41 protein-coding genes and 1 pseudogene (1 of these 42 cut by a window edge) are annotated in these 43,074 nt (G+C 66.6%); 25 read left to right on the forward strand and 17 right to left on the reverse strand.

The window, feature by feature from the left end:
- Positions 1 to 111: the final stretch of a hypothetical protein gene (locus KB201_RS19440; RefSeq protein WP_058252885.1), read on the forward strand. The gene continues 297 nt to the left of window position 1, outside the view; 111 of the gene's 408 nt are visible here — the last part of the coding sequence; its start codon lies beyond the left edge, outside the window; it ends in the stop codon at positions 109 to 111.
- A 3-nt stretch (positions 112 to 114) separates the two neighbouring features.
- Here the strand turns inward: KB201_RS19440 and KB201_RS19445 are convergent, their stop codons facing one another.
- Together KB201_RS19445 and KB201_RS19450 are read right to left on the reverse strand one after the other, a co-directional pair.
- Positions 115 to 687 (reverse strand): GNAT family N-acetyltransferase, encoded by a 573-nt coding sequence (locus KB201_RS19445; protein WP_078112531.1) that lies wholly within the window; start codon positions 685 to 687, stop codon positions 115 to 117.
- The gene (locus KB201_RS19450; RefSeq protein WP_211540134.1) at positions 684 to 2,168 is read right to left on the reverse strand and encodes a hypothetical protein; all 1,485 of its coding nucleotides are present in this window, start codon (positions 2,166 to 2,168) and stop codon (positions 684 to 686) included. The genes KB201_RS19445 and KB201_RS19450 overlap by 4 nt, the downstream gene beginning before the upstream one ends.
- Before the next feature lie 167 nt (positions 2,169 to 2,335).
- Between KB201_RS19450 and rpsF the strand changes: the two genes are divergently transcribed.
- The 4 genes from rpsF to rplI all read left to right on the forward strand — a co-directional run bounded on the left by rpsF (position 2,336) and on the right by rplI (position 4,072).
- The gene (gene rpsF / locus KB201_RS19455) at positions 2,336 to 2,617 is read left to right on the forward strand and encodes a 30S ribosomal protein S6 (protein WP_058252882.1); all 282 of its coding nucleotides are present in this window, start codon (positions 2,336 to 2,338) and stop codon (positions 2,615 to 2,617) included.
- A gap of 114 nt (positions 2,618 to 2,731) precedes the next feature.
- Complete coding sequence (locus KB201_RS19460) at positions 2,732 to 3,253, forward strand: single-stranded DNA-binding protein (RefSeq protein WP_058252881.1); 522 nt, start codon at positions 2,732 to 2,734, stop codon at positions 3,251 to 3,253.
- Between the two features lie 86 nt (positions 3,254 to 3,339).
- On the forward strand, positions 3,340 to 3,597 hold the full coding sequence (gene rpsR, locus KB201_RS19465; protein ID WP_004020662.1) for a 30S ribosomal protein S18: 258 nt from the start codon (positions 3,340 to 3,342) through the stop codon (positions 3,595 to 3,597).
- Between the two features lie 19 nt (positions 3,598 to 3,616).
- Positions 3,617 to 4,072: a 50S ribosomal protein L9 gene (rplI, locus tag KB201_RS19470; RefSeq protein WP_058252880.1), complete on the forward strand. Its 456-nt coding sequence runs from the start codon at positions 3,617 to 3,619 to the stop codon at positions 4,070 to 4,072.
- An 83-nt stretch (positions 4,073 to 4,155) separates the two neighbouring features.
- Here the strand turns inward: rplI and KB201_RS19475 are convergent, their stop codons facing one another.
- Positions 4,156 to 4,818: a hypothetical protein gene (locus KB201_RS19475; protein WP_058252879.1), complete on the reverse strand. Its 663-nt coding sequence runs from the start codon at positions 4,816 to 4,818 to the stop codon at positions 4,156 to 4,158.
- Positions 4,819 to 5,387: 569 nt separating this feature from the next.
- On the opposite strand from KB201_RS19475, the gene dnaB reads away from it, so the two are divergent.
- Entirely contained in the window at positions 5,388 to 7,616 is a 2,229-nt protein-coding gene (gene dnaB, locus KB201_RS19480) for a replicative DNA helicase (RefSeq protein WP_058252878.1), read from the forward strand.
- Between the two features lie 188 nt (positions 7,617 to 7,804).
- On the opposite strand, the gene KB201_RS19485 is transcribed toward dnaB, so the two are convergent.
- Complete coding sequence (locus KB201_RS19485) at positions 7,805 to 9,265, reverse strand: hypothetical protein (RefSeq protein ID WP_058252877.1); 1,461 nt, start codon at positions 9,263 to 9,265, stop codon at positions 7,805 to 7,807.
- Positions 9,258 to 10,250, reverse strand: a complete 993-nt coding sequence (locus KB201_RS19490) for a hypothetical protein (RefSeq protein WP_058252876.1) — start codon at positions 10,248 to 10,250, stop codon at positions 9,258 to 9,260. Before KB201_RS19490 ends, KB201_RS19485 begins: the two co-directional genes overlap by 8 nt.
- A gap of 336 nt (positions 10,251 to 10,586) precedes the next feature.
- Between KB201_RS19490 and KB201_RS19495 the strand changes: the two genes are divergently transcribed.
- Positions 10,587 to 11,759, forward strand: a complete 1,173-nt coding sequence (locus KB201_RS19495) for a helicase-associated domain-containing protein (RefSeq protein WP_223259026.1) — start codon at positions 10,587 to 10,589, stop codon at positions 11,757 to 11,759.
- A gap of 104 nt (positions 11,760 to 11,863) precedes the next feature.
- A complete protein-coding gene (locus tag KB201_RS19500; RefSeq protein WP_058252875.1) occupies positions 11,864 to 13,144 on the forward strand; it encodes a nitrate/nitrite transporter in 1,281 nt (426 codons plus the stop codon).
- 11 nt (positions 13,145 to 13,155) lie between these two features.
- On the opposite strand, the gene KB201_RS19505 is transcribed toward KB201_RS19500, so the two are convergent.
- Positions 13,156 to 13,377 carry a hypothetical protein gene (locus KB201_RS19505; protein ID WP_058252865.1) on the reverse strand — a complete coding sequence of 74 codons (222 nt, stop codon included), beginning with the start codon at positions 13,375 to 13,377 and terminating at the stop codon, positions 13,156 to 13,158.
- Between the two features lie 8 nt (positions 13,378 to 13,385).
- Between KB201_RS19505 and KB201_RS19510 the strand changes: the two are divergent.
- A pseudogene (locus KB201_RS19510) lies at positions 13,386 to 13,973 on the forward strand (LysR family substrate-binding domain-containing protein); the annotation flags it as partial.
- 182 nt (positions 13,974 to 14,155) lie between these two features.
- Here KB201_RS19510 and KB201_RS19515 read toward each other — a convergent pair.
- On the reverse strand, positions 14,156 to 15,055 hold the full coding sequence (locus KB201_RS19515; RefSeq protein WP_223259027.1) for a TetR/AcrR family transcriptional regulator: 900 nt from the start codon (positions 15,053 to 15,055) through the stop codon (positions 14,156 to 14,158).
- On the opposite strand from KB201_RS19515, the gene KB201_RS19520 reads away from it, so the two are divergent.
- Positions 15,024 to 16,454: an MFS transporter gene (locus KB201_RS19520; protein WP_223259028.1), complete on the forward strand. Its 1,431-nt coding sequence runs from the start codon at positions 15,024 to 15,026 to the stop codon at positions 16,452 to 16,454. The genes KB201_RS19515 and KB201_RS19520 overlap by 32 nt on opposite strands.
- 42 nt (positions 16,455 to 16,496) lie before the next feature.
- Positions 16,497 to 17,720: a S9 family peptidase gene (locus KB201_RS19525; protein WP_058252861.1), complete on the forward strand. Its 1,224-nt coding sequence runs from the start codon at positions 16,497 to 16,499 to the stop codon at positions 17,718 to 17,720.
- Positions 17,721 to 17,785: 65 nt separating this feature from the next.
- Here KB201_RS19525 and KB201_RS19530 read toward each other — a convergent pair whose 3' ends face one another.
- The 5 genes from KB201_RS19530 to KB201_RS19550 form a co-directional block, all read right to left on the reverse strand.
- Positions 17,786 to 17,974: a hypothetical protein gene (locus KB201_RS19530; RefSeq protein WP_223259029.1), complete on the reverse strand. Its 189-nt coding sequence runs from the start codon at positions 17,972 to 17,974 to the stop codon at positions 17,786 to 17,788.
- Positions 17,975 to 18,189: 215 nt separating this feature from the next.
- Positions 18,190 to 19,584 carry an SRPBCC family protein gene (locus KB201_RS19535; RefSeq protein WP_083207250.1) on the reverse strand — a complete coding sequence of 465 codons (1,395 nt, stop codon included), beginning with the start codon at positions 19,582 to 19,584 and terminating at the stop codon, positions 18,190 to 18,192.
- A complete protein-coding gene (locus KB201_RS19540; protein WP_238994970.1) occupies positions 19,581 to 20,018 on the reverse strand; it encodes a hypothetical protein in 438 nt (145 codons plus the stop codon). The genes KB201_RS19535 and KB201_RS19540 overlap by 4 nt, the downstream gene beginning before the upstream one ends.
- Positions 19,997 to 20,743: a ThuA domain-containing protein gene (locus tag KB201_RS19545; protein WP_058252857.1), complete on the reverse strand. Its 747-nt coding sequence runs from the start codon at positions 20,741 to 20,743 to the stop codon at positions 19,997 to 19,999. Before KB201_RS19545 ends, KB201_RS19540 begins: the two co-directional genes overlap by 22 nt.
- Before the next feature lie 67 nt (positions 20,744 to 20,810).
- Complete coding sequence (locus KB201_RS19550; RefSeq protein WP_058252856.1) at positions 20,811 to 21,680, reverse strand: TetR/AcrR family transcriptional regulator; 870 nt, start codon at positions 21,678 to 21,680, stop codon at positions 20,811 to 20,813.
- A gap of 90 nt (positions 21,681 to 21,770) precedes the next feature.
- On the opposite strand from KB201_RS19550, the gene KB201_RS19555 reads away from it, so the two are divergent.
- From KB201_RS19555 to KB201_RS19575, 5 genes are all read left to right on the forward strand, one after another.
- Positions 21,771 to 22,478: a TetR/AcrR family transcriptional regulator gene (locus tag KB201_RS19555; RefSeq protein ID WP_238994969.1), complete on the forward strand. Its 708-nt coding sequence runs from the start codon at positions 21,771 to 21,773 to the stop codon at positions 22,476 to 22,478.
- 104 nt (positions 22,479 to 22,582) lie between these two features.
- Positions 22,583 to 23,290, forward strand: a complete 708-nt coding sequence (locus tag KB201_RS19560) for a histidine phosphatase family protein (RefSeq protein ID WP_058252854.1) — start codon at positions 22,583 to 22,585, stop codon at positions 23,288 to 23,290.
- A 63-nt stretch (positions 23,291 to 23,353) separates the two neighbouring features.
- A complete protein-coding gene (locus KB201_RS19565) occupies positions 23,354 to 24,115 on the forward strand; it encodes an SDR family NAD(P)-dependent oxidoreductase (RefSeq protein WP_058252853.1) in 762 nt (253 codons plus the stop codon).
- A 1-nt stretch (position 24,116) separates the two neighbouring features.
- Positions 24,117 to 25,517 carry a dihydrolipoyl dehydrogenase gene (gene lpdA, locus KB201_RS19570; protein ID WP_058252852.1) on the forward strand — a complete coding sequence of 467 codons (1,401 nt, stop codon included), beginning with the start codon at positions 24,117 to 24,119 and terminating at the stop codon, positions 25,515 to 25,517.
- A 16-nt stretch (positions 25,518 to 25,533) separates the two neighbouring features.
- Complete coding sequence (locus tag KB201_RS19575) at positions 25,534 to 26,304, forward strand: ThuA domain-containing protein (protein WP_058252851.1); 771 nt, start codon at positions 25,534 to 25,536, stop codon at positions 26,302 to 26,304.
- 476 nt (positions 26,305 to 26,780) lie between these two features.
- Here the strand turns inward: KB201_RS19575 and KB201_RS19580 are convergent, their stop codons facing one another.
- Positions 26,781 to 27,557 (reverse strand): SDR family NAD(P)-dependent oxidoreductase, encoded by a 777-nt coding sequence (locus tag KB201_RS19580; protein WP_211540136.1) that lies wholly within the window; start codon positions 27,555 to 27,557, stop codon positions 26,781 to 26,783.
- A gap of 159 nt (positions 27,558 to 27,716) precedes the next feature.
- Here KB201_RS19580 and KB201_RS19585 point away from each other — a divergent pair, with 159 nt between their 5' ends.
- Both KB201_RS19585 and KB201_RS19590 read left to right on the forward strand, forming a co-directional pair.
- Positions 27,717 to 29,459, forward strand: a complete 1,743-nt coding sequence (locus KB201_RS19585) for a PEP-utilizing enzyme (RefSeq protein ID WP_211540137.1) — start codon at positions 27,717 to 27,719, stop codon at positions 29,457 to 29,459.
- Complete coding sequence (locus KB201_RS19590; RefSeq protein WP_211540138.1) at positions 29,456 to 30,469, forward strand: NADP-dependent oxidoreductase; 1,014 nt, start codon at positions 29,456 to 29,458, stop codon at positions 30,467 to 30,469. The genes KB201_RS19585 and KB201_RS19590 overlap by 4 nt, the downstream gene beginning before the upstream one ends.
- A gap of 65 nt (positions 30,470 to 30,534) precedes the next feature.
- On the opposite strand, the gene KB201_RS19595 is transcribed toward KB201_RS19590, so the two are convergent.
- The 4 genes from KB201_RS19595 to KB201_RS19610 form a co-directional block, all read right to left on the reverse strand.
- Complete coding sequence (locus tag KB201_RS19595; protein WP_211540139.1) at positions 30,535 to 31,332, reverse strand: maleylpyruvate isomerase family mycothiol-dependent enzyme; 798 nt, start codon at positions 31,330 to 31,332, stop codon at positions 30,535 to 30,537.
- A 90-nt stretch (positions 31,333 to 31,422) separates the two neighbouring features.
- On the reverse strand, positions 31,423 to 32,091 hold the full coding sequence (locus KB201_RS19600; RefSeq protein WP_211540140.1) for a histidine phosphatase family protein: 669 nt from the start codon (positions 32,089 to 32,091) through the stop codon (positions 31,423 to 31,425).
- Complete coding sequence (locus KB201_RS19605; RefSeq protein ID WP_058252846.1) at positions 32,088 to 32,735, reverse strand: histidine phosphatase family protein; 648 nt, start codon at positions 32,733 to 32,735, stop codon at positions 32,088 to 32,090. Before KB201_RS19605 ends, KB201_RS19600 begins: the two co-directional genes overlap by 4 nt.
- An 18-nt stretch (positions 32,736 to 32,753) precedes the next feature.
- Entirely contained in the window at positions 32,754 to 34,310 is a 1,557-nt protein-coding gene (locus KB201_RS19610) for an AMP-binding protein (protein WP_058252845.1), read from the reverse strand.
- A 258-nt stretch (positions 34,311 to 34,568) separates the two neighbouring features.
- Between KB201_RS19610 and KB201_RS19615 the strand changes: the two genes are divergently transcribed.
- From KB201_RS19615 to KB201_RS19645, 7 genes are all read left to right on the forward strand, one after another.
- Positions 34,569 to 35,600, forward strand: a complete 1,032-nt coding sequence (locus KB201_RS19615) for a thiamine pyrophosphate-dependent dehydrogenase E1 component subunit alpha (protein ID WP_269434038.1) — start codon at positions 34,569 to 34,571, stop codon at positions 35,598 to 35,600.
- Positions 35,601 to 35,618: 18 nt separating this feature from the next.
- A complete protein-coding gene (locus KB201_RS19620; protein ID WP_058252844.1) occupies positions 35,619 to 36,659 on the forward strand; it encodes an alpha-ketoacid dehydrogenase subunit beta in 1,041 nt (346 codons plus the stop codon).
- Positions 36,660 to 36,661: 2 nt separating this feature from the next.
- Positions 36,662 to 38,107, forward strand: coding sequence for a 2-oxo acid dehydrogenase subunit E2 (locus tag KB201_RS19625; RefSeq protein ID WP_211540141.1), 1,446 nt, complete (start codon positions 36,662 to 36,664; stop codon positions 38,105 to 38,107).
- 11 nt (positions 38,108 to 38,118) lie between these two features.
- A complete protein-coding gene (locus KB201_RS19630; protein ID WP_058252872.1) occupies positions 38,119 to 38,499 on the forward strand; it encodes a Zn-ribbon domain-containing OB-fold protein in 381 nt (126 codons plus the stop codon).
- Positions 38,496 to 39,647, forward strand: a complete 1,152-nt coding sequence (locus tag KB201_RS19635) for a thiolase family protein (protein ID WP_058252842.1) — start codon at positions 38,496 to 38,498, stop codon at positions 39,645 to 39,647. Before KB201_RS19630 ends, KB201_RS19635 begins: the two co-directional genes overlap by 4 nt.
- Positions 39,648 to 39,658: 11 nt before the next feature.
- Entirely contained in the window at positions 39,659 to 40,921 is a 1,263-nt protein-coding gene (locus tag KB201_RS19640) for an acyl-CoA dehydrogenase family protein (protein ID WP_058252841.1), read from the forward strand.
- Between the two features lie 165 nt (positions 40,922 to 41,086).
- Entirely contained in the window at positions 41,087 to 42,691 is a 1,605-nt protein-coding gene (locus tag KB201_RS19645) for an IS1182 family transposase (RefSeq protein WP_078114167.1), read from the forward strand.
- Positions 42,692 to 43,074 lie beyond the last annotated feature (383 nt).

The raw sequence follows: 43,074 nt of genomic DNA on the forward strand, positions 1-43,074 counted from the left end.
GTCAACCGGGTTCGAGCCGACCTGACCGACGGCCAGCGACACGTGCACGAGGCGCGGATGAAAGAAGACCGGCGCACCCAGGGCCATCCCGAGCACACCGCGAATCCCTGAATCTCAGACAGAGATTCGTTGTAACAGGCGATCTCTCGCCGACGGCCACTCGTCGTCGGTCATCGCGTACAAGGCGGTCGTGCGCCAGCCGTCGCCGAATCGGCGGTGCTTGCGCAGCAGACCCTCGAAGTTGGCACCCAGTTTGGTGATCGCGGCGCGGGACTGGGTGTTGTTCTCGTGGGTGTGCCAGGTGAGGCGGACGGCGCCGCGCTCCTCGAACGCATGGCGCATCAGCAGGAACTTGGCGGTGGGGTTCACCGCGGTTCCCTGGACGCGTTCGCTGTAGAAGGTGTACCCGATGCACGCGGCCCGGTTGGCCTCGTCGATGTCGTAGAAACTCGTCGACCCGACGACACTGCCGTCGGTGTTGTCGACCACGGCGAACGCCACCCGGGAACGGAGCGCCGAGTCGACGAACCGACAGGCGCTGTCCTCGTCCGTCGGCACTCCGGGGACCCACCGGAATCGGGTCGGGTCGTCGACCACGCGCGCCAACGGTCCGATGTCCTCGATGCTGATCGGTCGCAACGTGACTCGTCCGTGCACCAGGGGGCCGGTCGCCAACCAGGAACTCATGACGAGCCTCTCGCCATCGCGTCTCGCGGCGGGTGCCGGGGTGCGTCAGCGGACCCCTGATCGGTGGCATCGTGCACGTGTGCGGCCACCCTGGAGGCCAACGGTTCCCGGAGCGGGGTCCGCGGGAGGGTCACGATCAGGTAGGCCAGCAGGGCGGCGTGCACCCACACCGAACCGGCGACGCCGGTGACGATCCACCACGGCAGCGGCTCGCCGGCATCGCGGATCGGGAACAGCCGGAAAATCGTCAGGTCGAGGGCGAGGTCGGTGAGCAGATACGTCAGGATCACCGACCACCGCACCTTCATCAGAACGAAGAACGGCAGGATCCAGAGCGTGTACTGCGGGGAGTGGACCTTGTGGAACAGCATGAAACCCGCAAGCATCGCGCCGCTCACGCCGATCCAGGGGAAGGTGTCGACGCGGTCGAAGCGGCGCCACCCGAGATACATCGCGACCCCGAACGTCGTGAGGATCAGCAGCGGCGACAGCACACTGACCAGCGAGTGGTAGGTGTCACCGGTCCCGGTGAGATAGCGCAGCCCCCAGTACCAGATGGAATTGGTGTCGACGTCGGCTCGTCGTCGACTCTGGAACGACAGCGCCGCCTTCCACCCGTCGAATCCGAGCACCATGAACGGCAACTGGATCGCGACCACGGTGACGGCGGCAGCGCCCGCTACCCAACCGGCGCCCGTCCAGTCGAGACCGCCGCGGGCGTCTCGTCGTCGTTCGACCATGCGCGCTCCGCCGGCTCCGCGGGTGAGAACGTATGCCGCCAACGGCAATACGAAGATCCCCGGGTAGAGCTTGAGGCAGAATCCGATCGCGAGCAGAACCGCCGCGATCACCGCGCTCGTACGAAGCGGCAGTCGTCGTCGACGGGTTACGGGGTGGTCCGACGCGCCCCACGCCATCACGGCGACGGCCCCGACGGCGGTGGCGACGACCGGGAGCTCCCAGTTGTGGAAGGAGTACAGCACCAGCGGAGGTGTTGCGGCCCAGAGCAACGCCCACCAGCGCACCATCGATGCGAGCAGCACGGTGATCGCGAAACCGAACGGTGCCAACAGGAGCGCCGACTGGGTGAAGAACTCGGTGTCGGTGTCGGCGCCGACCGCACCGACGAACATGAGCACGCCGGAGAGCACCGGATATTCGACGACGCCACCGAACAGGGTGCCGTCCGATGTGATTCCACCGTGGATGTAGGGAAAGACGTGGGTGTTGATGTCGCGACCGAGCCAGAGATACATCAGGTCCGAATAGCAGGGGATCACCGCGTCCGGATCGCCGGTCGGCCAGTTGTCGCTACGTCCGAGTGCATCGAACGGGGCGCCGCCGCACCGCAGCTTCGCCTGGAAACTCCAGAACATCGTCGCGGCTGTCGCCAACACCGAGACGAGGACGATCACGGCCGTCTCACCACGGCCGGAGAGCCGCGCCGACCACCGGCCCGGGGTTGTCCGCCGCTCCGACATGGGCAACAGCGTAGGTGGTCTCATGATGTGTCGCCGAGGCGGCCCGCGACCACGGATTTCTCTGCGAACGGGCAGGTCATGTATCTTGGACCGGTTGCCGACGCAGGCGACCCTCCTGCCACGGACAGTCCGTGGCCGACCTAGCCCATAGGAGGTGATGTGGTCTTATGCGTCACTACGAATTGATGGTCATCCTCGATCCGAATCTGGACGAGCGCACCGTCGCACCCTCACTCGATACTTTCCTCAACGTTGTCCGTAAGGACGGCGGTTCGGTGGACGGCGTCGACATCTGGGGCAAGCGCCGACTCGCCTACGAGATCCTCAAGCACAACGAGGGCATCTACGCCGTCATCGATCTCAATGCCGAGCCCGCCACGGTCTCCGAGCTCGATCGTCAGCTGAAGCTGAACGAGTCGGTTCTGCGCACCAAGGTCCTGCGGAAGTAATCCACAGGGTTTCTTGATCGTCTGAAGACGTCGGTACCGGGTTCTAGGGTTGAGCCCAGAATCCGGTGCATGTCGATCAGCGAGTGCCCACCAACGACCCGAGGGGAAACACACATGGCAGGCGACACGGTCATCACCGTCATCGGCAATCTGACCGCCGACCCGGAATTGCGGTTCACGCCGTCCGGCGCAGCGGTTGCCAACTTCACGGTGGCTTCCACCCCGCGCACCTTCGACCGCCAGACCAACGAGTGGAAGGACGGCGAAGCGCTGTTCCTCCGCTGCAACATCTGGCGCGACGCCGCGGAGAACGTGACCGAAAGCCTGACCAAGGGCTCCCGGGTGATCGTGCAGGGACGGCTCAAGCAGCGGTCCTACGAAACCAAAGAGGGTGAACGACGCACGGTCGTGGAACTCGAGGTCGACGAGATCGGCCCCTCGCTGCGCTACGCCACCGCCAAGGTCAATCGGGCCTCGCGCGGCGGTGGCGGTGGCGGCGGTGGATTCGGATCGGGCGGCGGCGGTGGCCGCGGCGGCGGTTCGAACCAGCAGGTTGCCGACGATCCCTGGGGCAGCGCGCCTGCCAGCAACAGCGGGGGATCGTTCGGCGGCGGGGACGACGAACCACCTTTCTGATATCGGTCGGGGCTCGATGATCCGCCCCGAACAGCCCGGGAACGGCAGCGACCGTCCCCGACAGCATTGACTGGAGCAACACACACATGGCAAAGGCAAAGCCGAGCCGGAAGCCTCGCGTCGAGAAGGTCACCAAGACCAAGGCGTGCAGCTTCTGCAAGGACAAGAAGGCCGTCATCGACTACAAGGACACCGCGCTGCTGCGTCGTTTCCTGTCCGACCGGGGCAAGATCCGGTCGCGTCGCGTGACCGGTAACTGCGTGCAGCATCAGCGCGACGTCGCTGTGGCAGTGAAGAACTCGCGTGAGGTGGCCCTGCTGCCCTTCACCTCGACCAGCCGATAAGCGGAAAGGATCAGTTGACATGAAGCTCATCCTCACCGCCGCCGTGGAGAACCTCGGCGAAGCCGGCGACATCGTCGTGGTCAAGGACGGCTACGGCCGCAACTACCTGCTGCCCCGCGGCCTGGCCATCAAGGCCACCCGCGGCGCCGAGAAGCAGGTCGAAGGCATCCGTCGGGCACAGGAGGCCCGCGAGGTCCGCGGTCTCGAGCACGCCAACGAGCTGAAGCAGGCCCTCGAGGGCCTCGCCGACGTCTCGCTGGACGTGAAGACCCACGACTCGGGCAAGCTCTTCGGTTCGGTCACCGCGGCAGACGTCGCCGGTGCCATCAAGACCGCGGGCGGTCCGACCCTCGACAAGCGCAGCGTCGAGCTGCCCAAGGGGCACATCAAGGCCACCGGTAGCTACCCGGTCGTCGTCAACCTGCATCCGCAGGTCTCGGCGACCGTCCAGCTCGCCGTCGTCGCCGCGAGCTGACCTCAGCGTTCTACACACACAAGGCCGGGTGGAGATCCTCCACCCGGCCTTGTCGTGTCTGTTGAGCGCCTCCGCGTGAGCCCCTATTTCGGTGCAGGCGGACTGGCCGGCAGCTGGTTCCAGTACTGCAGTCGCGGCGGAAGGTACTGCGGTGCCGGGTTGGCGCTGTGGTCGACCGCGTTGTTGCCCGGACCGAGGGTGTCCCAGGACGGGAAGAAGAACTTGTGCCAGGCGGGCGTGAAGATGAGAGCGCGGTCGCCGGTGCGGCAGGCGACGGTGTCGCGACGGGGCACGGTGCACGTGACGCCTTCGATGGTGACCCGTTTGCCGACACCGAGGACCGGTGGCCGGAAGCCGCTCTCCGGGCCGAACCGGTAGGTCTGATCGGCACGCGCCCACCACGGGCCCTGCTGATCATCGGAGATCACCGCGCCGGTCGCGTTCGGCGGGGCGGTCGCGGGACGGCCCGCGCAGCCGACGTAACGGTAGCCGGGACCGATCTCGCACACCCACCTACCGGTGGTGAAGAAAGACCGTCCGTTGTCGACATAGGCCAGCGATCGGAAGGTCGTCGGGGCGACCGGCTGATAACGCGACAGATCGAACTCGAGGGCCATCGAAGGGCCTGGCGCGGCGGACGTCGGCGGGGCCACCGCCAGCCCGGCGGCAGCGGTCACGGCCGCCAGCACGGTGACCGCACGACGGACGACGACGGACCTCAACCCCAACCTCGACACGATCCACATTGCATCACACCCGCAGGGGCGTCGTTCGGCGATCGCCGCAGAATCGTGCGAACCGGCGTCGCCCGCCCGTCTGGCCAGGTGTAACGCAGACCACACCGGATGTTCACCCGAATATTCGCCACGGGGAGTTGAACAGGTGTCCGCAACACGCCCGCAAGACGACGCGCCGAAGAAGTCCAAAGGATTTCCAATTACTTGATTGTGGAAATTAGTGAGGGCGCTGACCTGCGAAAACTGTGTTGTTCACACCCTGATTCCTCAGGTTGTCCACAAAGCCTGCACAACTCGTCCCCCCGCAACTCACACACCGTCCACAAGTGTTCCCCAGATCCGTCAACAGGTCGGTTTGAGTAGCGGTCGCAGACGTCCTAGTGTCACGCCTCAGCGTCTCCGTCCGTCTCGGCGCACACGACACTTCGCTGTCGGTGCCACCCGATAGGAAGAGACTGACCAGAACACGACGTCGACACCGGGGACTCGCGACGTGGCCTACCGGGGCCGACACCAGACTCAGGGTCGTACTCATTCGATGTCGGGTGGGATCGAACGTTGCGAGAGGTTTGACACGCGTGGCTGTTGTGGATGACCGCGGGCGCGGCCCCGCCGCCGGAGGGCGAGGCCGGGAAGACGAGATCCCTGCCGAGGACTTCGGTAGGCAGCCCCCGCAGGACCTCGCCGCCGAGCAATCGGTGCTCGGTGGCATGTTGCTGTCCAAGGACGCGGTCGCCGACGTCGTCGAGAAGATCCGCACCGGCGACTTCTACCGTCCGGCCCATCAGGCGGTCTTCGAGGCGATCCTCACCCTGTACTCGAAAGGCGAGCCCGCCGACGCGGTGACGGTCGCCGCGGAACTCGAGCGGGCGGGCGAGCTCAAGCGCATCGGTGGTGCGCCGTACCTGCACACGCTGATCTCCACGGTGCCCACCGCGGCGAACGCCGGCTACTACGCCGAGATCGTCGCCGAGAAGGCGTTGCTGCGTCGACTCGTGGAGGCCGGCACACGCATCGTCCAGTACGGCTACGCCGGCGCCGACGGGCAGGACGTCGCCGAGGTGGTCGACCGCGCCCAGGCCGAGGTGTACGAGGTCACCGAGAAGCGCACCGCCGAGGACTACGTCCCGCTCGAGGATCTCCTGCAGCCGACGATGGACGAGATCGACTCCATCGCGTCGCGAGGTGGCATCTCGCTCGGTGTCCCGACCGGCTTCGCCGATTTCGACAAGCTCACCAACGGGCTCCACCCAGGTCAGATGATCATCGTCGCCGCACGTCCTGGCGTCGGCAAGGCGCTCGCGCTCGACACCCCGCTGCCGACGCCCACCGGCTGGACCACGATGGGCAAGGTCGGGGTCGGCGATCTCCTGCTCGATGCCCACGGCCGGCCCACCCGGGTCGTCGCCGCCACCGAGGTGATGACCGAACGGCCCTGCTACGAAATCGAATTCAACGACGGCGCGACGATCGTCGCCGACGAGCAACACCAGTGGGCGGCCGAGATCGACGGCGAGCGGCGGGTCGTCACGACCGCCGGCCTGCGGGCGCACGTCGGCTGCGCGGTCGTGCGCAACACCGCGCCGCTCGAGTTGCCGCGCAAGCGGTTCGCGTACGGCCCGTACACGGTGGCGGCGCTGGCCGGGATGGCCTTCGACGATCCCGAGATCAGCATGCGCATCGACGCGGAGGGCCCGGTCGACGTCATGACGCTGATGGCGGACCTCGGTGGCCGGATTCCGTACGAGTATCTCCGTGGTTCGATCGCGCAGCGTCGTGCCCTGCTCGCGGGGTTGCTGGATGCCCGTGCCTCGGTGGACGACGACGGCTGGATCACCGTGCCCGCCGCGACGCGGCACATGACGGCGGTCGTCGCCGACCTCGTGGCCGGGCTCGGTTTCAACTACAAGCGGTCGGCCACGGGGTGGTTGCGCGTCGACGCCGACGAAGACGTGTTCACCGTGCACCACAAGGCGATTCGGCACAAGGAGCTGCGTCGCCGGGCCGGTGTCCGACGCGTCGTCGCCGTTCGCCCCGTCGATCCGGTCCCGGTGCGCTGCGTGCAGGTCGACAACGCCGACCACCTGTATCTCGCGGGTGAAGCGATGGTCCCGACGCACAATTCGACCCTGGCGATGGACTTCCTGCGATCTGCGGCCATCGGACACGGCCTGACCGCCGCCATGTTCTCGCTGGAGATGAGCAAGACCGAGATCGTCATGCGCCTACTGTCGGCGGAGGCGAAGATCAAGCTCGCCGACATGCGTGCCGGCACGATGAGCGACGACGACTGGACACGGCTCGCACGTCGAATGGGCGAGATCTCGGAGGCGCCGTTCTTCATCGACGACTCACCCAACCTCACGATGATGGAGATCCGCGCCAAAGCGCGCCGTCTCAAGCAGCGGCACGACCTGAAAGTCGTTGCGGTGGACTACATGCAGCTGATGACGTCGGGTAAGAAGGTCGAGTCCCGCCAGCAAGAGGTCTCGGAGTTCTCCCGCCAGCTGAAGCTGCTGGCCAAGGAACTCGAGGTCCCGGTGATCGCGATCAGTCAGCTCAACCGTGGTCCCGAGCAACGTACCGACAAGAAGCCCCAGGTGTCGGACCTCCGTGAGTCCGGCTCGCTGGAGCAGGACGCCGACATGGTCATCCTGCTGCACCGCCCCGACTCCATCGAGCGCGACGACCCGCGCGCCGGCGAGGCCGACATCATCGTCGGCAAGCACCGTAACGGGCCGACCGCCACCATTACCGTTGCGCACCAGCTGCACCTGAGCCGGTTCGTGGACATGGCGCGGGGGTAAGGGAATCGCTCCTGGTGAGCCGCGAGTGGAAACCTCGCGCAGAACGCCCGGCCCAACTCAAGCCACCGCAACTCGCGGTCTTCGTCCCCTCCGGGGATCTAGATGTTCTCTTCGATCAATTCGAAGAGAAAGGCCATCGCCCAGGAGGTCGTCCTCGGACCGCAGGAACGCGGGTGACAGGACTGGAACTAGTCGAGAAAATAGGCGATGACTTTCTCGTTGGTATTCAGCACCTCTTCGGACGACACCCCGAGCTCGAGCGCAAGGGTGACGGAGCCGAGTAGGGCGACCTCCACGTCGGGGGAGAAGGCCCGCTCGAGCACCTCGAGGAAGTCGGACATGCTTGCATCGAGCTGGTCGATGAGTTCCTGATAGTCGGCGGCCAGGTGCTTGTCGAGCATCCGTTGCTCTTCGGCGTACTGCGCGATCAGCGACGCCTCCCGCTGGGAGAGCGACGACGAGACGGCTTTGTACATGATCATGCCTACGGTGTTGCCGATCACGGCGCCGAGGACCGGCACTGGGATAAGAGCCTGTCCGACAAAGGAAGACAGCGCACTGACTGCGGTTTCGAGACAAACGAGTTCCGCGTTCTCGATGAACTCCAGCTCGTCGATCTCGCCACGTCGAAACTTGTTCGCTTGCTCCGCGACACCGAACGAAGCCGTGACGATTGAGCTGGCGACGGCCGCCGATGTCGCGGTGAAGTTCGTGAGTCCGTAGACACTGAGCCCTCGGACACCACCTTTGACAACGCCGAAGCCTGTCTCGGCAGAGATTTCCGCCCAGTCCTCGCCAGTGAAGTGTCTGAGCTGCTTACCGGTACGGCGCTTCTCGACCACGGCCAACACCAAAGCTGTACCGCCTTCGATTGCGGCGGCGGTGAGCGGGACCTTCGTACCCTCGCGCAGCGTCGGCCGACTCTCCTGGTAGGCATCGGCCCGCCGGGACTTGTCGGTGGCGCGCAGCGAGTCCTTCTCCGCCTCCATCGTCGAGCCGTAGGCGCCCCTCTGAACCTCGGAGTAGTCCAGGTGCGAGGGCTCGATGGACTCGATTCCGACAGAGCCTTCCTCGAAGAAGGCGTGGACTCGCTTCCAGTCCTTGAACGACGGCCCGTCGGCGCCGAGCGTGAGGAGCTTGCCTGCTTCCTCGCGCGGCATGGCGTGCAGTTTCTTGATCAGCTCGAAGTGGTCGCGAGGAATCTGATACTTGCCGCCGTTCTCGACGAAGTCGGGATACTTCTGAAGGTGGTCGGCGATCGCACCGAGGCCCAAGCGGCCACCGGCAGCGACGAACTTCTGCTGGATCTCGACGCCACTGCGAACCAGGTCCACCGGGCCGTTGTCGTTGACCCACTGGTAGACAGCGTCCCCACCGCGGATCTGGCTCCGAGCATTGCCGACGCCCACCTCGGCAACTTCGGCGATGAAGCCATGAATGCCCTTGACACCACCGCGGTTGGCGGCGATCACTTCGAGATCGATCTTCCGGATCGCTTCGTCGACGGTGGTCAGAGCGTCCTTCAAGTTCGTGTTCTGCTGGCTCAGAGAATTCAGCAGGTTGTCCAGCCGGAGCTGGTTCAGGTGGTTCACCCAGGCGGCGACGGCTTGTTCCTGGTTGCTCTTGCTGAGCCTTGTTGCGTCACTCACCGTCCGGGCCTTGCTCGACGCGTTTGCTCAACAGTGCCGCGCACGCCTTGGTGTTGTTCACCAACGCGACAAGCTGGGACTGGTACAGCACAGGCAGCCCGCGGAAGTCAGCGCCGTAGCATCGCAGTGCTTCGCCATAACTCGTCGCGAGCAACTCGCGGAGGGAAGTGGTGCGCTGGAGGATGTCGCAAACTTGGGCGTCCATGCCTTCGACGAGCGCGGTGTTGTGTTTGACCGCAGTCAAGGCCTCCTGCTTTGCCTCGCGGTTCTCGAATCTGTTCTTGGCGAAAAGCGCGATTGACGCAAGGAGCGTGGCTCCTGCCACCGTCCAGCCGATGGGCCCGGCAAGTGCGAGGAGTGCACTGCCCGCAGCGGTTCCGCCGCCGCCGGCCGCAACAGTTCCGCCGCCGAGCCATGCAAGAGCTGCGTTGCTCGCGGCGGCCCCCGAAAGTGTGGAGATCGCAGTGCCGGTCGAGGCCGTGCCAAAGGTGGTCGCCACCCACATCGCAGCTGTCGGAGCCATGCTGGCTACGGCAGCACCAGTCATGAAGCCGGTGCCGGCGCCGGCCGCTGACCTTCGCGCGGCCTCGAGGTCCTTGCGAGCGAACTCTTCCGCCGCCAAGAACTCCGCTTTGTGGAAGTCGATCTCGTCGAAGTCGGTCGCGAACGATTTCGGTGTGTTGACGATGCTGTTCACGAGTAGCTCTACAAACTCGATCAGGTCCGTCGAGCGTTCTCGCTGGCGCAGGAGAGAAACACCCGTATCGTTCATCGCGGTGAACGCGCCGTTGTACGCGGCGATGGCTTCCTCGTACGGGTCGAGCTTCTTCGCGGTCAGGTTCTCGAAGGAATTCGCCGCGGCGTCCCTGAAGTCGCCGGTCTGCGCGACGATTCGCTTGGAGCGACCCCGCGCAAAATTGCCGAAGTCGTCGACAGCCCTCCCAAACCCTTGCCTACCTTCGTCGATCCTCGGCGGTTCAACCATCGGTACTTCCCCCTCCGCACACGTTCACCCTCACCACAGAAGAGTATCGGCCGCCACTGACAAGGTGGTCCTACTCGAACGCAGGTCGACACCGGCCGATCCCCGACCGGTGGGACGCCCTCGGCTATCGGTGACAGGCCACACCGGCAGAATGATGAGAGTCCTTCGACCTGACCCGGAGAGGTGTGAAAAGTGGCGGACGTGGGCACTGATGTCGGCACTGAAGTTCGATTGACCGAACAGGAAGCGCTTGCCAATGTGCGCGCGGTCTTGGAGTTGTGCGCGTCGGGGCAACTCAAATGCAGCGCGAAGACAGCGCGCCCATCGGCGGCAACGGTGAGGACAGTCGCCGGCCACCTTGTCAACGGAGACTTCTATGGCGACGAGGCGATCGCCGCTTTCGCCTGGCCATTACTTGTCCAGTCCGCCGGGCTGGCCAAACTAGACGGCACTCGCCTCACGTTGACACCGAAAGGTCGTGCAGCGCTGCGTAATTCTCCGGAGGAGGTCATCCTCGGCGTGTGGCGCAGATGGCTCACGCACGGGGCGATCGATGAGTTCAGCCGAATCGAGGCGGTCAAGGGGCAGCGCGGCACCAATGTGCTCAGTGCGGCGAAGCGGCGCCGTACGACCGTCGCTGATGGACTGGCCACCTGCCCTCCGGGCGAGTGGATCGAGATCGACGACCTCTTCGCGACCATGCGGCGCAAGCGACTCAGCCCGACCATAGCCAGAAGTGAACGGGCACTGTGGCGGCTCCACATTCTCGATCCCGAGTACGGGAGCTTCGGATACGACGGGCACCACGGTTGGTCACTGCTCGAAGGCCGGTACACGATGGCGGTGACTTTCGAGTACGCCGGCACACTGGGCCTGTTCGATCTCGACTACCGAGATCCCGTCGGCGCCCGCACGGACTACCACCGCAATTGGGGAAGCGACGACCTCGACTCCCTCAGCCGATACGACGGTCTGCGACGAATCCGGCTGACACCGCTCGGCGCCTATGCGTTGGGCCTCACCGACACCTTCACGCCGACTGAGGATCTCGACGAGATCTCACCGTTGACGGTGTTGCCGAACCTCGACATCGTGGTTGCCCGCGGCATCACCCACACCGAGAGACTCACCCTCGCCGCCTTCGCCACCCAAACCGCCGACCACACCTGGAACGTGTCGCCGACCACCCTGACCGCAGCCCTCGGGGCAGGGCGCGACCTCACCGAGTTCACCGACTACCTACACCGTCGCGCTGAACACGAACTGCCTTCGACGCTCACCACTCTGATAGAAGATGTCCGCCGGCGGGGAGCGCAACTCATCGACCGCGGACCTCTTCGCGTGATCGAGTGCGTCGATCCGGCCACCGCGATGCTCATCGCCCATGACCGCAGGCTCCGCCCGCTGTGCCATCTGCTCGGAGACCGATTCTTGGGTGTCCAACCCGAGCATGAGTCGAAGTTCCGGACCGCTCTGCTCAAGCTCGGGTTCGGCCTACCCGCGGAGTGATGGCGGCAGTTCCGAGGGCGCCCGCGATCTGTTCGCGCCGTGCCCGACAATAGTTAGGTGATCGAAAGAGTTTCCCGGGTTCGGCCCGACGGCGAGGTCCACAGGTGACCTCGCCGGTCGGTTCGCGACAGGCGATGACCATCTGGGTCGTCGGGGTCGCGGTCTACTTCGTTGCGGTGCTGCAGCGCTCCTCATTGGCCGTTGCCGGCCTGCTGGCTGCCGAGCGTTTCGAGATCAGCGCTTCGCAACTGTCGACCTTCGTCGTGCTCCAGCTGCTGGTGTACGCGCTGATGCAGGTGCCGGTCGGGCTCGTCGTCGACCGGTTCGGTCCGCGTCGGGTACTTCTCAGCGGAACGCTGATCCTCACGCTTGCCCAGATCAGCTTCGCGTTCGCGGACAACTACACGTGGGCGCTGTCGTCGCGGTTCTTCGTCGGGGTCGGCGACGCCATGACCTTCGTGTGTGTCCTGCGACTGGTGACGAGCTGGTTCCCGGCGCGGCGGATCCCGCTGATCACGCAGCTCACCGGCGTGCTCGGCCAACTCGGCGCGGTCACGGCCGCCATACCGATGACCTGGGCACTGTCCACCTTCGGATGGAGTCGCGCGTACCTGGCCACCGCTGGGATCGGCGCCGTTCTGCTCGTGGTCGCACTGGTCGTCGTGCGCGATTCCGCGGCGGTCCGGTCGGTGTCGGGACCGATGCTGGGGTTGGCCGGAATCCGGCGAAACCTTCGCGCGTCGTGGGATCACCCCGGCACCCGACTGGGTTTCTGGATGCACTTCTCGACCCACTTCAGCGCCACCGTCCTGGGCCTGTTGTGGGGCTACCCCTTCTTCGTCGAGGGCGAGGGGATGAGCGCCGGTGCGGCGGGTCTGCTCCTGACGATCATGGTGTTCGCCATCATGGCGTTCGGCCCGATCTTCGCGTGGCTGATCACCCGGTGGCCGTGGCACAGGTCGACGCTGGTGTTGGCGGTGCTCGCCGGAATCGCGGCCACCTGGACGGTGGTACTGGCGTGGCCCGGCGGCGCGCCGTTCGCGCTCCTCGTGCTCTTGGTGGTGGTCTGTGGAATGGGCGGTCCGGCGTCGATGATCGGTTTCGATGTCGGCCGCACCTCCAATCCGGCATCGCGGGCGGGCACGGCCACCGGGATCATCAACCAGGCGGGGTTCATTGCCAGCTTGATCCTCGCAGGGCTCATCGGTCTCATCCTCGACTGGCGAACCCCGGACGGGGTCCAGGGATATCCGCCGGAGGCGTTCACCTGGGCGATGTCGGCGCAGTTCATGCTCTGGGGGCTGGGCGCGGTCCAGATCTACCGCTATCGCCGCAAGGGGCGTGCGCGTCTGTTAGGCGAGGAGCCGGAACGGTGGTCGCGCTAGTTCCGTCCGCCTCAGACCGCCCAGCGGTCCGCCAGCTCGTCCAACCATCCCGGCACCGCATCGGAATTCGCGGGCGGTGACTCCACCAGCACCAGTTCGTCGACGCCGAGAGCGTCGAGACCGGCGCGGTCCGTGGGAGCCGGATTCCGCAGCGCGACAGCGATGTCGAGATCAGAACGGTCCCGTCCGCTCTCCTGGCAGAACCGGTCGATCGTGCGGATCCGATCAGCCACCGCGTCGATCCGCCACCTACTCGTTCCTCCCGCAGCTGGTACGAGCAATGCGGGAGGAACTGCCCGACGTCGAGGTCAGCGTGCGCGGCGAAATGCTTGCGCCGGCGCAGGTCGACGCGCTGACGTCGGGGGAGATCGACATCGGACTCCTGCGCCCGCCGGAGAACTCCCCGGGGCTGCACGTTGAGACGGTGCGGAGGGACCGACTGTTCGTGGCGTTGCTGGCGGACCACCGACTTGCCGCCGATCTCACCTCGCCGATCGACGCGGGCCGCCTGCGAGACAGCGATTTCATCACGCACACCGGCGGTGGGAAGTCCGTCATGAACGGCGTGGTCGCCGCGGTGTGCGCACGGGCCGGGTTCGTCCCGCAGGCCAGGCACGAGGTAGAGGGGACCTCCACCCTGGTGACCCTCGTCGCTGCGGGCGTCGGCGTAGCGGTGGTCCCTGAACCCACTGCGGCACTCGGCATCGCCGGCGTCGTCTACCGCCCGCTGTCCGACGTCGGCGAGATCGATCTCGTCGTCGCATGTGATGCCGCGAACCGCACCCCGCCGGTCGATCACGCACTTCGCGTTCTGCGTGCCATTGCCTGAGTGGCGTCCGGCAGGGGAGTAACCTTGGCGCCAGTTGTGCGTGGACGTCAACGCAACGAGTCGCCACTGACGGTCGGACCGCCGCAACTGTCGCCGCCGCCATCCTGTATCCGGACCTGCTGGTCGGCCTCTGCTTCGAGCTGAGGATCACTGCCGGGTCCGGGTAGGGTCACTGCTGGTTCTCACCGTTTGTGATCTCGCATGAGGCTCTGAGTCTGTTCCTCGGAGAGTGCAGGTGGGGTAATCATGTCGATGGGCTTCCTGGAGTCGCTGCGGATGCCGTCGACCAGAACTTGGAGAGTTCTGCGCCAGAGTTCGGGGTGGGTGTCACCCCCGAGACCGCGAACCGCCTGTACAGCGACGAGCAGGATCGGAAAGTCACTGGGCGCGAAGCTGTCTCGAAGCCACCCTGCGCGCTTGGCGTCAGCGACCAACCCGTCGACGACGGCGATGAGTCGGGCCAGTGCATCGGCGCGGGGTTCGAAGTCGCCGGCGGTGGAGAGAAGCAACTGTCGCAGGCCCTTGTTGGCGGCCAGCAACTCGTTACAACGGACCAGGAGTTCGACGAGGGCCTCGGTCGGGCCGGATCGATCCTTCGCCGCTTCCGCGATTTCAGCCACCTCGTGGACCTTGTCCTCGAACAACGCGGTGATCAGACCGTGTTTGTCCCCGAAGCGTCGATAGACCGTTCCCACGCCGACCCCGGCCCGGTCGGCGACATCGGCCATCGTCACTTCCAGTCCGCGCTCCGCGAATGCCGCTGCTGCTGCGGTGGAGATCTTCTCGACATTGCGGGCGGCGTCGCGTCGCAGTGGAGCGTGGTCCCGCTCCGCCTCGCCAGCTGTCATGGTCGTCACATCCTCTCGTAACGGAATGACATGTTCCGTTTCGCGGTCTAGGGTAGTCGATGAATAAACGGAATTAATGATTCCGCTTCCTGGATGAGAGGAACCCGTGATGACAACGAAGACAGTGGACTTGGCGGCGAGTTCACCACCCGACACACGTCGCCGATGGGCGATCCTTGTCGTGCTGGCAACGGCGCAATTGATGGTTGTGCTCGACGCCACGATCGTGAACATCGCGCTCCCGGCCGCCCAGTACGACCTCGGGTTCGGCGACGAGTCGAGACAGTGGATCATCACCGCGTACTCCCTGACCTTCGGTGGCCTCCTGTTGCTCGGCGGGCGAATCAACGATCTCTTCGGACGCAAACAGTCGTTCGTGATCGGCCTCGCCGGTTTTGCTGCCGCCTCAGCGCTGGGCGGCTGGAGCCCCTCGTTCGAGGTACTCGTCGCTGCACGTGCTCTCCAGGGCGTGTTCGGTGCGCTGTTGGCGCCGGCGGCACTGTCCCTGCTGACCGTGACCTTCGCCGGAAGTGCCGACCGAGGCCGCGCCTTCGGGATCTACGGCGCGATCTCCGGAGCCGGTGGCGCCATCGGCTTGCTGCTCGGTGGAGTACTCACCGAGTACGTGTCCTGGAACTGGTGCCTCTACGTCAACGTTGCGTTCGCGGTTGTCGCGTTGGTTGGAGCGCTGTGGCTTGTCCCGTCTCACCGCACCGGGAGCGGCGGCTCCGGGCTTGACTGGCCGGGCACGATTCTCGTCACCGCGGGCCTCTTCTCGCTCGTGTACGGCCTTTCGAATTCCGAGGTCAACGGCTGGTCCGACACCTGGACGGTCACCTTCATCGTGGTCGGTATCGCCCTGCTCGCCGCGTTCGTCGTCGTCGAGACGCGTGTCGAGCACCCGTTGCTGCCGATGCGGGTGGTCCTCGATCGTGTTCGCGGCACCTCGTACCTGGTGATGTTGATCTGTGCGATCGGCATGTTCGCGGTGTTCCTGTTCTTGACGTACTACCTGCAGTCCACGCTCGGTTACAGCCCCGTCATCACCGGAGTCGCATTCCTCCCCATGGTTGGCGCCCTCGCTGTCACGGGCGCCGTGGTCGGTGCCGCTCTCATCACCCGGATCAGTCCAAAGATTCTGGTCGCAACGGGCATGGGCCTGGCCGGTGTCGGCATGATGGTCCTCACCAGGATCCAGGCGGACAGTGACTACGTCTCCGGCGTCCTTCCCGGCCTGATCATCACAGGAGTTGGTCTGGGTGTCGTCTTTGCCACCGCGATGAGCTTCTCCACCATCGGAGTGCAGGCCGAGGATGCCGGTGTCGCATCGGCCATGGTCAACACCGCCCAGCAGATCGGTGGCTCGATCGGTATCTCGCTCCTGTCGAGTTTTGCGGCGACGGCCGCGACGAACTACATCAACGACAACACCCCCGGATCCGTGGCGACATCTGGTCCGATTCCGGAGGCCGCCGTGCACGCGATGAAGCAGGGCGCGGAACTCGCCAGCTTCCACACCGCATTCTGGTGGGCTGCCGGCTTCTTCTTCGTCGGCGCGGCACTCGCAGCCGTTCTGTATCCACGGGCCATCCCGCGCACGGATCCGGATGCCGCTCCGGCGATTGCCCACTGATCGAGCCGATCTCGCAACACGCCCGGTGCCCAGACCCGCGGAATGGGCACCGGGCGATCAAAACCACTTACACCGAATCAGCGACAGTCCCAAGTTCGGCTCCTCCTGGGCTCTTGCAACTCGGGTGCGGCCGACGCCGGCGAGATCTTCGCGACCATCGACGCCGTCGGGGACGGCCACGACCGTGACTGGTTCGACGCCTGGCACGGACTCGGCCGGAGGCTCGTCGCCGAAGCGGACGCGAGCGCCGCGGCGGATCATTCCCACAGCGCCGCCTTCACCTATCTCCGTGCGGCCACGTACCTCTCGCAGGCGTTCGACGCACTCGACGGCATCGCCGACGACGAGCGTATGCCGGTGTTCGCCGAACATCGGGCCGCATGGGAGAAATTCGTCGACCACGGTCCGTTCGTCGCGCAACGACTGTCGATCCCGTACGAGGACACCGTGTTACCCGGCTGGTACCTTTCCCCGACCGACGCCGGCGATGCACCCCGGCCCACCCTGGTCATGGTGAACGGCAGCGATGGGTCGGTCTCGGCGCAGTGGTCGGCAGCGGCACACGGTGCGCTCGAGCGCGGCTACCGTGTCGTGATGTTCGACGGACCAGGGCAACAGTCGATGCTCTTCGAGCACGGGACGTACTTCCGGCCCGACTGGGAGGCCGTGCTGACGCCGGTCACCGAAGTCGTCGTCGGACTCGGTGGTGTCGACGCCCGGCGCCTCGCCGTCTACGGCATCAGCCAGGCCGGTTACTGGGTTCCGCGCGCGATCGCCTTCGAACATCGTCATGCCGCCGCGATCGCCGATCCCGGCGTGGTGAAGGTCGATACGTCGTGGCTGGAAAATGTTGGTACGTCGCTGGCGAAGAAACTCGAGGAGGGCAAGGATCACGACTTCGATCAGATGATGGCCATCGGCATGAAGCTGAGCAAGTCGACCAAGAAGCTGTGGGATTGGCGGGCGCGCCCGTACGGCGAGGCCGGTTACGCGGAGACGATGAGAGCCGTTGCCGAGTATACGCTGACACCCGAAGTCGCGGAGCAGATCCGGACGCCGATGTTGATCACCTCACCGGAAGACGAACAGTTCTGGCCCGGTCAGTCGGCACAGCTCGCCGAGATGTCGGGCGCGGCAACCGAACTGGTCGAGTTCACCGCTGCCGAAGGTGCGAGCTGGCACTGCCAGCCAATGGCACGGGCGCTCACCGACAGTCGCATTTTTGACTGGCTCGACGAGACCCTCGCCTCGGCGGCGAACTCCTAGAGTGCGGGATTCGTACCGGAAACCGCTACGAATCCCGCACCCTGCCTGGGGGGCGAAAGCCCGTGTCAGCTCAGCAGCAGCCATCCGAATCGGAGGCCGAGCGCCGTAACACCGAGGACCCCGGTCGCGATCAGCCAGCGGCGCGCTAGGCGTTCTGCACGCACGTGATCGTCACCGGGCCGTAGGTAGACGAAGGCCGCCGTCATCGCGCACAGGGCAGCGGCGGCCCCGACGACGATCACCAGCGTCAGCATCAACACACCACCCATCATGCCGATGAATTCGCAAACCGTGCCGTCGGCTGCGCAAGGTCGTGATCGCACAATGGTCGGCGCGGGGTGATTTCGACAAGCTCAACCAGCGGAGGTGCACAGTCGACGCAAACCGACGCACAGTCGACGAACGAATTCGGCGCTGCGGCTTCATCCGAAGTCGCAGCGCCGAGTCGAGATCATCGACGACGGGGGGATCAGTCGACTTCCTCGCCCACCCACTTCGCGAGCAGGTGGTGCATGTGGCGGATCTTGAGTTCCTGGTACGCCGCCATCGGCAGGTACTTCTGAGTGGTGGTCTTCAGGCCGCGGTGCACCTTCGGCATGTTGTACGCGTCCTGGTCGAACACGCGGGCCGAGCTGCCGAGGACCGTGGCGTCGATCCAGGTCTGTTCGGGCGTCAGCCACTGCACCTTCGCGGCCGGCGGGCGCGGCCCGGTGAACGGCGCCAGCAGGTAGACGTCCATGATCGACGTGTTGTGGTCGTCGCCGTTCGGCCGGAACCGGTAGACGATGCGCTGGTAGGCGCCCCACGGATGGAAGTTCGGGAACACCGTGTAGTAGATGCTGTCGAGCGACTCGGCGTCGGACATGTTGTCCGCCTTGACATCACCGATGACGTCGCGGAGCCCCTCGCGGGCGAGCAGGCCGGACATCTCGCGCGCGGTGACACCGTCGGGCAGGGTGACCATCGGGTCCTCGTCGATGCGCGCGTCCACCATCGAGTCGAACATCTCCTGCTCACTCGGGGTGAACTTGATGTGCGGGCTGGGGACGCCGTTGGCGGTGATCCCGCGGTTGAAGTTGCCCCAGGAATCGTACTGGCTGTTCGAATCCCCGGTTCCCACAACACGTTGCGGGTGGGTCGTGATGACGTGGAAGGCCTCCGAGAACGCCTCCTGGGCGATCTTCCAGTTCGCGTCGATGACCTTCGCGACGTGCGCCTGGATGTAGCGATCCTCCAGCGGCCAGGCCTCGAAATGCTTGCCCAGGTCGCCGAGGAAGCTGGCCAGAGACTCCGACTGCGGGTCCATGTTGATGAAGACGAAGCCACCCCAGGTGTCGACCTTGACCTGCGGAAGGTTCATCGCATCCTTGTCGACGTGGGGAAAATCCCATTCGCACGTCATGGATTTCAGCGATCCGTCCAGGTTCCAGCAGAAGCCGTGGAACGGGCAGCGCAGGTCGTTGCCCGCGGGACCGCTCTCCTCGCGGAGCATCCGGCCGCGGTGCAGGCACGAGTTGTAGAACGCGCGGATGGACATGTCCTTGCCGCGCACGACGAGGATCGACTTGTCGCAGATCTCGTAGATGTGCGTGTCCCCGGGCTCGGGGATCTCCTCTTCACGACACGCCATCTGCCAGACCTTGTACCACATACGATCTCGCTCGAGCTCGTGATACTTGCGGCTGATGTACCGCGAGACCGGGATGAAGTTCTGATCCTCGTAGAGGTCGTGGGTCTCCTCCCGCAGGACCTGCGGGACCGGGTGGGTGTCGGTGTCGAGCAGTCGCTGGTAGCTGGCGACGTAGTCGGCCTGCTCGTCGTCGGATGCCGACGATCCGGGGGTGCGTGTGTCGATCTCGGTCACAATTTGCCTCCTTCGGCCAGGCGATTGCTGCGGGCTTCGTCGGCGAGTCGGTCCGCCTGCATCTTCTCCAGGAGCTTGGCAGCGCCCATGAAGCGACGGTTCTGGGTGATGGGAACGGGCTCGCGCGGACCGAGACCGACCCAGCGGGCCATCTCCGGGTCAACGGATTTCACTTCGCCGTGCAGATACCGGCCTTCGGGGTCGAAGGTGCCGGTCTTGCCGTCCTTGGTGGTCACGAGGACGTTGAAGTCCTCATCGAATTCGTAGATGGCTCGACTCATCGGATGCTGGATCTGACGCATCGGGTTCTCCTCGGTGGGGCTGGCGCGCCTCTTACTTGGCAGCGTATTCACTAACTGTAGCACCGAGAGTGAGCGGCAACACATCGAACTGTATTCGCTGTAAAAAAAGTTCAGATGGAACGGGCTGCCCACCGGAGCGAGTTGGCGATCAGGGACCGATAGTCCGGGTGGGCGAGAGTGGCCGCGGTGTCGCCGGGCTGGAGGTAGACGAGGCGGGATGCACCGTTGGTGCGACACCAGCCGACCAGCGACGATCCCTCGGCGTGCTGCCACCCCTCTCGTTCATCCCGCCGCCCGGACATGGCCAGTGCGGTGGAGAAGTGCACGTCGTCGGTCATCGGTGCGTTCGTCCGCAGCAACGGCGTCACGGAGTCCTCGAACACCTCGCAGAGATAGGTCTCGTCGACGAGGTCGAGATGTGCCGGCAGGTCCGCGGTCACCGGGTGGGTGCTGTCCTCGATGGTGATCCGCTGCTCCACCGCATGCCGATAGCCGGAGTCGGGGCGCGGTGCCCCGCGCACGGTTCCGGGCTGGTACAGGTAGCGGCCGCCGACGAACTCCGACCACTCGTCCCAGTTGGCCCAGCTCGCGATCGCATGATGCAGGACGACGTATCCGTGCCCCGTCTCGCGGGCCGCGCGCAGACAGTCCCGCAACGACTCCGGCGGGTCGTACGGTTCGGGCAGGGTGCCCGGCATGTCGTAGTGAAGGGACACGTCGTGGTCGGCGAGGTCGTCGGGCCCGATCGCGGCGTCGGGATGTTCGCGCCAGGTGACCTCACCGGGAAGGGCGTCGAGGAGATCGGCGAAGGCGGCTCGGTCGAAGGAGTGGCCGCCGGTGATCGCGAGGATGCGCATGTTCGAGTCCAACCTGCATCGGAGTAACTGTTTCGGAATTAAAGTTACTCGACGGGCTCGGCTCGGGTCAGCGGCCTTCGATCATCTTGGTGCAGACGTCGGTCGTCGCGGTGCGCAGACTGGGTACCGGGATGTCCGACAGCGGCCCACCCTCGATACGCAGGGGTTGGATGGCGATGGTCATCGCGATCATCGTCCGGACCCGGAGGGTGCGCGCCGCGTGCTGTGCGGTGGCCGCACGCCGGTTGGGCGGGTCCTCACCGGCCGGGAAGTAGTCGAACGCACGTCTGATGTGCCGTTCCTCGTACTCCTTCGTCAGCAGCCGGGTCCCGGGGGTCGCGCCGCCGGCCATCTGCAGGAACAGCATGCGGGCGGAATTGGGGTGCTCGGCGGTCCAGTCCCAGACCGCGGCGACGACGTCCTTGAACGAGTCCGCGCTCGCGGACACATCGTCCGGTCGAGCCGACTGCGCCGCGGCCGAACTCGCGTCCATCGCATAGCCGAGTGCGCTCTCGAAGAGCTCCTCTTTGCTGGCGAAGTGATAGTAGACCGCGGTCGGGACCATTCCCGCCTCGGTGGCGATCTCCTGGATGGAGGCCTCCGCGAACCCCTTTCGCGAGAACACGCGAACCGCGGCCTTCACGATGAGATGCCGCCGCGACGGACGGTGCGCGGTCGTGCCGTTGCCTGCGCCCGATCCGTTCTGGACCGGTGAGTCCGGCGGTGCGCCCTCGGCGCCGGCCTCGTGTTCCATCGGCGAGATGTCGGGTGCGGCGTCAGGATCGACGTCCTCCTGTGGGCCGCTGCCCGCCCCCGGGTCCGCGGCCGCCAGTGCGATGTCGTCGGCAGCCGGGGTCGAATCCCAGCCGAGCCAGTCGGCGTCCGACTCCGACATGCCGTCGGCCGGCCGGGCGTTGTCTCGCCTCGATCTCGCCATACGTCCTCCTCGCCGTGCTCCCCGTTCCGATCCGCCGTGGCGCAGACCTCCCGGTTCCGTTCACGGCGTGCCATCAGGATGGCACAGCCCGTGGCAGCCCCCGATGCTGTCATGATCTATCGCATGGCGGGCAAGAATCCCTCAGGACGAAGCACTTCCGGCCGACGCAACGCCGGGCGCGCGTCGGCGAGCGCTCCGAGTGGCGGCAGCGGCGCGAAGCGGGCCGCGCACCGGCCGTCTCGACGCGACGTCGTCGTCGAGGCGGCGATGCACCTGTACTCGATGCGGTCGATCGAGGACGTCACCGTCGCCGACATCGCCGCTGAGGCGCAGATGACCTCGGCGGCAGTGTATTACCACTATCCCTCCAAGGAGGAGGTACTCCTCGGCGGACTGCGGATCTTCGCCGATCAGATGCTCACCCAACTGCGCACGGAGATCGACGCCGATCCCGACGCCTCGCTCGGCGACGTGATCATCTCGGTTCTCGAGTGGACCGACGCCCACCGGGCGGCGTCGCTGGTCTACTTCGTGCGGTCGCCCGGATGGAGTCTGTCGATCGAGGCGCTGCGCCGGGAGGTGCGTCTGGAGATGCTCGCGATCTTCTCCGCCGAGTTGCGGGCGCGGGACCGCATCACGTCCAAGGCCAAGCAGGCCGCTGCGGCAACGGCACTGTCCAGCCTCCTCGAGGTGTCCGCGTCGTCGTGGCTCACCGAGGACGTCGTCCTCGCGAACCTGGGGCGCCGGCGCTTCTCCGACGAAGTGCGTGAGCTCGCCGCCGACATCGCCAGCGTGTGATGTGACACCCTCGAACCTATAGCTTCGACGTCTGATCGTTCACCTGAGCAGGCGGTTCGCGATAGTATCTTTATAGAGAACCTAGTTTGTGGTTCACTGGAGCCGTGCCCAACCAGACTCGTGCGCGCTCGATCGATCTCGACAACCCGTTCGCGCCGCTGGCCGGACTGTGCGAACTCGTGCTCATCCGCCACGGCGAGCAGGCGCTGAGCAAGGAGCTCAGCGCAGCTGAGACCGTCGATCCGCCTCTGTCCGGCCTCGGGCAGCGACAGGTGCGCGCCGTGGCCGACCGGCTCGCCACCCACACCGTTGATGTCGTCTACAGTTCGCCGCTGCGCCGGGCCCTCGACACCGGCCGGGCCATCGCCGCCCATCACGGTCTGGAACCGATCGTCCGCGACACCCTGACCGAGTACGAGCCGTGGCAGTCCTTCCCGGCCGACGAATCGCCGTTCGAGACCCTTCCGCACGACGAGATATCCCGGATCTTCCGCGAACACATCAGGACCCGCAGCTACGAACCGTTCCCGTACGCCGAGGACCCGGTGGCCTTCCGTGCGCGAGTGCTCGGCGAGATCGGCCGGATCGTCGACGCGCACCTCGGCGAGCGCGTGGTGGTCACCTGCCACAGCGGGGTGATCAATGCCGTGCTCGCCGACGCGCTCGGAAGCGGTTTCGACATGCCGGTCCGCGTTCACCACACGTCGGTCAACGTGTTGCGCGGTGCGGACACCCGCCGTGCGGTGCAGTCCGTCAACGACTTCACACACGTGCTCGACTTCCAGACCTCCGTCGGCGCGATGAACCTCTAGTCCGACCCCGCCAGAACAACCAGCCCCGAACCGCCAGCACGACCGAAAGAAGAAGGACCCGACATGGATCTCGACCTCACCGGAAAGCGCGCCCTCATCAGCGGCGCGAGCAAGGGGATCGGCCTCGCCATCGCCAAGACGCTCCTCGCCGAGGGTGCATCGGTGGGCATCTGCGCCCGCGGCGAAGCCCAACTCAAGACCGTCGCCGACGAGCTGTCCGAGTCCGGCACGGTGTTCTGGAAGTCCGTCGATGTCGGCGACTCCGCGGCTGTGACGTCCTTCGTCGACGACGCGGCCGAGTCGCTCGGCGGGATCGACATCGTCATCGTGAACGCATCGGCCATGACCGGCAAGGGGCGCGAGGCGTGGGAGAACAGCTTCAACGTCGATCTGATGAGCCTGGTCGGCTTCATCGAGGCGGCCACACCGCACCTGGAGAAGAGCTCGGCCGCGTCGGTCGTCACGATCAGTACGACATCGGCCATCGAGGCCGGCCCGATCACCACCGCCAACAGCTATGGCGCGCTCAAAGCCGCCGTGTTGCAACACTCCTCGGCGCAGGCACGTGTCTTGGGAGCCAAGGGGATTCGCGTCAACGCGGTGTCGCCCGGTCCGGTCTACTTCGAAGGCGGACCCTGGGACACCATCAAGGAGCAGCGCCCGCAACTCTATGACGCGGCGCTGTCGTCCGCCGCGCTGGGCAAGCTGGCCGCCGCCCAGGATGTCGCCAACGCGGTGACCTTCCTGGCGTCGCCCGCCGCCGGTCACATCACGGGCACCAACCTGGTCGTCGACGGCGGCTTCACCAACCGATTCGACTTCTGAGATGAGCGCGGACTCCACCGAGACCGCCGACGTCGTCGTCCTCGGCGGCGGTTCGGGCGGATACTCGTGTGCTCTGCGCGCCGCGCAGCTCGGCATGTCGGTCGTCCTGGTGGAGTCCGGCAAGCTCGGCGGTACCTGCCTGCACAACGGTTGTATCCCCACCAAGGCGCTGCTGCATGCCGCGGAGATCGTCGACTCCGTGCGCTCTGCGGCCGATTTCGGAATCAAGGCCTCGCTCGACGGTGTCGACATCACCGCGGTGCACGCGTACAAGCAGAAGGTCGTCGACGGTCTGTACCGCGGCCTCGAGGGACTGATCGCCTCGCGGGCGATCCGCGTGGTGCGTGGTCACGGCCGCGTCGTCGGGGACCGAACGGTCGCAGTCGATCTCGCGGACGGGGGGACCTCGCGACACCGGGGTGAGGCCCTTGTCCTTGCCACCGGATCGCAGTCGCGGACCCTGCCGGGCATCGATATCGGCGGTCCGATCATGACCAGCGACCGTGCGCTGGAGCTGGATTCGATCCCGAGGTCGGCGATCGTCCTGGGCGGCGGCGTGATCGGTTGCGAGTTCGCCAGTCTGTGGGCGTCGCTCGGCGTCGAGGTCACCACCGTGGAGGCGGCACCACGACTGGTCCCGACTGAGGACGAGTGGTCGTCGAAGCAGTTGACCCGAGCGTTCCGCAAGCGCGGCATCACCATTCGGACTGCGGCCATGCTGTCCGCCGCGCGCGTGACCGATGCCGGGGTCGCCGTCGATCTCGCCGGCGAGTCGGAACCGTTGCACGCCGACATCCTGCTGGTGGCGGTAGGGCGTGGTCCGCGGACGTCCGGTCTCGGGCTCGAGGAGGCGGGCATCCGACTCGACCGCGGGTTCGTCGAGGTCGACGATGCGCTGCAGACCACTGTGCCGGGGGTCTACGCGGTCGGTGACATCGTGCCGGGTCCGCAGCTCGCCCATCGCGGCTTCGCTAACGGTATCTTCGTGGCCGAGCAACTGGCCGGCCTCGATTGTGTGCCGGTCGCCGACAGCGGGATTCCACGTGTCACCTACTCCCACCCCGAGGTTGCGTCGATCGGGTTGACCGAGGCCGAAGCCGTCGACCGGTACGGGGACGTCACCACCGCCGTCTACGACCTGGGTGGCAACGGCAAGAGCCGCATCCTCCAGACGTCGGGTGGGGTGAAGCTTGTTCGCGCCGGGTCCGACGGACCCGTCGTGGGAATCCATCTCGTCGGTGATCGGGTCGGTGAGCTCATCGGTGAGGCACAGCTGATCTACAACTGGGAGGCGACCGCCGACGACGTCGCGAACCTGGTGCACGCGCATCCGACCCAGGCCGAGGCGCTCGGCGAAGCCCACCTCGCGCTGGCGGGCAAACCCCTGCACGCACACGCCTGAGATCTCGAGGAGCGACATGTCCGGACCCGCCGGCCGCCTTGACGCGGTCGTCATCTGCGGTGGGCAATGGCACGACTTCGACTACGCGAGACTGCAGATCCTCACGCTGCTGGCCGATCACGAAGTGGTGCGAACGCGAGTCTTCGACGACTACGCGGGTGCGATCCCGGCCATCGACGACGCGGATCTGCTGATCACCTACACGTGCAACCGGATTCCGGACGAGGCCGCGCAGCGGTCGCTCACCGAGTTCCTCGCACGCGGCGGTCGATGGCTGGCGTTGCACGCCACCAACTCCGCGATCGAGCCGACGCCACCGGGGTCGCCGAGCAAGTACGTCACCCCACGCACCATGGGCGTGCTGCCGCAGCTGGTAGGTAGCCAGTTCCTGGGTCATCCGCCGATCGCGCCGTACCGGGTCGAGATCACGGACCCCGACCATCCGCTTGTCGACGGTGTCGAGGCCTTCGACGCCGTCGACGAGCTCTACGTCAGCGAACTCTTCGAGCCGATAGAGGTTCTCGCGCACACCCGGTTTGTCGGCGAGTCAACGGGTTTCGCGGAGGGACACACCACCTCCGACGATCCGCTGCCGGTGCTCTATCTCAAGAGACATGACGCCGGAACCGTCTGCTACTTCACGCTCGGGCACTGCCGCGGCCGGTTCGATGTCCAAGACCTGGGTATCGACGATCTCGGACGGGTCGACCGGGGGAGCTGGGAGGTGCCGGAGTACCGGACCATCCTCGGCCGCTGCGTGGCGTGGGCGGTACGCGGGACGTTCTGAGGTTCAGAGCATTCCCCAGTGCCCCGTTTCGTGACCGGCAGACTTCAACTCGACTCCTAGACCTCGATCGAAGTCCATCGGTCGAGTTGAGGTCTGCCGGTCACGGGCCCGACCAACCCTCCGCTCCCTGAGGAGCGCCCGGAGCTTGCGGAGGGCGCGTCCAACCCTCCGCTCCCTGAGGAGCGCCCGGAGCTTGCGGAGGGCGCGTCACGAAGGGTCCGGCGACCGAGGTGGTGAGACCCCTCGTGACGGTCGCAAGCTCGCTCCTCAGCATCCGCGGCCTGGCGGCCGTCGTGGACCACGAAAGACGCTCGTGAGCGCCAAAACTCCATGCTCCCTGAGGTGCGAGCGAAGCGAGCCACGAAGGGCCTCGCAAGGTGCCTCACCAGGCCCTTCGTGGCTCGTCGCTAGCGCTCCTCGCACCTCAGGGACCAAGGGGTGTATGGCTCTTTCGGATAAGGGAGCAACGATCTCGATCAGTACGACGCGGTACCACCGTCGACGCTGAGGATGGCACCGGTGATGCCGGCGCCCGCATCGGAGGCGAGGAGCATCGCCATCGCGGCAACCTCTTCGACGGTGTTGGGGCGCTTGATGGACGATTCCTGTGAGAACAGGTCGACCATCTCCTCGAAACTCATGCCCATCGCCGCGGCGGTCTGCGGGCCGTTGTTCTTGATGATGTCGGTGATCACGAGCCCGGGGCAGATCGCGTTGACCGTGATTCCCTGTGTACCCACCTCGCGCGCAATCGATTTGGTCATCCCGTTGATCGCGTGCTTGGCGGCGACGTATGCGGTGAACACGGGTTTGCCCTGCTTGCCCTCGACCGAGGAGATGTTGATGATGCGCCCGTAGGAGTTGGGGATCATGTGCTGGAGAGCGCGCCGAGTCGCCCAGAAGTTCGAGTTCAGGTTCCAGTTCATCACGAGGTTCCACTCCTCGTCGGACAGCTGGGCGGTGGGCTGCAGATCGTTGGCTCCGCCGGCGTTGTTCACCAGGACGTCTATGCGCCCGAAGGTGGCCACGGTCTGCTCGATGAAGTCCTCGACATCGGCCTGCACGGTCACGTCGCCGGGGAAGAACGCGGCCCGGTCGCCGACGCCGAGATCGGCCAGAGCTTTATCGCCCTTCTCCTTGGACCGGCCGTTGAGCGCGACCTTCGCGCCCTCCGCGAGGGCGGCCTCGGCGATCCCGCGGCCGATTCCCTGGGTCCCGCCGGTGACGGCAACTACTTTGTCCTGCAACTTCATCGAACGTCTCCTTGATTCCTGAACGAGAGACCGAGACGAGTTACTTGCCAACGCCTACAGTCTTGCAGGTAGAGTGTCACACATCACAGCCCACGTGTATACCCTGTAAAGAAACTATGGCCGCCTATCCCGAGCGGTCCCAGGAGAGACGAGAACGACATGTCCGAACAGCGCTGGTTGGTCGACACCGAACCGAGTGCCCGCCTACCCATCTACACGCGGCTCAACGCCAGCGATGTGCTGTCCGATCCGATCACACCACTGGGCGCCGACCTCGGGTGGATTCAGAACATCCTGCCCGGGTGGAACGCCGGCTACGCCTTCCACGGCAGCTACTCGCTGGTGGAGAAGCCGGACGTGGCCGCATCGTCGGGGATCTTCTACGGACACCTGTACATCAATCTGTCGATGTCGCGGCTCGTGGGTATACGTGGTGGCCTGTCGGTTGAGCTCGTCGACCAGCTGTTCTACGGTGGCGATCCGAACATCCCGGAGTACGTCGGGCATCCCGATGACGAGAATGCCGATGCCAGCGCCCGGTTGGCCGCTCGGAATGCCTGGATCATGTCGACCGAGACCTTCCCCGAACTCGACGAGGACCGTGAACTGGCCGACAAGTTGCGCACGGAACGCCCCGATTTGTCGAGTCTGACCCCGGTTGCACTCGTCGCACGCGCCCGGTCGGTCATGCCGCTCGAGCGCGCCGCATGGCGTGGTGAAGTGGCGGCGACCAACGGTGCGGCCGTCGGCCCGTCGGTGCTCGGTCAGCTTCTCGGGCCCGACAATCAGGACCTCGTCGTCACCCTCGTGGGTTCGGCGGGTGACGTCGATTCGGCTCTGCCGTCGTTCGCGCTCTGGGAGTTGGGACGGATGGTTCGCGCCGACGAGCGCCTGACCGCGGCGTTCCATCAGGGAATCGAGGGCCTCGCGGCTCGGGTGGCCGGGGTGGACCCGAAGTTCGACGCCTCGTTCGCCGACTTCCTCGCCGAGTTCGGCTACCGGGGGCCGAACGAATGGGACCTCGGTTCGACATCGTGGGAGACCAAGCCGGAACTGGTGCTCGGGCTCATCGACCGTCTGCGCCTGCAGGACGACTCCGCCTCACCGACCGCCCGCCTCGCCGAGCATGCGGGAGACACCGATGCCGCGCTCGAGCGGGCACGCGCGATCGTCGGCGACGACGCGGAGGCCCGGGCGACGCTCGACGCCGCGCTCGCCTCGGCACGTCGGTTCGCGGCCTGGCGTGAACGGGCGAAGACCAACTGCATCAAGGTCTTGCACGAGGCGCGGGTGCCCTTGGCCGAGCTCGGTCGACGGCTCCACGAACAGGGCCACCTGGCTTCTGCCGACCACGTCTTCATGGCGGTCGACGAAGAGCTGGATCTCCTGGCCAGTGAACCGTCCGCCCTCACCGACACCCTCGCCGAACGGCATCGCGCGTGGAAGGGCCTGTTCGGTCTGGACCTGCCGACCTTCCTCGACACCCGAGAGCCGCTGCCGCCGCTGTCGAGTCTGCGTCGCAAGGACCAGGTCGAGGTGGATGAGGTGACCTCCGGCGAGGTCTTGCAGGGGTCCGGGGCATCGCCCGGTGTGGTTCGGGGACGCACCCGCACCATCACCTCGATGGAAGATCTGGACAGTTTCGAGGTGGACGAAGTGCTGGTGGCGCCCCAGACCGATCCGTCCTGGACACCGCTGTTCATGGTGTCCTCCGCCGCCATCACCGACGTCGGCGCGATGGGGTCACATGCGATGATCGTCAGCCGCGAGCTCGGTATTCCTTGTGCTGCCGGCGTTCCCGCCGCGACCCGCCGGATTCCCGACGGCACGCTGGTCGAGGTCGACGGGTCGAAGGGCACCGTCACCATCCTCGAACTGCCGACCGCGGCGGAGAACTCATGACCAGCGGCGTGGCGACCACGACCCGGGCGGTCTTCCTGCGGAAGCGACCCGACGACGGTGTCCCGAGACCGGAGAACTTCGAGGTCCGCGAGACCGAGGTCGGCCCCCTGCGTGGTGATCAGATCCTCGTCGAGAACCGGTACATGAGTGTCGATCCGTCCATGCGGGGCCGCCTCGGTACCTCGGAGATGCACTACACCACCAGCTTCGCCGAGGATGCGCCACTCGATGGTTCGGCGATCGGCGTGGTGATCCGCGGCAACGACCGCATCCCGGCGGGTGCCTGTGTGCGGCACCGCCTCGGCTGGCGCGAACTCGCCGTCGTCGATGTCGACGCCGCGACCGTGATCGATCCGCGTGGAGCGGATCTGCATCACTGGCTCGGCGTCCTGGGGCAAACGGGGTTCACGGCCTACTGCGGTCTGTTGCGGGCCGGTGGGTTACGTGAGGGCGATGAGGTGTTCGTGTCCGCGGCCGCGGGCGCGGTCGGCAGTGCGGCAGGGCAATTCGCGAAACTGCTGGGTGCGAGTCGCGTCATCGGCAGTGCCGGTGGGTCGACCAAGGCGGCGCTACTGACCGAGCGGCTGGGTTTTGACGCGGCGATCGACTACCGGGCCGAACCGATCGCCGAGGGTCTGCGTCGGGTGGCGAAGGGGATCGACCTCTACTTCGACAACGTCGGCGGCGATCATCTGATCGCCGCACTGCACAGTCTTCGGATGAACGGTCGGGTTGCCATGTGCGGCATGATCTCGGCCGTCGGCGACGACCGGCCGCCCATCGATCACCTGATGCAGGCCATCCTCAAGCGGATCACGTTGACCGGGTTCATCGTTCGCGACTACGAGGATCTCCGTGCGGAGTTCGAGGAGCGCGTCCTCGGTTGGCTTGCGGCCGGTGACCTCGTGGCCGAGTCCACGATCCATCGCGGCATCGACAACGCGGTCGAGGCGTTCCTGGCGATGCTGGACGGCGGCAACGTCGGGAAGATGCTCGTCGAACTCAACTGACCGACCCTGATACCGAGAGAGCCCGGAACGCGATGCGTTCCGGGCTCTCTCGTCGTGCCGACGGGTCAGACGATGTCGAGGGTGTCGAGGACTCGTGCGGCATGGGTGTCGTCGCCGTGGATGCTCACGTGGTCGCGCCAGGGGGAGCGGGTTGTTCCCCAGAGGACGAAATCGGCTGCCGATGAGGTGATCACGGTGTCGGTGCGCTCGAGACCGGAGTCGACCGAGAGCAGCTTCTCGCCGGGGCGCAGCGACCATTCACCACCCCCCGGCCCGGTGAGGCGCAGGCCGATCGTGCGTCCGTCAAGTGCGGTGTTCACCGTCGGGCACATCTGCGGCAGCCCGGCGAGCATCCAGCCGATCGCCGCGTCGAGCAGAGCCTCCTGGCCACCGTCGAGCGGGCGGGTCACCGGGCCCTCCGGCGCGAGGAGATCGACGTACATGTGGCACCACATGTCGAAGGCAAAGGCATCCGAGAGCTGATGCGTCTCATAGGTTCCCAGGTCGGTGAGCGTCATCGGCGCGGACGCGATGGCGGGGTCTTGCATGGCCGCGAGTGCGTCCATGGCGGGGCCCACCGTGGACAGGAACTCGTCGGCGACCCGGGTGGGGGTCCAGTCGCGTCGCGCGTCGACGAGACGGTTCTGGAGTTCCTCGGCGGTCGTCGGCGGTGGGACGGACGGATCGGGTTCGGCCGGGTTCACGATCGCGGCGAAGTTCGAACCCGTGTGTGCCACCAGATCTTTGACCGACCAGCCGGCGCACCGGCTGGGTGCCGACCACTCGGCGGGGGTCAGACCTCGGATGATGGATGCATATTCGTCGGCAAGTGTTCGGCTCGCCTCCACGCCGGCATGGCTCATGAGGTTCTCCTGGAATCGTCGATCGGGATGTGTTGCACATCACTGCGATACCGGAAGAGTAACAGGTTTTCATATAAAGAAACCCAAAAATCAGCCGAGATGCGCTGTCTCGTTGACCGATTGCACCACGAGGCGGCCGGAGAGGGTGACCGCGATGCGTGACACCGACGTGTAGCCCGGGTTGAAGAAGAACGGCGACGGCGCCCGGAGGATATCGCTGAGGAGAGTGTTGATGACGCCTCCGTGGGAGACCAGGACGGACAGCTCGCCCGGTGCGGCCGCCGCGGCATCGAGTACCGCCGAACGCATCCGGGCCGCCGTGGCGTCGCGGTCGTAGTCGGGGACGAAGTCGTCGTACCGGCCCTCGGCGAACGCGCGGCCGCGCTCGGTGGCCGCGATGGCCTCCGGGGTCGCGTAGACCGCACGGTCGCTGTCCCATTCGCGCAACCGCTCGTCGACCCGGACGTCGAGTCCGAGCGGTTCGGCGGCATGCCGTGCGGTCTCGTGTGCGCGCATGTACGAGCTCGCGATCACCTGCACGACGGGGAGTCCGCGCAACCAGGTGCCGAGTCGCCGCGCCTGGTCGACGCCCTCGGGTCCGAGGCCGGGATCCGGGCCCGCCGGCCCGCCCGGCAACCCATGCCGGACGAGGATGATCTTGCTGGCCGCGGCCACCGTCTCGTGGCCGTCGACGATCGCGGGGCGAATGGTCTCGGTGGCATCGCGTCCCGGTACATCCGGTGAGGAGATGGCGGTCATCGGGCGAGCTCGCCGTCGAGTTCGGCATCCGTGATCCAGGAGTCGGAGTCGAACGGCACGCCGCGCAGATGTGCGGTGTCGTTGACGGAGTCGACGACGAGGACCCCGGAGTCGAGTCGGCGCACCCGCGCGACGCTGGTGTAGGCCGGGTTGTGCCAGAACGTCTTCGGCATCTCCAGCACATCTGCCAATGCGGCGTTGATGATCCCGCCGTGCGCGACGGCGACGATCCGTCCACTCTCCCGGAGCGCGAGGATCTCCTCGAGCGCGGAACGTGCGCGTCGCCGGAAGGCGGGCAGATCGAGAGACGGTACGTACTCCTCATACCGTCCGGAACTGACGGCGAGGAGCCTCGGATCGTCGGCTGCCATGTCCTCGACCGCGGTGTAGTCCTCCGGCGAGATGTCGTCGTCCCACTCGCGGAGGTCCTCGAGGACATGATCCACGTCGCGGCCGAGTTCCGCGGCGATCAGCTCGGCGGTCTGCAGCGCCCGCGAGTACGGGCTCGCGACGATCAGGTCGATCTCGTCGTGCCGCAACCAGGTCGCCAGTCGTCGGGCATCGGCGATGCCCGCGGGTGCCAGTTCCGGGTTGCGGATTCCGGAGACCGGCTGGCCGTGCCGGACGAACAGGATCTCGATCATGTATGCCTCTCGGTGTGCTCAGCCGGCAATGGTCCGGTCGGAGTCCCAGTACGGACGCCGCAGCGCCTTCTTGTCGAGCTTGCCCATCGCGTTGCGCGCCAGATCATCCACGACGACATAGTGTTTCGGGCACTTGTACGACGCCATCGACTCCTTGGCGAAGGCCCGGATTGCGTCGACGTCGGGCTCGGTGCCCGCGGTCGGGACGACCAGTGCGAGCAGCGCCTCGCCCAGGTCGGCGTCCGGTACCCCGATCACCGCGACCTCGGCGACATCCGGGTGCCCGCGCAGCACCTGCTCGCTCTCTGCCGGGTAAAGGTTCACGCCACCGGACACCACCATGTCGGCCACCCGGTCGGTGATGAAGACGAAGCCGTCGTCGTCGACATGCCCGACGTCGCCGAGCGTCGCGACGCCGGGGAGGATGTAGGCCTTGGCGGTCTTCTCGGGGTCCCCGTGATAGGTGACCTCCCGTCCGGCGGGCGTGCGGAACCCGAGGATCCCGGTCTCGCCCGGTCCCAGGACCTCCCCGTCCGAACCGACGACCACGACCTCGAACGGGTCGGCGACGCGACCCACCGAACTCGGGTGGGCGAGCCATTCGTGCGAGTCGATCTTGCAGACGGTGCCGATCTCGCTCCCGCCGTACGACTCGATCAACACCGGTCCGAACCAGTCGATCATCGCGCGCTTCACCTCTGCCGGGCACGCCGAACCAGTATGTGCCACATAGCGGAGGGACCCGATGTCGTACGACGACCGGGTCTCCGCGGGCAGTGCGAGAAGGCGCTGGAAGTGTGTCGGAACCATCAGCGTCGAGGCGACGCGGTGTGTGTCGATGAGCTCCAGTACCCGTTCGGCGTCGAAGCGGCCGAGGATGACGACCGGCTCGCCCGACAGCAGGTGCCGGATGGAGGTGAGCGGCCCGTTGTGCTGAAGCGGCCCGACGACCAGATGGGGGCCGGCCGGGTAGCCCGACCGCGCGGCCACCGCGGACTGGAACGCGGCCGCATCCGGCGCCCGGCCGGGCAGCCATCGGACCTCGGTGCCGCGCGCCCGGCCGGTCGTCCCGGAGGTGTACACCAGCGGCGGCCGTGCCGGACGTTCGGTGAGATCGGTCGGGGGGTCGGCCGACGTCGCGATCAGGTCCTGCCAGTCGAGGTGCGCGGCGTTCTCCGGAACGCGGACCGGCCGGTCGACGTTGTGGGTGATCACCGTGGTCAGCGGCCCGACTGCGGCCTCGGCGGCGGCGTCGAGGCCGGCCGGCCCGGTGATGACGGCGACGCACCCGGCATCGGCGAACTGGTCGGCCATCTCGCGTGCTGTGAGCTGGCGGGACACCGCGACGGTACCGACGCCGGCCCCGATGCCGGCGACGTGGGCGAGCAGGGTCTCCACCCGGTTCTCTCCGATGATGGCCACGCGATCATCGGGGGAGGGGGCCACCGAGCGCAGCGCACCGGTCAGCCGTTCGAGTGTTGTGCGAACGTCTCGCCAGGTCAGGGTGATGATGTCGTCGGCCAGTGCGAGGCCGTCGGGATCGGCCGACGCCCGATCGCGGATCCGGTCGAGCATCGATCACCACTCCTTCTCCGTCGGCCCGCTTTCCGGGCGCGGCCTGAACATGTTGTCCTGCGCAATCATCGTGGGGTTAACTGGAGACCAAGTCAAGTAACAGTCTGCACCGTGCGGATCTGATCGACTAACTTGATAGTGATTCTACTAACAATCGTCTACAGTGGTGACACATACTGCAGGCGAGATCAACTAAGTCCGCGGTTGCGCGCAGTTCCATCAGCCGCCCCACCTGCACAGTCAGCACAGAGAGGTGTCATGGTGACCACCACCGAGACCAGCGTCGCGGCCGCGACCGACCGGCCGACCCGGCCCCCGGAGCCCATGCCCGCACGGGATGTCGTCCTCGACCTCCACCGCCGCATGGTGCGGATCCGGCAGTTCGAGACCGAGGCGGGGAAGCTGATGGAGGGCGGCAAGCTGCCAGGCTTCCTTCACCTCTACGTCGGCCAGGAGGCTGTCGCCGCCGGTGCCATGAGCAACCTGCGCGACGACGACCAGATCTCCTCGACCCACCGAGGGCATGGTCACGCCGTCGCCAAGGGCGCGCAGTTCCGGCAGATGTTCGCCGAGCTGTTCGGGCGTGTGGACGGATACTGCAAGGGCCGTGGCGGGTCGATGCACATCAACGACCTCTCGATCGGCATGCTCGGCGCCAACGGCATTGTCGGCGGCGGTATCCCGATCGCGGTGGGAGCCGCGTTCGCGGCCAAGTACCGCGGCGACGACTCGGTCGCGATCCCGTTCTTCGGCGACGGCGCGAGCAACATCGGCGCCTTCCACGAGGCCGCCAACCTGGCCGGCATCCTCGAACTGCCGGTCGTGTTCGTCTGCGAGAACAACGGATACGCCGAATTCACCGCGCTGCGTAACCACATGAAGCTGGAGAACGTCGCCGACCGCGCCGCCGCCTACGCGATGCCGAGCGAGATCTGCGACGGCATGGACGCCATCGAGGTGCGCGCGGCAGTCGGGCGGGCCGTCGAACGTGCCCGCAACGGCGGGGGTCCGTCGCTGGTCGAGGCCAAGACCTACCGCTACTACGACCACCAGGGCGTGAAGGGTCTGCGCAAGACCTACCGGACGCAGGAGGAGGTCGAAGCTTGGAAGGAGCGCGACGCGATCAAGCTGCTCGAAGCGCGCGCCGTCTCCGAAGGCGTGGCGACCGAGGCCGAGTTCGCCCAGATCTGGGCCGAGGTCGACGCCGACATCGTCGAATCCGTCGCGTTCGCCGAGAACAGTCCGTATCCCGATCCCGCCGACATCGCGCTCAACGTCTACAGCGTCTGACCCGGAGAAGCCGAGAACATGTCCACTGCAACAGAATCCATCGCCACCGAATCCGGCTCAGACAACGTGGCCCCGGCAGCGCGGTCCACCACCTACGTCAAGGCCTTCAACGAAGGCGTCGCGCAGGTGATGCGCGAGAACGACGACGTCTTCGTGATCGGTGAGGACGTGGCCGCCTACGGTGGCGTCTTCCACATGTACGACGGCCTGCTCGCCGAGTTCGGCGAACGCCGCATGGTCGACACGCCCATCGCCGAGATGGGCCTGATCGGTCTGGGCGTCGGAGCGGCGGCCCGCGGTCTGCGGCCGATCGTCGACATCATGTTCATGGACTTCCTCGCCGTCGCCCTGGACCAGGTCGTGAACCAGGCGGCGAAGATGAAGTTCATGTACGGCGGTGAGGTCAAGGTGCCCATGGTCATCGCCGTGGCCTACGGTGCGGGCGTCAGCGCCGGCGCGCAGCACTCGCAGAGCCTGGAGTCGTGGCTCGCGCATACTCCGGGGCTCAAGGTCGTCATGCCGTCGAATGCGCGGGATGCCAAGGGTCTCCTGGTGTCCGCGGTTCGGGACGACAACCCGGTCGTGTTCATGCTCAACAAAGTGCTGCTCGGTTCGCGCGGTGAGGTTCCGGAGGAGATCTACGAGATCCCCATCGGCGAGGCGGCCGTGCCGCGCACCGGTGACGACGTGACCATCGTGGCGTTCGGCCGCATGGTGGCCGAGGCGCTCAAGGCCGCGGATGCGCTGGCCGAGAAGGGCATCTCCGCCGAGGTCATCGACCCCCGGTCGGTGCAGCCCCTCGACACCGCCACGATCGTCGAGTCCGCCCGGAAGACCAACCGAATCCTGGTGGTCCACGAGGCCGTGACCTTCGGCGGGATCGGGGCCGAGGTCGCCGCCCAGATCCAGGAAGAGGCGTTCGATCATCTCGACGCCCCGGTGCTGCGCATCGGTGCGCCCTTCACACCGGTGCCGTTCAGCACCCCGCTCGAGAAGTCCTACGTCCCCGACTCGGACCGCATCGTCGCCGGAGCCCGTCGGCTCCTGGAAAGGAACTGATCGTGGCCTTCCAGATCGTGCTGCCCAAACTCGGTCTCACCATGCAGGAAGGTGTGATCGGCGGCTGGGTGGCCACCCCGGGTCAGCGGGTCTCCTTGGGCGACACACTGCTCCGGGTCGAGACGGACAAGGTCGACGTCGATGTCGAGGCCGAGAGCGAGGGGGTGCTGGCCACCGCGGCGGAGGCGGGTGCTGTGCTGCCTGTCGGTGCCGTCGTCGGATGGCTGCTCGCCGACGGTGAGTCCGTGCCCGAGGGCGGCGCCTCGCCCGACGGTGATGCGGGACAGGGGTCAACCGCCTCATCCGCGGCCCCGACACCGACACCGGCGGCCGTGCCGGTCAACGGGGTCGGCTCTACGGGCGGACGCCTGAAGGCCTCGCCGAATGCACGACGCGTCGCGTCGGAGGCCGGCGTCGACCTGCACGCGGTCACCGGCACCGGCCCCGGCGGCCGGATCGTGTCCGAGGACATCGAAGACTTCCTGGCCCGGCCGCAACCGATGGAATCCGCGGCCGAGAAACCGGCCGGTTCCGTCGAACCTGGCGCGACAGCCGGATTCGTCGGGCCGGTGGTGCGCAAGCTCGCCGCCGAACTCGGCGTCGATCTCGCGACCGTGACCGGAAGCGGAATCGGCGGACGGATCACCCGCTCCGATGTCGAGCGTGCTGCGGGCCAAACCAGTTCCGCCGCCGGCCGTTCGAGCGCTCCGGCCACAGCGCCGCGAACCGCCCGGACACCGGACGGGCCACGGCCCGGTGACGTGATCCCCCTGCGCGGCATGCGCGGCGCCATCGCCCGGAACATGATGGACAGCCTGCACTCGATGGCGCAGCTCACCCACGGTTACGAGGTCGACGTCACCGAACTGGTCGCCACCCGTGCGGCGCTCAAGGCAGAGGCGGCCGACACCGGCAGCGGCGCACCGAGTCTCAACGACTTCATCGTCCGGGCCGCGGCCCTCGCCCTGCGTGAGCACCCGTTGCTCAACGCGGGAATCATCGACGACCAGATCGTTCTCGCCGAACGCGTCGACGTCGGTCTCGCCGTGGCCGTTGACGGTGGGCTCGTCGTTCCGGTCGTCCGTGATGCGGACCGTCTGTCGGTGACCGCGATCGCCGAGCGGACCCGGGAGTTGGCGAACGCGGCACGCGGCGGCACGCTGGGACTCGACGATCTCGAGGGTGCCACCTTCTCGGTCAGCACGCTCGGGGCCTACGGGGTCGACTTCTTCACCCCGGTCATCAACCCGGGCAATGCCGCGATCCTCGGCGTGGGCCGCGTCAAGGACGGATTCCGTTGGGACGGAGACACTCCGGTGCGCACCCAGGTGCTCACGCTCAGCCTGACGTTCGACCACCGCGCGGTCGACGGGGCGCCGGCGGCCGAGTACCTGCGGACGGTGGGGCAGATCCTGGGACGACCGCTCACCCTGCTGTCCGGGAACTGACCGTGGGATCCATGACACCCCTCGTCGACGAGTCGCTGTTCGCGCAGCTCGATCCGCCGGTGTTGGCGGGTTCCGACTGCGCGGACTGCGATGTCGTCGTCTTTCCCGCCGCCACCCGCTGCCCCGGGTGCGCCGGCACCGCGGTGTCACGGGTGGCTCTGCCGCGCCGCGGCACCGTGTGGACCTGGACAGAGCAGGCGTTCGCACCGAAGCCACCGTTTCGAGTGTCCGAGTCGGGCTTCGAGCCGTTCGTGGTCGCCTATGTGGACCTGGGTTCGGTGCTGGTGGAGTCGCGGGTGCTCTCCGACGTCGCGATCGGTGATGAGGTCGAGCTGCGGCTGTCGAAACTCGACGACTGCACCACCTTCGCGTTCGAGAAGGTGACGGCATGACGCGGGCGGATGTGTACGTCGTCGGCGCGGGGATGCACGCCTTCGGTCGGCACGGGGACACCAGCGGCATGGACATGGGCGAACACGCCCTGCGAGCCGCGCTCGCCGACACCGGGCTGGGGTGGGAGTCCGTCGACGCCGCGGTCGGCGGCAGCAATGTCTCCGGCAAACCGGATTCGCTGGTCAGCCGTCTCGGCCTCACCGGGATCCCGTTCGTCACCGTCAAGAACGGTTGTGCCACCGGTGGTGTGGCGCTTGCGACCGCCTCGGACATGATCCGTTCCGGTCGCGCCGACATCGTCGCGGTCGTGGGCTTCGACAAACACGAGCGCGGCGCCTTCGGTTCCGACCCGGCGGCCTACGGTCTGGGGCCGTGGTACGCCCGGTCCGGGATGATGGTCACCACCCAGTATTTCGCGATGAAGACCCGACGGTACTTCGCCGAACACGGTCTCGACGAATCCTTGCTGGGCGCCGTCGCCGAACGTGCCTTCGCCAACGGTGCCGCGCATCCGATGGCGTGGCGTCGAAAGCCGCTGTCCGAGGCGGAGATCCTGTCCGCGGCTCCGGTCAACAGTCCGCTCACCCAGTTCATGTTCTGCTCGCCCGGCGAGGGCGGGGTCGCCCTGATCCTCGCGTCCGGCGAGCGTGCTCGCGATCTCTGCGACCAGCCCGTGCGGCTGGCCGCGGCAGAGGTGCGTACCCGACGGTTCGGATCGTTCGAGGTGTTCTCGCCGTGGTTGGCTCCACGGCCGGTGCACAGTCCCAGCATCGACGCCGCGGCAGCCGCGTTCGCCGCGGCCGGCGTCGCACCTGCCGACGTCGATGTCGCGCAGGTACAGGACACCGACAGTGGCTCGGAGGTCATCCATCTCGCCGAGACCGGCCTGTGTGGTCACGGCGAACAGGACGAGCTGATCCGTTCCGGCGGAACCGAGTTCGACGGCCGCACGCCCGTGAACACCGACGGCGGTTGCCTCGCCAACGGCGAACCGATCGGGGCCTCCGGCCTCCGGCAGGTCCACGAGGTCGTGCGTCAGCTGCAGGGCCGCGCCGAGGGCCGGCAGGTGCCGGGCGGTCCGGAAGTCGGGTTCACACACGTCTATGGCGCGCCGGGCCTCTCGGCGTGCACCGTCCTGACTGTTTGAGGAGGAAGCCGATGTCGGCTCCGGCACACACGGCCGTCGACGCGGCCGGATCGGATCTCGACGCGTTCCGCGCGGAGGTCCGCGACTGGCTCGCCACGGTGGCCGCGCCGCGCTCGGCCACTGCGCGAGGGCCCGCCGACCTGGCGGTGTTCCGCAACCTGTCCGACGAGCAGGAACGGCAGCTGCTGGATGCGGCGCGGAACTATCGACGACAGCGCTTCGACGCCGGATACGGTGCCCTCACCCTGGCGCCGGAGCACGGTGGCCGCGGGCTGCCCGCGTCGTACGCGTCCGAGGTGGCCCGCGCCGAACTCGAGTTCGAGGTCCCGCCGTCAACCGAACTGATAAGTGTCACAACCGGACTGGTCGGCCCCGCGGTCGCGATGTTCGGCACCGGGCGACAGCGTGCGGACTACGCGACGCCGTTGCTGCGCACCGACCTGCTGGCCTGCCAGCTCTTCAGCGAACCCGGCGCCGGCTCGGACCTGGCGTCGCTCTCCTGCCGCGCGGTTCGCGACGGCGACGGGTGGCGCATCGACGGGCAGAAGGTCTGGTCGTCCGGAGCCCGCTTCGCCGACCTCGGCATGCTCCTGGCGCGGACCGATCCCGGCCTGCCCAAGCACAAGGGCATCACGGCCTTCCTCATCCCGCTCGACGCTCCGGGCGTGGAGATCCGGCCGATCCGCCAGATGAGCGGCGGGGCCTCGTTCAACGAGGTGTTCCTCAACGACGTGCGGGTGCCGGACACCGCTCGCCTCGGCGACGTCGGCCAGGGTTGGAAGATCGCCGGTGCGACACTGGCATTCGAGCGGACGGCGTCGGGATCGGTCACCCGCAAGAAGGGCGGCTCCGTCGCCGAACTCGTCGAGCTCGCGCAGCAGGTGGGGGTCGCCGACGACCCGGTCGTCCGTCAGCAACTCGCGGACGTCTACATCCGGGCCGAACTCCGCAAGGCAACGGCTGACCGGGTGGCGCGCGCGGCGGCCGCCGGACGATCGCCCGGCCCGGCCGCATCCGTCGGCAAGCTCATGGCGTCGGACGTGCTGGTCCGCATCGGCGAGATCGCCGCCGACCTGCTCGGCAATGACATCGCGGTGGACACCGATCCGAGCCGGTTCGCGTGGACCGAGCACCTGCTGGGCAGTCCCGGCTACCGTCTCGCCGGCGGGACGGATCAAATCCAGCGCAACATCATCGGCGAACGCGTACTCGGACTCCCGCCGGAACCGCGGGTCGACAAAGACCGGCCGTTCTTCGCGCGCGACCGCCGGTGAGGTGGGACCCGCTCACAACGGTGTTAGGGCGCGCCGCCACCTCGGCTGTGGTGTGAGGAGCGATAGCGCCGCCACCCCCTGCTCCCTAAGAGACTGCTGAAATAGTCGGCGTCGTTTCGGTGTGGGGTGAGCGGGTTTGCCTGGTGGGCTGGGATCCTGGTGAGTATGCAGGGTGAGCCGGATCGTCAGGGTGAGTTTCTGGATGTGAACTCGGTCGTCGGGCATTTGCTGGCCGAGGGCAGTGTGTTCGCGTTTTTGGCTGCTCATCGCGAGCAGTTGTTCCCTGCGGAGATGTTCGCGGACCTGTTTCCCAGCGGCCGGGGCCGTCCGTCGATCCCGCCGGCCACGATGGCGTCGGTGATCGTGCTGCAAACGCTGCAGGGTTTGTCCGATCGCGAAGCCGCTGATGCGGTCACTTTTGATCTGCGGTGGAAAGCGGCGTGTGGATTCGTGTTGGGTAACAAAGGTTTTCATCCGTCGACTCTGACGTACTGGCGTCGGCGACTGGCAGCCAGCGACCGGCCGTACCGCATTTTCGAGGTGGTACGCGAGGTCATCACCACCACCGGGGTGCTCGCGGGTAAGAGCCGTCGAGCGCTGGATTCGACGATCTTCGATGACGCGGTGGCCCGCCAGGACGCCGTCACCCAGGTGATCGCGGCGATCCGGCGGGTCGCCCGAGAGGTCGACGGTGGTGCGGTGGTGGTCGAGCAGCGTGCGACTCGTCTGGCCGCGTTGACCGGCGGCGGCTATGACCGGCCCGGCAAGCCGCGGATCGCCTGGGATGATGAGTGTGCTCAACAGGACCTGATCAGCGCCCTTGTCGAAGATGGGTTGGCCGTGCTCGACGGTCTGGACCTCGAGGCCATCGAGAAGGAGCCGAGTAACGAGGCCCAGGCGCAGGCGGTGGCATTGCTGGCATTGGTGACCGGCCAGGATGTGGAACCGGCACCAGGTTCTGATGGCACCGACGGACGCTGGCGCATCGCGCCCCGGACCGCCCCGGACCGGGTGATCTCTACCGTCGATACCGACACCCGGCACGCCCACAAAACCCGGGCACGCCAGCAGGACGGGTTCAAGGGCCACATCGTCAATGAACCGGAGACCGGGTTAGTCACCGCGATCGAGATGACCAAAGCCGCTGGTCCGGACACTTCCGACGGAGCAGTCGGGGCACGGTTGTTGCTGAGCGATCCGACCGTCGCCGACGACGCCGACGATCGTGAGGTGCTGGGTGATTCAGCGTATGCCTCCGGTGACATGCTGGCCACGCTGGCGCGGACACGATGGAACGCGGTGATCAAACCCAAGCCACACATGCCGGCGGTTGCTGGTGGTTTCGTCATCGACGATTTCACCTTCGACGCCGACGCGAACACATTGACCTGCCCCAACAACCTGACCCGGCCGGTCAGCGCGAAAGGCCACGTCACCTACGGTGCGGCCTGCCAAGACTGCCCACTTCGGGCACGGTGCACCACCGCGGTTCGTGGACGCAAAATTAGTTTCGGCGAACACCACCAACTCCAGCGCGAACACCGACAACACTTCTCTGACAAGACTATTGCCGACACCTACCGCCAGCATCGACCCATGGTCGAACGGACGATTGCCTGGCTCACCCGCGGTAACCGGCGGGTGCCCTACCGTGGAATCGAACGCAACAACAACTGGCTGCACCACCGCGCCGCCGCGATCAACCTACGCCGCCTGATCACCCTCGGACTGACTATCACCAACGGCACCTGGACACTGGCCACCGCCTGAACCGCGGCACCGCCGCCCCACCTAGATCGATCACCACGACCACACCCCGGAACCGACACATCCCCGCAGCAGGAACCTCAACCCAGGCTGGACCCTAATTCAGCAGGCTCCTAATCCGAAAGAACGACATAACCATTGCCCCCTGTGGTGCGAGGAGCGCAAGCGACGAGCCACGAAGGGCCTGGTGAGACACGTTGCGAAGCCCTTCGTGGCTCGCTTCGCTCGCACCTCAGGGAGCAGAGATGTGGATGCTGAGGAGTGTTCTTTCGTGGACCACGAAAGAACCTTGCGTTCGAAGCGCCCAATCCACTGCTCCCTGAGCCTGGATATTTCACTGATGTTGCTGGTGTTCGGCGTGTGATACGCGAAAGTGCCTGTCTGCC

Source organism: Gordonia sp. SCSIO 19800 (assembly GCF_018132775.1).
Classification (GTDB): domain Bacteria; phylum Actinomycetota; class Actinomycetes; order Mycobacteriales; family Mycobacteriaceae; genus Gordonia; species Gordonia hongkongensis.

Bases quoted from the DNA above. Each gene is read 5' to 3' on its own strand.
- KB201_RS19565 (WP_058252853.1), top strand. From the start codon at position 23,354: ATGGATCTCGACCTCACCGGAAAGCGCGCCCTCATCAGCGGCGCGAGC.
- KB201_RS19645 (WP_078114167.1), top strand. From the start codon at position 41,087: ATGCAGGGTGAGCCGGATCGTCAGGGTGAGTTTCTGGATGTGAACTCG.
- rpsR (WP_004020662.1), top strand. From the start codon at position 3,340: ATGGCAAAGGCAAAGCCGAGCCGGAAGCCTCGCGTCGAGAAGGTCACC.
- KB201_RS19545 (WP_058252857.1), bottom strand. From the start codon at position 20,743: ATGCGCATCCTCGCGATCACCGGCGGCCACTCCTTCGACCGAGCCGCC.
- KB201_RS19635 (WP_058252842.1), top strand. From the start codon at position 38,496: ATGACGCGGGCGGATGTGTACGTCGTCGGCGCGGGGATGCACGCCTTC.
- KB201_RS19450 (WP_211540134.1), bottom strand. From the start codon at position 2,168: ATGTCGGAGCGGCGGACAACCCCGGGCCGGTGGTCGGCGCGGCTCTCC.
- KB201_RS19615 (WP_269434038.1), top strand. From the start codon at position 34,569: ATGGTGACCACCACCGAGACCAGCGTCGCGGCCGCGACCGACCGGCCG.
- KB201_RS19620 (WP_058252844.1), top strand. From the start codon at position 35,619: ATGTCCACTGCAACAGAATCCATCGCCACCGAATCCGGCTCAGACAAC.
- KB201_RS19525 (WP_058252861.1), top strand. From the start codon at position 16,497: ATGGGCACCGGGCGATCAAAACCACTTACACCGAATCAGCGACAGTCC.
- KB201_RS19490 (WP_058252876.1), bottom strand. From the start codon at position 10,250: ATGGTTGAACCGCCGAGGATCGACGAAGGTAGGCAAGGGTTTGGGAGG.
- KB201_RS19640 (WP_058252841.1), top strand. From the start codon at position 39,659: ATGTCGGCTCCGGCACACACGGCCGTCGACGCGGCCGGATCGGATCTC.
- KB201_RS19600 (WP_211540140.1), bottom strand. From the start codon at position 32,091: ATGACCGCCATCTCCTCACCGGATGTACCGGGACGCGATGCCACCGAG.
- KB201_RS19610 (WP_058252845.1), bottom strand. From the start codon at position 34,310: ATGCTCGACCGGATCCGCGATCGGGCGTCGGCCGATCCCGACGGCCTC.
- KB201_RS19585 (WP_211540137.1), top strand. From the start codon at position 27,717: ATGTCCGAACAGCGCTGGTTGGTCGACACCGAACCGAGTGCCCGCCTA.
- KB201_RS19460 (WP_058252881.1), top strand. From the start codon at position 2,732: ATGGCAGGCGACACGGTCATCACCGTCATCGGCAATCTGACCGCCGAC.
- KB201_RS19475 (WP_058252879.1), bottom strand. From the start codon at position 4,818: ATGTGGATCGTGTCGAGGTTGGGGTTGAGGTCCGTCGTCGTCCGTCGT.
- KB201_RS19530 (WP_223259029.1), bottom strand. From the start codon at position 17,974: ATGCTGACGCTGGTGATCGTCGTCGGGGCCGCCGCTGCCCTGTGCGCG.
- KB201_RS19595 (WP_211540139.1), bottom strand. From the start codon at position 31,332: ATGAGCCATGCCGGCGTGGAGGCGAGCCGAACACTTGCCGACGAATAT.
- lpdA (WP_058252852.1), top strand. From the start codon at position 24,117: ATGAGCGCGGACTCCACCGAGACCGCCGACGTCGTCGTCCTCGGCGGC.
- KB201_RS19590 (WP_211540138.1), top strand. From the start codon at position 29,456: ATGACCAGCGGCGTGGCGACCACGACCCGGGCGGTCTTCCTGCGGAAG.
- KB201_RS19580 (WP_211540136.1), bottom strand. From the start codon at position 27,557: ATGAAGTTGCAGGACAAAGTAGTTGCCGTCACCGGCGGGACCCAGGGA.
- KB201_RS19520 (WP_223259028.1), top strand. From the start codon at position 15,024: ATGGTTGTGCTCGACGCCACGATCGTGAACATCGCGCTCCCGGCCGCC.
- KB201_RS19630 (WP_058252872.1), top strand. From the start codon at position 38,119: ATGACACCCCTCGTCGACGAGTCGCTGTTCGCGCAGCTCGATCCGCCG.
- KB201_RS19445 (WP_078112531.1), bottom strand. From the start codon at position 687: ATGAGTTCCTGGTTGGCGACCGGCCCCCTGGTGCACGGACGAGTCACG.
- rpsF (WP_058252882.1), top strand. From the start codon at position 2,336: ATGCGTCACTACGAATTGATGGTCATCCTCGATCCGAATCTGGACGAG.
- rplI (WP_058252880.1), top strand. From the start codon at position 3,617: ATGAAGCTCATCCTCACCGCCGCCGTGGAGAACCTCGGCGAAGCCGGC.
- KB201_RS19575 (WP_058252851.1), top strand. From the start codon at position 25,534: ATGTCCGGACCCGCCGGCCGCCTTGACGCGGTCGTCATCTGCGGTGGG.
- KB201_RS19605 (WP_058252846.1), bottom strand. From the start codon at position 32,735: ATGATCGAGATCCTGTTCGTCCGGCACGGCCAGCCGGTCTCCGGAATC.
- KB201_RS19515 (WP_223259027.1), bottom strand. From the start codon at position 15,055: ATGTTCACGATCGTGGCGTCGAGCACAACCATCAATTGCGCCGTTGCC.
- KB201_RS19550 (WP_058252856.1), bottom strand. From the start codon at position 21,680: ATGGCGAGATCGAGGCGAGACAACGCCCGGCCGGCCGACGGCATGTCG.